Source organism: Priestia sp. JSM ZJ58 (genome assembly GCF_044383985.1).
In the GTDB taxonomy this organism is placed as follows: domain Bacteria; phylum Bacillota; class Bacilli; order Bacillales; family Bacillaceae_H; genus Priestia; species Priestia zanthoxyli.
Window position 1 is genome coordinate 1 of the sequence record NZ_JBISEM010000005.1, and the last position, 57,671, is coordinate 57,671.

The window sequence follows — 57,671 nt, forward strand, 5'->3', positions numbered from 1 at the left end:
AAACCATCTTTCAATCATCTCCCATGAAGGAGAAGATCCTATCCGGTATTAGCTTCGGTTTCCCGAAGTTATCCCAGTCTTACAGGCAGGTTGCCCACGTGTTACTCACCCGTCCGCCGCTAACGTCATAGAAGCAAGCTTCTAATCAGTTCGCTCGACTTGCATGTATTAGGCACGCCGCCAGCGTTCATCCTGAGCCAGGATCAAACTCTCCGAAGAAATGTTTGACTTGCTCATTTAAAAAATAAAAATTAACGTTGACGTTTGTCGCTTTGTTCAGTTTTCAAAGTTCAACCGCCGCTCTTAAGCGACTTTATTATCTTATCAAGTTACCGACGTAATGTCAACAACTTTTTGAAATTCTTTTTTCAGCTTCGTTGTTACTGTTATGTCTCAACGACGCTTTATAATAATAAAATATATCTTTATTAAAGTCAACAGTTTTTAACAAAAAAATTCGAAATCATTACTTTTTGATTCAGATAGCTGTTTTATCTAGATCATATCATCATATTATAGGCAAAAGCTAGGTTTAAACTTTTCCTTCTCTATTCTTGAACCCTTTACTTTTTTTAATTTCTTCATTATACGAAGAAATTAAAAAAGAGCTGTCCATTAGACAGCCCCTTCTTATTTCCCTTTAAAACTAGGTCTTCTCTTCTCAGCAAATGCTTGAAGCGCCTCTAGACGATCTTCTGTCGGAATCGTTAACTCATATGCTTTTCGTTCAATTTGCAAGCCAGTCTGCAAATCGGCCTTCATTCCTTCTTTGATAGCAAATTTTGCTTGCTGAAGTGCAATTGGCCCATTTTTTAATAAAAGCGAGATAAAAATATCTATTGTTTCTTCTATTTGATATCCAGGAGCTACCTTCGTTACTAGACCACATTCTTTTGCTTCTGATGCCGTGAGGCGCTGAGCTGTTAAAATTAGTTCCATTGCTTTTGCTTCACCAACTAGGCGAGGGAGACGCTGTGTTCCTCCTGCGCCTGGTATAATCGCTAAGCTTGTTTCCGTTAAACCCATAAGCGCTTCTGTTGAAGCAATCCGGAAATCACATGCTAAAGCCAGCTCCATTCCTCCTCCAAATGCATATCCGTTGATGATTGCTATCGTTGGCTGAGGAAGCTGCTCTATCTTAGAAAACACTTCTCCTATTTTGTAAATATTGCGCTTTACCTCTTGATCAGAGAGGGTTTTACGTTCTTTTAAATCCGCACCTACACTAAAAGATTTTTCACCTGTCCCTTTAAACGTCACAACTCGAATATCTTTTTGAATACGAATTCCTTCAATTGCTTCTTCCAATTCTTTAAGCATATCGTAATTAAAAGCATTCATCGCTTCCGGACGGTTCAGTATCACATGGGCGACGTGTCCCTTTATTTCATAAGAAATAGATGACATTTTTTACCACCTCCAAATTGGAATCGCTTTCATTTTATCGCTCCTGAGATACCTGCTGCTTCAGTGCACGCCTTAAAATTTTTCCCGTTGTATTTTTAGGAAGTTCTTTTAAAAATTCAATTTCACTTGGCACTTTATATTTAGCAAGGTGCTCTTTGCAGTAGGCAATAAGCTTCTCTTCCGTTATCTCTTGATTATTGCAAACCACGTAACACTTCACACATTCACCTAAAGAAGGATCAGGAACTCCGATAACAGCCACTTCTACAATATCCCGATGCGCATATAGCACTTCTTCTACTTCGCGAGGATAAACATTATATCCTCCTACAATAATTAAATCTTTTTTACGGTCAACGATATAAAAATAACCTTCCTTATCCATTCTTGCTAAGTCACCTGTATACAGCCAACCATCTCGGAGAGCATATTCCGTATCTTCAGGAAGCTTATAATACCCTTTCATCACATTAGGGCCTTTGACGATAAGTTCGCCAACTTGTCCTACTTCTACTTCTTTTCCTAGTTCGTTTACCACTTTATTTTCAACATTCATAATAGATGTGCCTATAGAACCTGCTTTTCTCTCTCTATCAATCGGATTGAAACACGTCACAGGAGAAGCCTCAGATAATCCATAGCCTTCTGCTACCATGACCCCAAACTTACGTTCAAAATGGGTTAGAAGTGCCACCGGCATTGATGCCCCGCCTGATATACAAAGCCTTACCGTGTGAAAGTGCTCTTTTTTCCCTTTGTCATGCTGAAGTAAAAAATTATACATTGTCGGAACGCCAGCAAAAATAGTCGCTTGTCGATTTTGAATTAATTCAAATATAGAAGATGGACTGAATTTTGGTTCAATTAATATCGTTCCTCCATTCATTAAAGGCGCATTCAATGAAACAGTTAAACAAAATACGTGAAACATCGGCAAAGCAGCTACGACTCGGTCATTCCCATTTATACTTAAATAATCTGCTACGTCTTGAGCGTTTGAATAAATATTCTTATGCGTAAGCATAGCTCCTTTTGGTTTTCCAGTCGTTCCTGACGTATACAGAATGATGGCCACATCTTCTTCTTTTAACTCGAGAAAATCATATGTAGCTTCCCCTCTGTTTACAACTTGCGAAAACGTGTGAAAATAAGAAGGTATACTTTCCACTGTATCTGTCGTTTCACATAAGATAACGTGTTCCAAAAATGGAGTGTGTCCAATGATTTTTTTTAAAACAGGGAGAAGTAAATCAACCGCAATAACTGCTTTTACATCTCCATCCTGAAGCATGTAGCTAATTTCATCCGCTGTGTAAATAGGATTAATGGGTATAACAGTAGCTCCTACTCGAAGAGCACCGTACAATCCAATAACAAAATGAGGCGAGTTGCCGACAATTAAAGCGATATGATCTCCTTTTTTTACACCTAATTGCTTCAGACCATTAGCAAACTTAGATACCGATGCATCAAGATCTGCATAAGATGTTTCCTGATCCATAAAAACATATGCCGATTTTTGCGGAAATTGCTCAGCTGTTTTATGAAGCTGTGCTGACAAATTCATCTCATAACTTCCTCCTTTTAATAACGAATGAATGAACAACCATTCATTATTAAGTCATAATAATGGAAAAATTCTTACTTCTTCTATTCTATTATAATGTTACTGCTGTTCTATTGACAAGACTCATCTGTTTAAAAAGAAAAAAAGCCTGATGTGGCAGACTTTTTTCTTAATAGATTAATTCAACAAACTCTTCTTTTGTAATATTACCAAAATAATGTGGAATATTGATGTCCTCCAAGGCTTGTTCAATAGAAGCTTTTTCATAACGAACACCTGTTAATTTTTCCTGTACTTCCTGGACATCTCCCACTCCAAAGAAATCTCCATAGATGGTGCAAGCATCGATTTTCCCTTTATTCACTTCCAAACGAACGTCAATTTGTCCCACAGGAAAGCGGTGAGAGTGCTGTAAGTTAAATTTAGGTGATTTTCCATAGTTCCAATCCCATGACTGATAGCGCTCTTTAGAAATTTGATGAATCGTTTCCCAATCTTTTTCCGTTAGTTTATATTCTGTTATATTTTCTTCTCCCTCAAAGATATACCGAAGCAGCATTTCTCTAAATTCTTCCACCGTTACTTTCTGTTCTAAAAATTCACTGATATTCGCTACTCTATTTCGAATAGACTTAATGCCTTTGGATTCAATTTTATCTTTTTTTACTTTTAACGCTGATACCACGTTTTCAATCTCTGAATCAAAAAGAAGAGTTCCATGGCTGAACATCCTTCCTTTCGTCGAAAACTGAGCATTTCCAGAAATTTTACGTCCTTCCGCCATTAAATCATTTCGTCCGCTTAACTCAGCATTGACTCCTAATTTCTTTAACGCTTCCACGACTGGCTCGGTAAACTTTTTAAAATTATGAAAGCTATTTCCATCGTCTTTCGTAATAAAGCTGAAGTTTAAATTTCCTTTATCATGATAAACGGCACCGCCTCCAGATAGACGTCTCACTACATGAATATGCTGATCTTCAACATATTTTGTATTAATCTCCTCAATGGTGTTCTGGTTTTTTCCAATAATAATAGAAGGTTCATTAATATAAAACAGCAGATATGTCTCATTAATATCTAGATGCTTGAGCGCATATTCTTCAATTGCTAAGTTAATTCGGGGATCATAATTTTTTTGATTATCAATAAATAACATTCATTTTCCTCCTTGTTATTCCCATACGTATCCTGATTCAGCTAACGTAAGCGTACCTCCATAACGAGCAGCAGCTTCCTCTACTAGCTGTTGGTGTTCTCCGTAGTGTGGAAGGTGAGTAAGCATGAGTTGTTTGACACTTGCTTTAGAAGCAAGTGTACCGGCTTCTGTACTCGTCATGTGTCCAGCACCGCTTCCATCTTGGCTAGCATAAAAATTACATTCACAAATAAGAAGATCTGCATTTTCGGAGAAAGAAACAAATTCTTCTAAATAGCTCGAGTCCGCTGTGTACACGACGGTTTGATTGCCAGCACTTATTCTCATGGCATAACAAACGACTGGATGTTTCGTTTTCATAAATTCGATTGTAAAAGGCCCAACGTCAAGTTTTTGACTCGGATCGTACTCTACTCCTTTGGTAATTCCTTTATGAGTAAGTTTGTTGAAGCTTTCCTGATCATATGTATGTCCGTAAATAGAAAGTTCCTTAACAGCGTTCCCTAGATGAGTCTGAATGAGGCGAGCATATTGAAATACTCCGACATCAGCCACGTGGTCATGATGATAATGAGATAAAATCATCGCATCTATTTCTTCTGGTTTTGCATATTTTTGCAGCTGAGCCAATGCACCGCTTCCACAATCAACAAGCAGCTGAAATCCATCGTGCTCAACTAAATAGCTAGAAGTAGCTTCTGAAACAGCAGGATATCCTCCCCAAAAACCAATAACAGTTACTTTCATTTCAATCACCCTTTCGTACTATTTTTATTACGTTCAGTATACCCTACTTTTTTTTGAAAACTAACTGAAAGATACTCGTTTTGCCTATTTTATCGAAATAACTCATTGTTATATAACAAATAACCACTTAGAATAGCAAAATAGGCTAGATTGTTATAAAACATAATTGACATTTCACCATCTGTTATAATACAATGTTAGTAACAAAAACAACGGAGGGGATTTAAATGTTAGAAAAAATGACTGAATTTTTCAAAAGATTACCCAATAAAAAGTGCGTAGAATGCGGAAACGACATCGAGGAACAGCATGAGTGCTACGGAAACAAATGCGATCACTGCCTAGATATCATGAAATAAAAAAAGTTGAAACTGTTTTATAACAGTTTCAACTTTTTTTTATACGGTCAAACTGCGATACTCGTTTGGCGTAATGCCTTCTACTTTTTTAAACACTTTTCGAAAGTATTTATCATCATGATATCCTATCATATTCGCAATTTCATAGATTTTTAGTTCTTCATTTAGTAAAAGTGATTTGGCTTTATTCATTCTGACTTTCACCATATAATCTGAAATATTTTCTTGAAATTCTTGCTTAAACTTTCTCGAAATGTATTCACGGCTTAAATAGAAACGTTCCGATATTTCTTGAAGCTTCACATCTCGATGAAAATTTTGCTGCAAATATTGTTCGATCTCATAAATAACGTCGCGATTGTTTTGCTTGCTATACCTTTTTACTACTTTTAAAAAGCGCTTTACTTCACGCTTCTTTCTCTCTACATACTTTGCTAGCTGAAACTGCCCATCTTGGTTATAGAAAAAAGAAAGAACATATTCAGGACCGTTATTTATCGTATAAGGAATGTGATATCTTTTTAACCAATGCTGGCTTAACAGCTGATATTCCTGCTCAAAATGCAGAATTTGCTTTAATGATAGATAATTTTGTGCTTCAAAAGCTGTGATAATTTCGTTGAATACCGGCAAAAAGGCTTCAAACCTCCCTACTTGCAGCGCTTCTTCAATTTTACTGTTATAATCCATCATATTTATTAATAAAGCACTTGCTAAAACGTCTTGCTCGCCGTAGACCTTCACTTTATTTTGATCAAGAACATTGCTTAATAAAAGCGAATTTTTCGCATGTTCATAGGATTTCATTAGCTGATCAATAGAAGAGACTTTGCATCCTCTTGCAATCCGACAGCTCACCTCTAACGTACGGCGAATTGCTGTATGTAAAGTCGTCAGCAAAGAGGTGATGCGTTCAAAATCATTCCAAAATATAATGATAATTTCCCACTTATTTGATAAGTAACGGAAGGCTACCCCATTTTCTCCTGCCATCAGCATTTCATTGATTACATTTAAAATTGAAAAATAGGCTAAATCCCGATCACCTCCAAAAGAACGAATAATGGATTCATCTACACGTACAATCCCCACTTCATATTCTCTAGTCAGATGGAAACCAAACTCTTCATAGATTGATTGATTTAGCAAATAATTGTTCATTAACTGCGTCAGTTTTCGATCTCGATAAATCGGCTTCATTTCATTGATTAAACGATAGCTGCTATTATGGACTTTTCTGGACTCTTCTTCTTTCTTCCATTGAGTTACAGCTCGTACAAGCGTATCGTTTAAAATCGAAGGATCCACTGGCTTTAGAATATAATCCGTACTTCCAAAATGAATAGCTTTACGCATATAGTGGTAGTCATCATACCCTGTTACCACAATCGTTTTGCTAGAAGGTGAATTCTCTTTAATCCACTCCAACAAAGCAATTCCATCGATATTAGGCATCTTCATATCAGTAAAAATGATTTCAGGTCCGTGATCCTCAATAAGCGCAATCGCTTGCTCACCGCTATCAGCTTCTATCACATCTGTAATTTCATGCTCTTCCCACTGTCCAAGCAGCTTTATTCCTTCTCTTACATGCTCTTCATCATCCACGATTAATACTTTCATCACTATCCCTCTTTTCTTCAATTGTTGTTAGCTTTATGACAACGGTAAAATCGTGATTTTCTTGACTGCTAATTTGCATTGAAGCATGATCTCCATAGTAGATGCGAAGTCGTTCATAAATATTTTGCAACCCAATATGCTCATCTGTTTGATTATACGATTGCTGAAGTCTCGCTTTTAATTGATTCAACTCTTTCTCTCCTATCCCTTTTCCGTTATCAGAAACAGTTAGAATCAGTTCTTCTCCGTTTAACTTCGCTGAAATCAACAGCTTTCCGCTTCCTGTGCGGGTTTCGAATCCATGCTTAAAAGAATTCTCAACAAGAGGCTGCAAGATCATTTTCGGTATTCGCATAAGCTCTGCCTCTTTTTCGATATTTAACTCATACTCAAACTTTGAACCAAACCGCTGCTTCTGCAGACTCAAGAAAGCTTTTACGTGATCGACTTCTTGCTTTAAGCTAACGATATCCTCTTTCATATTCATGCTGTAACGCATAATGTGAGAAAGTGAGGTTAATAAAGAATATACTTCAACTGCTTTATGCTTAAGGGCAAGAGTTCCAATCGATTGAAATGCGTTGTATAAAAAATGCGGATTAATTTGTGACTGCAGCACTTTTAGCTGCGTTGATTTATTTTCTAACTCCAATCGGAATTTACGTTCAATTAAGTCATTAATTGTTTCCACCATAGAGGTAAAGTGCCTTCCTAAAACACCAAATTCATCGTTTCCAAGCGATTTAAACCGGACTTCAAATGATCCTTTTTCCACTTCTTTCATATTGCGAATTAATACGTTAATCGGCTGTGTAAAACGGACCGATATAAAAAGCGTCGCGATAACGAGCATACACAAAAATGGCAGGCCAATTAATACATTCATAAGTGCTGTCTTTCTCGCATCTTCATATAAAACACTGTAAGGAATTCGCTTCACAATGTATAAGTCCTCAAAAGGCTGTTTAAGCTTTTCATACATTAATACGCCTGAGAAGCTTTTATCTTCCCATTCCATGCTGTGATCCTCTTGAGACGTAAGCGCCTTTAGCCACGGGTAGTTTTCGTTTTTTCCAATAACCTTTGAATCCGAAGAATACAAAACCTTCCCTTTATTGTTCATTAAATAAAAATCTTCTGACTCTTCATTATATAAGCGCTGCGATATAGATTGAATTTGTGTCATGTTAATGTCTAAAGATAGATAAGCTAACAACTTGTCTGATGGAATTTCATCAATCCGCTGATGAAAGCTAATAACTTGATTCGGCAGTGAGTCAATTAATGTTGATAAATTATTGTAGCTATAAATTTCATGGGTAGGCTCAATGGCAAGAAATTTATGATGTTTATTTAAATAAGAATAGTAAGGCTGGGTGTAAATATCATCGTACTTCCCTCTGCTGCTCACTTTCGAATTATAAGCTGTATACGAGTCATGCCCGTTCTCAATATAAAGATGGAGCTGTTCAATCTCTGGACGAGTATTATATAAATAAAGAAGAGTGCGTGATATTTCTAGTTGATTGGCTCCTAAGTCACTTGATACGCCTTCATCTAACACTTTAATAAATGGGTGGTAGCCGTACAGCCTTTTTGTAATATTAGCAATTTCATTTAAGTAATCACTCAAATCATTGCTTCCATTTTTAATAACTTGATAGTTGGTAGAAATAAATCGATTCTTAACCGTTTCTTTTGTGTATTGATACGTAAAAATCGTTGAAATTAAAAAGGGAATAACGGTTGCGAATAAGAAAAACAAAATTAATTTCTTGCGTATGCTCCAGCCTTTCACAACTAACCTCCTTTGACTAATGTCATACATTATGACTATTATTATACATTAAAAGCGCTTTCAATTAACTATTATTTTTTCATAACTATGAATCTAACCAGCTATTTTTTCACACCAAAAAGTCCGCGTTTTCCACGCGGACTTTTTGGTTATTTTTTCATTTTTGCCCAAATTGTATCTAATTTCTTCATAAACTCTTCTTCCGTCATTTGTTTGCCTGCGTAAGACTGCATTGCTGCGCCTACTTCTTGAACCGTTCCTTCTGGATACTTAAACCAGTTCCAAGATAATGTTTTGCCTTCTTCAGAGTATTTTAAGATATCATCAGATAAAGAATCGATTCCTTTTCCATCGATGTTTTTGAACGCTGGAATGAACTTGAACTTTTCAACTAAGAATTTTTGACCTTCTTTAGAAGAAACCATCCAATTTAAGAATTCCTTCGCTGCTTTTTTATCTGCATCTGGTGCATTTTTGTTCACTACCCAGTTATTTGGAACTCCGATTGCTAATTTATCATTTTTCTTCGCATCGTTGCTGATCGGCATTGGTATAAAGCCCATTTTCATGTCCGGATTGATTTTCGTGATCATATTTACCGTCCAGTTACCTTGTTGCATCATCGCTGTTTCACCAGAAGCAAATTGAGTAACTTGTGTATTGTAATCTGTCGTTAATGGATTTTTATTTCCATACTTTAACGTTAAATCGAACAGATTCATAAATTGCTTAAACGTTTCATTGCCTTCAAATTTTGCTTTTCCTTCGTTTAGACCTTTAATAAACGCATCTGGATCATCTTGCTGCGCCATTGGAATATTAAATAAGTGGTTACCTAGCACCCACCACTCGCCGTATCCGTTAGAAAATGGCGTAATGCCTTTTGCTTTAAGCTTTTTAGAAGCTGCTTCTAATTCCGACAGCGTCTTAGGCAATTCTTTAATGCCTGCTTTTTCAAATAAATCTTTATTATAAATAAAACCATAACCTTCTAAGTTTAGCGGCTGACCATAGATTTTCCCGTCCATTGTCATCGGTTCTTTAGCGATATCATACAGATTATCTACCCACGGCTGATCAGACAAATCTTCTAATTTATCCTTCCACGTTTGCGCTTCTTGGAACCCTCCATTATTAAAGATATCAGGTTCATTTCCAGAGGCAAACTGTGCTTTTAATGCTGCACCATAGTCCGCTCCTCCGCCGACTGTTTGGATGTTAAACTTTACGTTTGGATGTTCTTTTGTATATTCATCCGTTAATTCTTTCAGCTGATCTGCAATTTCCACTTTGAACTGGAACATATCAATAACAACTTGATCACCTGAGCCTGTTGATTTACTTGCTTTTGAATCCGTACCTGAGTTTGAACATGCTGTCGCAAATAAAAGTGATGTTGCTAACACGCCAGACATTATTGAAAGCCTTTTCATTTTCATTCGTTTTGCCCCCCTTGATATCTATCTCTCTTTATTTTACCGATTCTAGGACATTTGAACAGGTAACAATATTGAACAACCGAGTGGAAAATATTGAACACCCCCCTTCAGCACCCTTCGACAGGTCTCTCTTCTTTCGCAAAAATTTCTATAAAATTTTTATCTGTTTTATTCCACCTAATAACATTTATAGACAAAATTATGTTAATATGTAGAGTGATAGATTCATAAGAAAATTTATGAATTTTTTTAACTTGTATAAACAAAGTGAAGGGGTTTACATGAAAACTAAAAAGCGCAAAAAAACACATGTCTCATTTCGAATTAACTGGCTGTTTATTGTGGTTTTCCTGCTTTTTTCTGCACTCATTTTACGATTAGGCTTCGTACAGATTGTGTACGGAGAGAACTATAAACGAGAAGTTGAAAAAACAGAAGATGAAACGGTAGATTCACCGGTTCCTCGCGGAAAGATGCTAGACCGCTATGACCGCGTTATCGTGGATAATAAACCGTTGAACGCTGTCACGTACACGCGTTTGAAGGGCGTCACTCAAGAAGACAAGCTAAAAGTAGCTAAAAAGCTTGCCACTCTTATTGATGTTCCTGTTACAACAGACGTGTTTGGCAAATCGGATAAAAAGAAAGATAAAAATACGATTAAGCTAACAGAACGCGACTTAAAAGATTATTGGATTGCAACTCATCCAAAAGCAGCAGCGAAAAAAATTACCGCAGCAGATAAGCAAAAAGTAAAAGAAGAAAAAATTTCTGAAGATGATTTGTATCCTCTTCAGCTGAAGCGCATCACTAAAAATGAACTTTTATCGGTGAAAGACGACCTTGAAGTGATTGCCATTAAAAGCAAGATGGAAGGCGGGTATGCGTTAACTGCTCAAATTATTAAAAGCGGCTTAACTGATAAAGAGCTTGCCGTTATTAGTGAGCAGCTGAGTGACTTGCCTGGCGTCGATACGACAACTTACTGGGACCGTATGTATACATACGATGACTTACTTAGCACGCTGCTTGGTAAAATCACATCGGCAGACGAAGGGTTACCAAGCGAAAACTTACAGTACTACTTGTCCCACGGCTACAGCCGAAATGACCGAGTAGGAAAAAGTTATTTAGAAAAGCAGTACGAAGACGTTCTTCGTGGTCAAAAAGCGCGCATACAAAACGTAACCGATCGCTCCGGCAACTTAGTGAGTCAAGAGACCGTTACTGAAGGTCAGCGCGGCAGTGACTTAATTTTAACGATTGATATGGAACTGCAAAAACAAGTCGAAGATGTTTTAACGAAAGCTGTACTTGAAGGCTCTGCGAGGAACCGCTTAATGGACCGAGCGTTTGCTATTATGATGGACCCACATACGGGAGACATTTTAGCAATGGGAGGAAAACAGCTTGTTACTGACAAACAAACAGGAGCACGCAAAGTTCAAGACTTCGCGCTTGGAAATCTTACAACTTCTTATGAAGTAGGTTCCGCGGTTAAAGGAGCGACCGTTCTAGCCGGACTTGACTCAGGTGCAATTCAGCCTGGTACTGTTTTTTATGACGCACCAATGAAGTTTGCTGGTACTAAACCGAAGAAATCTTCTCACAATATGGGAGCTACAGGTATCGAAAAAGCTCTCGAGCAATCTTCTAACGTTTTTATGTATAGAACAATTCTAAACATGGCTGGTGAAACTTATCGACCTGGCGGATCATTGCATATCTCGCCTTCTATTTTTAATAAAATGCGTTCATACTACAGTCAGTTTGGCCTTGGAATTCCAACGGGAATTGATTTAGAAAACGAATCAACCGGTATTCGTAACACCGTGACAAACGAACCTGGTAAAGCTCTCGACTTTGCAATTGGTCAATACGATACGTATACACCGCTTCAGCTTGTTCAATACATTTCAACAATTGCCAATGGTGGATACAGAATGAAACCTCACCTTGTGAAAGAAATTCGTGAGCCTGAACTTGACAGTGAGCTAAAAGGAAGTATACAAAGTTCCGTGGAACCACAAGTATTAAACCGTATTACAATGAATCAGTCGCAAATTGACATTGTAAAACGTGGTTTTCGTCGTGTTGTTACTGCTCAAGGTGGTACTGGACACGCCTTGTATACAAATCCAAAATACAGAAAATATAATATAGCAGGCAAGTCAGGAACAGCTGAAACCTATAATCAAGGCGTAAGCGTACGTAACTCCACTTTTGTCTCTTATGCACCTTATGACAATCCTGAAGTAGCTGTAGCAGTTGTTATTCCTTCTGCGTATGTTGCTGGAGCGAATTCTGGCGGACAAAGTAAAACTATTACAGGTGATGTTATTGATGCCTACTTCAAACTTAAAAAGCAAGGAAATACAGAAGTAGAGCAAAAAGAAGAAGATGCAAAAACAGGAAATACAGAATTAAACGGCGTAAAAAAAGATGATAATGAACAATAAAAAAAGGTCTCGTCATGAGACCTTTTTTGTTTTTTCTATGAAAAAAGCCCATCTCACTGAGACAGACCGCGTAAAAAGTATAGTTCAATTAATTCAGCAATTTTTTCTTCTGAAAGCGGCTCATGCCGTTTTTCCCAATCATAGACGAGTGCAATGTACATTTTAAATAGTAAAAAAGCTGTGAGCTCCGGGTTGCACGGTTTGATTTCTTTTTTAGAAATCGCAATTTCGATTTTGTTTTTTATATAAGTCAAAATCTCTTCTTCTACTCGCACCAGCACTTCTTGCACTGCTGTAGTGCCTAACTGCTGTTCCTGTACCAGCTTCAGCATGAGCTGATGCTCCGTGCGGAACTCTAAGATTCGAAAAATAGCTGCTTGGGCATTTTCAAAAAAAGGACGGCTGCTGTCAATGACAGTTTCAGCTGCATCTGTCATTTCTCGAATCATTCGTGTAACAATTTCATCGAATAACTCTTCTTTGTTTTTAAAAAAAGTATAAATCGTTCCTTTTCCGACATTTGCAAGCTTCGCCACTTGCTCCATAGTCGTTGCTTTATATCCAAACAGCGCAAATGATTTTGACGCTGCGTCAACAACTGATTGCTTTCGGTCTATAGCCACGTTATCCCCTTCTTTCTGACCAAATGAATATTTCAGTCAACAAGTACGGTTTTACTATAGCATAAGTTTCTTTTGCTTTTCAACCACAATCTCTTCTCTTAGCATAACCTTTCTCTTCAGGTAGTAGACAAAAAAGCGGAGCATTGATTCATCGCTCCACTTCTACAGCTGCTGCAGGTATTTAACCGCTTTTTTAGCCACATCTTCTCCTTGCTCTACACATTCTGGTATACCTAGACCCTCGTACGAGCTTCCTGCTACATAAAGGCCTGCCAGCTCTTTTTCGAGCTGCTCGTTCATTGTATCTAGCATATCATGATGCCCGACCGTGTACTGAGGCATTGACTGCTTCCATCTCGTTACGGCGTAAAATTCAGGCTCAGCAGAAATTGTGATGAGCTTCTTCAAATCGTCTAGGACAATTTTGAAAATTTCATCGTCAGGCTGATCCACAATAGCTTCGTCCCCGGTTCGTCCAACTAAACATCTCAGCAGCACTTTTCCTTCCGGAACTGCGTGGGGCCATTTTTTATTTAACCATGTGCACGCCGTAATCGTGTAATCGCTATTTCTTGAAACGGCAATGTTCATTGCATCTAGATTGTCTTGCAGCGCTTCTTTTGCAAAGGCTATCACAACAGTAGCTACTGAAGTGGAAGGCATATGCTTCAACGGCTCGAATATTTTATATTCCGAAAGCATAGACTGAGCAGCTGCATGAGGAGAAGTTACAATAACGCTGTCTGCTTTTATGACTTTCCCGCTATTTAACGATAATTCATATGTGGTATCTTCTTTATAAATTTTCTCTACTTTTATTCCTTTTGTAATAATATCAGGATCTATTGCTTTTTCTACCCCATCTACTAGCGATTGCAGACCTTCTTTTAATGTTAAAAAGACGCTATTTTTTTTAAACTCCGAATCATCACCGTGCTGTGGGTGAATTTCTTTTAGCTTTTTCATTCCAACAATTAAGCTTCTGTACTTATGTTCAGCATGCAAAAACTGTGGAAATGTTGATCTTAAACTCAAACGATCGACGTCTCCTGCGTAAATTCCTGATAATAGAGGTTCAATTAAATTTTCAACAACTTCATCACCAAACCGTCTTCTAAAAAATACACCTAGCGAACGGTCATCCTGATTTTTTGTCTTTGGTATAAAAAAATCAGCTGCTGCGCGCAGCTTTCCAACAGGTGAAAATAGCCCCGTTGTGATAAAAGGGGATAACTTGGTTGGTATCCCCATTACAGCACCATCAGGCAGTGCATGCGGTGTATCTTTTACTAGAATATAGGATTTCCCCTTTTCATTTCCGACTAGCTCCCTGCCTAACCCTACTTCTTTTGCCAGTTTTGTAGCAGCTAGCTTACGCGCTAAAAATGAATCAGGACCTTTTTCAAATAAATAACCGTCTCGTTTGACCGTTTGAATTTTCCCGCCAAGCCGATGCGTCGCTTCTATTAGTTGAAGATCAATAGGCAGCTGATGATCCTTTATTTTTTTTTGCAAATAATAGGCAGCTGAAAGACCTGTTATTCCTCCACCGATGATGACAACCTTTTTTCGTCTATCCGTCATGTTATCATCGCCTTTTCTGTAAAATTCAATATAAAGAGAAGCGATTATGGAAACCCATAGCTCGCTTCTTACTTTTCTTTATATTGATTATAAGTTACTTTTCGTCCCTGTTCAACGTACAAAGAATCTATATTGACTTAACGGGCAATTCGTTTTAACACAACTGTAGCTAACCCATCGATAAATTCAGGCTGTGCATTCGGCATTTCAGGACGGTAATAATCAGCCCCAATTTCATCTGTTACCACTTTGCATTCGTAGTCGTTATCATAAAGTACTTCTAAGTGATCCGCGATAAATCCAACCGGGATATAGACGAACGACGTATAGCCTTTTTCTTCATGCAGTTCTCTTGTTAAATCTTGGACATCAGGACCTATCCATGGCTCAGGCGTATTTCCAGCACTTTGCCAGCCAATTTCGTAATGTTCAATACCAGCTGCTTGTGCAATTAAATCCGCTGTTTCTTGAAGCTGATTTGGATATGGATCTCCTGCTGCAATAATTTTTTCTGGCAAGCTATGCGCAGAAACAATCAATACGGCTTTTTGGCGTTTCTCTTCGTCTATTAAATCAAACGTTTGTTTAACACGTGTAGCCCAGTACTGAATGAACTTTGGCTCACTGTACCAGCTTTCTACGGAATGAATGATTGGTCCTCCTAATTTTTCAGCTGTTTCTTTGGCGCGTCCATTATAGGATTTTACGCTAAACGTTGAAAAGTGAGGTGCAAGCACAATGCTGACCGCTTCTTTAATTCCGTCTTTATGCATGGCTTCTACTGCATCTTCAACAAACGGTTCAATATGCTTTAAGCCAAGATACGCTTTAAATTCAATTTCATCCTGTACTTCATTCAAGCGCTTTTCTAGACTTTCCATTTGCTGCTGCGTAATTTTTGCAAGAGGTGAAATGCCCCCAATTGCTTCGTAGCGGTTTTGTAAATCTTCCAAGGCTTCCGGTGAAGGTTTACGTCCGCGGCGGATATGTGTATAGTAACGTTCAATATCTTCTTCTTTATATGGTGTTCCATATGCCATTACAAGTAATCCCATTACTTTTTTACTCATGTGTTCGACACCTCTTTGTTAGATTCAATACTTGTCTTCATTTTGCCATGAATAAAAAGAAAAATTCAAAGTTTAGCGCTCCAAATTATTTGACAATTTATTGTCTATTTGCAGAATATTCATGAATAAAAGTTGTTAAACGCTTCAACGTTTCCGGCTGAACCTGTGGAAAGACGCCGTGCCCCAAGTTGAAGATGTAACCAGGACTGGCCATCCCTTTATCTAATATTTCTGTTACACGTTCTTCAATAACTTCCCATGGAGCTAACAAAATAGCAGGATCTAAGTTTCCTTGCAGTGTTTTTGTTAAGCCTAGTGCACGTGCTTCATCCAGCTGTGTTCGCCAATCTAATCCCACTACATCCAGCGGCAGATCATGCCATTCTTTTGCCAAATGACTTGCTCCTACTCCAAACATAATGAGAGGTACATTTTTTTCGCGCAAAGAGGTAAAAATCCGCTCCATAACAGGCTTTATAAAATAACGATAATCCGCTACATTTAAGGCCCCCACCCATGAATCAAAGATTTGAATGGCTTTTGCTCCAGCGTCAATTTGCGCTTTTACATATGTAATCGTCATATCTGCTAACTTATCCATTAGCGCAAACCATGCTTTAGGTTCCGTGTACATAAATGCTTTTGTTTTATTATAGTTTTTTGAAGGTCCTCCTTCAATCATATAGCTTGCTACTGTGAAAGGAGCACCGGCAAAACCAATTAGAGGTACGTTTAACTGTTCTGTTGTTAACAGCTTAATCGTATCTAATACATACGGAACATCTTCTTCCGGGGTAATTTCTCCTAGCTTTTCTACATCGCTTAAAGATTGAATTGGATTAGAAATGACAGGACCAATTCCTGACTTGATTTCAACATCCACTCCAATTGAAGGAAGCGGTGACATTATATCTTTATATAAAATAGCTGCATCCACTCCGTACTGTTCAACGGGCAGGCGTGTTACGTATGCCCCAAGCTCCGGCTGATGAGTGATTTCAAATAGAGAGTACTTCTCTTTTAGCTTTCGGTATTCCGGCTGTGAACGCCCTGCTTGGCGCATATACCAAACCGGAACATGATCCGTTTTTTCCCCTCTACAGGCTTTTAAAAAAGTATCGTTAAACGTTCCTTGACTCATAATTTCCACCTTTCTCGATTGTCTTCCATCCGTATTTTCTTCGATTAGACAGACAATAATCAGCAAAGGAACATACCGGTTCCTCTACTGATTAAAGTTTCACGTTATATTCTCTACTTGTCACTATACCCATTTCTTTACGACTTGTATAGCCACCTGCTAAAAATGTCAAAAAATCGCCCTACTCTTCCTTTTTTTATTGAAAAAGAGCAGGTGTTACTTCGTTGGATTTTTTTCCTTTTTGTTGTGTTTGGGAATTGTAAGGAACTACATAATAAGTAGGACTGTCGAGCAGATTCACACGCTCTTTTTCAAATGCTCCTTTTCCCTTCACTTTGCCAATCAATTCGGCTTTATCCCCTTTTTTCTCATAAACATAATAAACAGCTCTTTTATCAGGTGAAGGTGTCCACGATAAACTTACCGTTAGCAAACCAAATGGATGGAATGTTAATTCTTGTTTTAAGTCTTTAACTTGCTCTAAACGTATTGGTTTTGGCAGATCTTTAACGCCTGCTGGCTTTTGAAATGCAGCTTCGTCGTAACCAGCTCTTGTTAGAATGTCTTTAAATAATAGAGTTGGATAAGAACTTCCTTTTGTTAAATAGTGCTGGTCATTTGTAGAATCATATCCCATCCACACGCTTCCTACAACATCTGGGGTATATCCAACAAACCAAGCATCTCTTGTGGCTCCTTTAACATTCGTATACGAAGTAGACCCTGTTTTTCCTGCTAACTCTCCTTTAAACTCTCCATTTTTTGCCGTTCCTTCTTTAACAACTCCTTGAAGCATTTTTGTCATATACCAAGCCGTCTGTTTTGAAAATGCTTTGTGAGTGTCGGGAACAGCTTTTGCAATCACTTTTCCATCTTGATCTTTTATCTCTTGAATAAAGTACGGTTGGATGTTTTCTCCATTTTCAGCAAATGCCCGGTACGCTCCTGCTAATTGAAGCGGTGTAATTCCTTCCTTTAATCCTCCAAGAGCAATCGCAAGCCCTTTATCTTCTAACGGAATTCCTAGCTTTGTGAGATACTGCTTGCTTGTTTCAACTCCTAGCTGATTCAATGTCCAGACGGCAGCTGCGTTTTTAGAATCTTTTAAGGCATCGTACATCGTTACCTTTTTAGCATATTGGCCGTCTACGTTTTTAGGTGTGTATCCCCCGTAGCTTCTAAGCTTGTCTTGCAGCAACGAATAAGGCTTGAATTGACCTTCTTCTAATGCAGGGCCATATACCGCAATAGGTTTCATCGTAGAACCTGGCTGTCTTTTGACATTTACGCGGTTGAGCGATTTTTGTACATAATCTCGTCCTCCCATAACAGATAAAACTCCTCCGCTTTTGTTATCGACTAATACAAAAGCACCTTGGGCACTGTTATCTGTACCTGGAAAATAACGATTTTCTTTCATCAGCTCGTAGGCGGCTTCTTGTACTTTTATATTCATCGGTACTTTGACCGTATAACCTCCGCGCAGAAGCTCATTGCCCGAAATGCTGTATTTCTTCTCTGCTTCTTGGATAACCATATCGATATAGGTTAAATACGCTGGATTTTTAGCCTGCTCCTTTATGTTCAACCCCAGCGTTCTTCCTTGCAAACGGACATTTTTTTCAGCTGATAAATAACCTGCTTTTTGCATGGCATTTAACACAACATTTCTACGTTCTATACTTTTTTCTGGATGTAAAATAGGAGAATAGGAATTCGGTGCTTTTGGCAGTGCAGCGAGAAGTGCACCTTCTTCTACCGTTAATTCGGAGACATCTTTATTGAAGTAAAGCTTGGATGCAGCTTGGATTCCATAGGCTCCGTGTCCAAAGTATATTTGATTCAAATACATTTCAAGCAGTTTTTGCTTACTGTAACGCTGCTCCAGGTTAATAGCCACCACTACTTCTTTTGTTTTTCTAAGCAGCGTTTTATCATTCGATAAAAACACATTTTTAGCCAGCTGCTGTGTTAAAGTACTTCCTCCTTCAACACTTCCTCCAGCCAATATATCTCGGTATAATGCTCGGCCAATAGATTTAAAATCGATTCCGTGGTGTTCATAAAAACGAACATCTTCAATTGAAATAAATGCTTGTTGCACATGCTTTGGAATCTTGTCAATTGAAACCAAGTCCCGATTTTTCACATAGAGCTTTGTTAATTCGTCTCCATTTTCATCGACTAATCTCGTAGCCGAGTCCATGACGATTTTTTTCTCATCAATTACATAGTTTCCAAGAAACAAGATGATAATATATCCAATCAATCCTAATAGAAAAATTCCAACTAAGGCAGCAATTGCGTATAAGCCTTTTTTGTACATCGTGCCACCCCTTTTCTTCCGCTAAACTTTTGATAATATGGAAAACAACTTCATCAATGTTTTACTTTACCATCTTCATTAGAAGTTCACAATTTTTGAATTTTTGTGTGTAAAATTTTATAATTTTAGTATGATTTACAATTGTAAATTGTATGCAATTCCCAATTAGAAAGGAAGTATAATCCATGAAGATCTTTATTACTTACGGAACAGGCCCTTACCTTCAAAAGTTGATCGACGAACATCCGAGTGAACGTTTATTACTGCTTCACAAAGATGACGATCAATTTGCACTAGTCCACGAAACAGATGGAGATACAATTTTTAAAGAAGGACATGCTTATGAAGTATTAGATGCTTCTGGAGATCTTGCAGATAGCGGATTTGCTGTACTAAATAATATTTCAGTTACAGATGAAGGCCGTCCTTTGTTTGAACAGCGATTTAGCCAACGCGCTCGTTTAATTGAAAATGAAGCAGGCTTTTCAGCTATTCGTGTGCTTCGTCCACTGCAAAATGACACATACATTATCTTTACAGGATGGAAAGATGAAAGTTCATTTAGCGATTGGCAGTCTTCAAAAGCCTATAATGAAGCACACAAAAAACGCGGTACGTCAGAAGGCGTGGATCAGCAGCCATCGATTTTCTCTCGCCCTTCTTATGTCACCTCATACCACGTAGTTAAATAAGTAAACATCCTCCTAGTAGGCGAGTATCACAATAGGCACAAACGTCATATTGTATACTACATCACCTATTGGGAGGAATTTTTATGGGCATAGAGCTTGGAGCTCTTCATTGGATGTATGTCCTTTTTATCGCCTTCATTATCGGCTTTATGATTATGCGGCGAGATACGAGTATCCTTTGTATACTCGGGATTTTTTTGCTTTCCTTAACGGCTACCTCTTCGTTAAGCCACTCCGTCAGCGCTGTTTTTTCCAGCTTCATTTATGCCATTACAGAACTGCTTCCTACCATTTTAATTATTTCAATTATTGTATCCATGAGTAAAGTCTTAATGGCTACAGGAATAAATGAATCGATGATTTCACCTTTTGCTCGCCTCATTAAAACACCTACTCTTGCCTATTGGGTTATTGGATTAGTTATGATGACCATCTCCTATTTTTTCTGGCCTTCTCCAGCCGTTGCTTTACTTGGAGCCGTGCTTTTACCAGTTGCCATCCGCGTAGGGCTTCCAGCTATAGGCGTAGCTGTAGCGATGAATTTATTCGGCCACGGCGTTGCGCTTTCAGGAGACTTTGTTATTCAAGCTGCCCCTAAGATAACCGCTGACGCAGCAGGGCTTCCGGTTCACGAGGTTGTTCAAGCAAGTGTCCCTCTTGTCATTGTGATGGGAGTCGTTACCACACTCTCTGCTTTTTACTTTCTAAAACAAGATATGAAGCACAATAAAATTCAGGCGCAACCGACAATTTTAACAAGCAGCTCTTCTAACCAATCCACACCTCTTTCTCCTTCATTACGCCGGGCTTTAGCCATTATAGTTCCTCTTTTCTTTGCTATAGACGTATGGGCAATGTTCGCCCTTCATTTACAGGGAGGAGATGCCACTGCTCTCGTTGGAGGTACAGCTCTATTTATTTTAGTAGTGGTGTCGCTTATTGCTCACAAAGGAAAAGGTCTCGAACAAACCACTTCCTACTTGATTGAAGGCTTGCAGTTTGGGTTTAAAGTATTCGGTCCCGTTATTCCGATTGCCGCTTTTTTCTATTTAGGAGATGCTGGATTTAAAACAATCATTGGTGACTTTCTTCCGAAAGGATCACATGGACTTGTCAATGACCTAGGCGTTGCGCTTGCTTCGACTGTACCGTTAACTGCACAGGTCGCTACTGTGACGATAACTGCGCTAGGAGCTATTACAGGGTTAGACGGTTCAGGCTTTTCAGGTATTTCACTCGTAGGCTCTGTCTCTCATTTATTTGCATCTGCTTTAGGATCGGGCGCTGCCACGCTAACTGCTTTGGGGCAAATTGCTGCGATTTGGGTTGGAGGGGGAACGTTGATTCCATGGGCGCTCATTCCAGCTGCTGCGATTTGTGGAGTCAGTCCGTTTGAACTCGCTAGACGCAATTTAAAACCTGTAGCGATTGGATTAGTTGTTACAACGATTGTCGCAATGTTCCTAGTTTAAACAAAAGCCCCCTTCTTTTGATGAAGGGGGTCATATGTATATATTTGTTACATACCTTTTGGAAACTCTTTTTCCGCTGACGGCCTTACATACGCATAAACAAGCGTATAGAAGAAAATGCCTACAATTAGCCACATAAGCCCTAAGCTGTAGCCAGCTAATACATCTGTTAAAAAGTGTTCTCTTAACAGAATACGGCTCACGCCGATTAACAAAACAATTAAAGTAATTGCCCGCTGATACCACTTGGCCACCTTTTGATTGTTTATATGCTTGATCAGAAAAAAGAAAATCAGACCGTAGATAAGAATTCCCATCATTGCATGGCCGCTTGGAAAACTGTAGCCTTCGATGCCTTCAAGAGGACGGGCTCGTTCTACCGCATCTTTAACTGCTTTATTAATAATATCGCCGCTTAAAATAAGTAAAAATGAGGATATCATGCCAATATAGTCTTTTTTTAAAAATAAAAAAACAATAAGTACAGCTAAAAGAACCATAATCATCACTTTTGAAGCTAAAAAAGACAGGCCGTGAAAAACAGATGACGCTGACTGAAGAATAGTGCTGTCATCTATAGCTGAAACAAGCCAGCGGTCTCCTTGAAAAGAATCTGTCGACACAGCAAACAACACTCCTAAAAAAACGAGACCCGCAATCCCAAACGCCCACATCAATTTTTTGTACAGAGATACAGTTTGTGAATCTACCATATCGTTACCTCCTATTATCTCACGAGAAAATTGGTAAAAAACTCATTCTTTGTCCCTATTTCTCATCTTATGTATCTATTATGTATATAAAATATTTCATGATTCAATTACTTTTTTCAATAACAACGCTTACATTCTTTTCTTTTTTATAGATAATGATATAATGATTAAAATGTCAAAAAATTCAAAACTTTATTCAACTTACACAGAAAGGATATGGTTATGTGAACTCCAAGCTACATACTTTACTTGAAGAAAAATTTGATGAAATGGTTCAAATTCGCCGATATCTGCATCAGTATCCAGAACCGTCTTTTAAAGAATTTCAAACTGCTGCCTACATTCGGTCTTTTTATGACAAGATCGGTATTTCTTACCGAGCAAATGTAGGAGGAAACGGCATTGTAGCAAGCATTCAAGGAGGAAAACCTGGTCCTACTGTAGCTTTGAGAGCCGACTTTGATGCCCTTCCTATTCAAGATGAAAAAGATGTACCCTATCAATCAACTGTTCCGGGCGTGATGCATGCATGTGGCCACGATGGTCATACGGCTACTCTTTTAGTCCTTGCTAAAGCGCTTTTTGAAATAAGAGATTCTCTCCCTGGTAAAATCGTCTTCATTCATCAGCACGCCGAAGAGTATGCTCCCGGAGGCGCCAAGTCCATGATTGAAGACGGATGCTTAGACGGTGTAGACGCAATATTCGGAACGCATTTATGGTCATTAACTCCCACTGGTGTGGTTCAATATCGAACGGGCCCTATTATGGCTGCTGCTGATCGCTTTGAAATTACGATCAAAGGAGCAGGCGGACACGGTGCACAGCCCCACAAAACAAAAGACTCAATCGTCATCGCCTCTCAGCTTGTTGTTAATTTACAGCAAATTGTAAGCAGACGTGTAAATCCAATTGATTCAGCGGTTGTAAGCATAGGTTCTTTTGTAGCAGAAAATGCATTTAATATTATCGCTGATTCTGCTCGACTAATTGGAACGGTAAGAACATTTAATGAAGATGTACGAAATGATGTCGAAAAAGAAATCGAACGAATTGTCCAAGGTACATGCTTAACGGCTGATGCTTCTTATGAGCTGAGTTATACGCGCGGCTATCCTTCCGTCGTAAACCACCCGGAAGAAACGGCCTTTCTTGCTTCTGCTGCTTCTCAAATCGATGAAGTTCATACAGTCGAAGAAACGGAGCCTCACATGACTGGAGAAGATTTCTCTTATTATTTGCAGCATATTAAAGGAACATTCTTCTTTACAGGAGCTCAGCCAGAAGGTGTAGATGCTCCTTATCCTCATCATCATCCTAAATTTGATTTTAACGAAAAAGCAATGCTTATCGCAGCGAAAACGCTTGGTACGGCTGCTGTTGAGTATTTAAGAGAACAAGCTCATTCTAAAAACGCAATAAAAGCGAATTAATCATTCAGCAAGCATTCGTACAGATAAACAGACGATTGCTTGCTGTTTTATTTTAGGAAACTTTTTCTCACTTAAAACGTAGTATTTATATCGACTGAAAAGAGGTGACTTTTTTGAATACGTATGAAGAAAAAGTGTTACGAGAAGCTGAACATTGGAAATTTAGCATGTTGAAACGACCTTCTAAATTTCAGCGTACCGCAAAATCCTTACAGCTTAAACTAAATGAAAAAATCCCTGCTAAAGTCCATAGAATTATAACTGAAAGTATAAAAAAAATGGTTGAAACCACGCTTGTTGGGTCCGATTTCACGACTAAAAAAAGAGATGTCAGCGGTCTTTCGTTTGAAGAAAAAGAGAAAAGAATTTTGGAGCTCATACCTAAGTACAAAAAAACAGCTGCTGTAGAAGGAGCTGGTACTGGTGCAGGTGGTCTCCTTTTAGGCGCAGCAGATTTCCCACTTCTTCTTTCCATAAAAATGAAGTGCTTATTTGACATTGCCGCGACGTATGGTTTTGATGTAAAAGAAAAAGAAGAACGCATTTATATGCTGTATATTTTTCATCTTGCCTTTTGCAGCGACGACCATAGAACGAAGCTGCTCGAAGTAGTAGAAAGCTGGGAGGAAAAGAAAGAGGAACTTCTTGAGCTTGATTGGAAAGCTTTTCAACAAGAATATCGCGATTACATTGATGTTGTGAAAATGTTTCAGCTGATGCCGGGAATTGGAGCTGTTGTAGGTGCGTATGCGAATTATCAGCTTCTTGATCATCTCACAAAAGTAGCGATGAACGTCTATCGCTTTCGGATATTATCTTCGTCTCAAAAGTAGTCTAAAAACGTAAAAAAAGCTCCATTCGGAGCTTTTTTACGTTAATTTTTTATTTACATATGCATTTACAAATAAGTGAATAAATATAGCACCTGCTGCCAAGGAAAGCAGTGCAGCAACTATATTAGAAAAAGCCACCACTATGGCGAGCACAAGAATTTGTACATACAGCGCTTTTTTCCATACGTCCAAAAATGCCCTTTTTCGTTCTTTAGCTTCGACTGGATAAAGAGAAAGCCATAAAATTTGCTTGTGCTGCTTCCAAAGCGGGAGTAATTGAAAACCCGTCATGTATACAACAAATAAAACAACCACTATATTGCCGTATTGAAACGGCGCAGCTACAATTAAAAATCCGCCAATGACAGTTAAGCGAACGAGCAAACTTAAATAATCTCCTGATCGCAAAAATGTTCTGGTGTACAAGTAATGGTAAGTGGCATTTTGACGAAATGGAATACGTGTTACTAGCCAATCTAAATATCTACGGCGTTTGATTCGTTCTTTGACTTGTGGAACATCCGTAAATAAATTAGCTAATCGATAAAAATAGCCCATGCGCTTTTCTTCTAAGTCAATTAGCTTTTCCCATTTGATCGGCTTCCTTTTTGTAAGAGAGCGATAATAAACGGCTAGCGCAATCATAATTACCGCTACAATTCCTGTGAAAAATACGTATGCATGCGAAAATAAGAAATAAGTAAAAACTGCGTTTAAGAAAAATCTGACGATATAATCTGTCCACTTCGCCCACTTTTCTTCAAACCATACGGCCCACCAAGACATGCCTAAGTTTACAACTTTCAGAATGAGTAATAGCAGAAAAAACACAAAAATATTTGAGTAAGAATCATGCATTACTTTTACGTGAAGAGGCGCTGCTGCACCCGTTGCAAATAATAAAATATAAAGCTGAATCGTAAAGGTAAACCAAAAAGATTTTTTGAAATAAGGCTGCAGCTTCGTCTCCAAAGGAAGCAAAAAGACTAAATCAGGTCGTTTTAAAAACGTTTGAATTTGGCCCATTGTTAAAATCAATCCCATAAGGATCGCAATCACTACAGCCGAAGGAAACGCAGGTGTTAATGTACTCAACCACTGTTGATAATAGTAGGCTAAACCGCCAATCGCAAAAATTAACACTAATTTAATGTGGTCATTTAAGATATATTTTGTATATCTTCTTACATCCACTAAATACTGCTGAAATCGTTGCTTCCATAATGCGTCAATCTTACTCATAGCCTTCTTCCTTTGTTAATTCAATATAAATTTCATCAAGAGTAGCATTGCGCATCTGAAATTCTTCTTGAAGATCTTTAAGCGTTCCTTGCGCTCTTACTTCTCCGTTATGTAAAATAACAAATTTATCACAGTAGCGCTCCGCGGTCGCCAAAATGTGTGTGGACATTAAAATGCCTGCACCTTGCTTTTTCATATCCGTCATCAAATCAAGTAAAGATTGAATACCAAGCGGGTCTAAACCTAAAAAAGGTTCATCAATAATATAAAGAGACGGCTGAACCAAAAAAGCGCACATAATCATAACCTTCTGCTTCATCCCTTTTGAAAAATGCGCGGGAAACCATTTTAACTTCCGGTCTAAACGAAATTCTTTTAAAAGCGGCTGCAGACGTGCTTCATATGCTTGAGGCTCAATTCCATAAGCCATAGCTGTCATATCCAAATGTTCTTTTAATGTTAATTCATCGTAGAGCACAGGAGTTTCTGGAATAAACGTAAACTGACTTCGATAGCCTGTTGGGTCTTGTTGAAAGGTTTTATTATTAATGGATACACTTCCTTTTTTTGCTTCCATTAATCCAATGATATGTTTAATCGTTGTACTTTTTCCGGCTCCGTTTAAGCCGATTAACCCAACTAATTCACCTGCATTTACATCAAACGATACATCTTTTAAGACGGGAGTTTTCGTATATCCCCCTGTAATATTGTTAATTTGCAATAAAGAACCCATCACGATCTCCTTTTATTTGTTCTTTTTTGTCTACAAGCGCAAGCGCTATTTGCTCTATTGTACCAAATCTTTTTCGTCCTCACATCGTTTTCAATTCTTTTCGGTTAATTTTTCCAGAATATAATCGAAATATCGGGACATTCTATATAGGGAAGAAGGAAAACAAGTTATTGATTACAACTAATCATTACAAAGCTTCTTACATTTGGGATGAGGTGTCTACAGCAGGCATATTTCAGAAAACCTTATTGTAAATCAATGTATGTTTGATTCATAAGGGGATGGTAGTCATGAACGTAGTAAGAATATATATAATGGGTAGACAATAATGTTCATTTATTACTGTGTAAATGAGGTGTTTGTCAAAGACCAAGAACGATTTCGTTCACATTGTATATTTTTTTAGCTTAATGCTTAAATGAGGTGTTTGTTAAAGAGAATATACTTTTTCAAGTGACTGTTTCATTAGGCAATGCAATTACGTAAATGAGGTGTTCCTTAAAGATCATATGCTGCATTAAAAGCTATTTTTTCCTTCTTCACATGACGGGATGCATAATCGTTTGCATCCCGTTTTTGTGTATAAAATATGAGTGGCTATTTCTTGCCTGCTGATTGCATTTCTACTTTGTGGTAAAATAAACGTACATGTATACCCATACATTTATATTAGTAACGGAAGGTGAACATAATGAGCACACATGATGAAAACTGTATTTTTTGCAAAATTATTCGCGGTGAAATTCCAGGTGCAAAAGTATTTGAAAATGAACATGTATTAGCTTTTTTAGACATTAGTCAAGTAACAAAAGGTCATACGTTGGTGATTCCAAAAGTACATAAAAAAGACATTCACGAACTAACACCGGAAATTGCGCGCAATTTATTTGAAGTGGTTCCTCAAATCGCAAATGCAATTAAAGAAACATACAGCCCAATCGGCTTAAACATCTTAAATAATAATGGTGAAAAAGCTGGTCAATCCGTGTTTCATTATCATATGCACATTATTCCACGCTACGGGGAAGGCGATGGATTCGGTGCTGTATGGAAAGAGCATACAAGCGAATACACGCCTGAAAAACTTCAAGAAATCGCTGGCAATATTTCTTCTCGCCTTTCTTGAAACAAAAAAAGCTTACACATGTAAGCTTTTTTTGTTTTATCTATTAATCAGTTTATGATGTAAAACTCAATACGTCTCTCGCTCATTATGAACCATTTTCTGCCTTAACTTCTAAATTCATACGCTCTTCAATCAATTTTGTTAATGCTCTTGATCCTTCAGGTACCAAGTGGACACCATCTGATGTAAAGTATTCAGGGTGCTTAGAAGCCTCAGAGTACCAATCTACAAGCGTGACGTGATCAAACTTTTCAGAAGCAGCTTTCAAGTTCTGGTTCACGGTGCTTTCCCAGGAACGAGGAACGCGCGTATTCACTAAGTAAACGTCCGCTTGTGAAAAAGCTTTTAACAGTTGTTCAAGTTCTTCATTGGTAAAATAACCGTTCGTTCCTAACTCAATAATCACTGCGCTGTTCGGATTATTAAATGCTTGATAACTTGGAGTTAGCTGCAGTGCTTCATTGAGCTGCCTTCCTACTTTTCCGTCAATCGTAATACTAAGCGGCATCTCTTTAAGATTAGGAGCAATATCCAGCATGACCGAATCTCCAATCGCAAGAACATCTCTGTAAGAATTCGGCTGCTGTTCTTCTTTTGCATCAGATTTTTCTTCTGCGGAGTTCTTTTCCGCGTTCTTTGTTTTTTCATCCTCCGCTTTGTTCTTGTCTTTGACAGAAGTTGAAGCATTTTCTTTATGATTCGTTTGAATTTTAACCTCTGTTTGTTTTGCTTCGGTCTCATCCTTTTGCTGCGTACTAATAGCAAAGCTTGTCATATCCGCTGTAAACAACGCCAAAAAGAAAATGAGACTGCCCAAAACCGCTTGTCTCGAACGAGAGAGATTACGCCATTTAAAAAGCTCTCTCGGATGGTAATGCCGGAAATAATAGCGAAAACCGCGTGTGCGAATAGGCACCTCGATGTAACGGTACGAAAGTTCAGCAATGATAAATGTAATTCCTACTTGTAACAGCGCATGCCAATAGACCGGGCGGCCAATCTCGGCTACAGGTGTTGTAAGAACAATAACCGGATAATGCCACAAATAGATACCGTATGATCTAGTACCAAGCCAGCGAAGCGGTTTAAACGACAAAGCTTTTCCTAAAAAGCTACTAGGGTGACTAATCGTTGCAACCAGCACAGCAGCGTTTAAACAAATCAGCAGCATGCCACCTTGATAAAGAAAAGATGCATGCGTATACTCATCAACGCTCCATACGCAGAGAATAAATACAAAGAAGCTTACCATACTTACTGCGTTTAATACTTGCTTGCCCACAGCTGGAAGATTTTTTGATGATAAACGATACATGGGCCAGACAAATGCAAGTAAACAACCGATTAAAAGGGCAAACAGCCGAGTATCGGTTCCATAATAAATGCGGCTAGGATCTCCTCCTGGCTCATATAAAAAAGACATCAGAATGGCTGAGGCCATTACTCCAGCTAAAATAAATAGAGAAAGAATTCCTCTCTTTTTAATAAATTTCAAACCCAACAATAAAACAAGTGGCCATACAATATAAAACTGCTCTTCAATAGCAAGTGACCATAAGTTCTTTAATGGTGACGGTGATCCAAAACTATCAAAATATGAAACTTTATGAAAAATAAACCACCAGTTACTCATATAAAAAATAGACGATAATGCATCGCCTCGTAGCGTTGTTAACAATGGTCGGTTAAATAAAATAACCCACGCTGCAGTTAATATGACCATCACATACACAGCTGGAAGAAGTCTTCTCGTACGGCTAATCCAAAAATGCTTCAAATTCTTTAAAGGATTTTCCCAAGATTGCACCAGTAAAATTGAGGTAATTAAATACCCAGATAATACAAAGAAAACGTCAACTCCTAAAAATCCTCCAGACGCCCATCCAAAGCCTAAGTGATAAGCAATCACAGCCATGACAGCAAAGGCCCGAAGTCCGTCCAAACTATATATATACCTATTTTTCTTTTCTTTTGCACTCATAAAAATGCCTCCAAGCAATATGTACAACAAATTTCTTTCTCAATAAATATTAAGAATATTACGTAATTGTTACATTTTTGTTACAAAAATCATTATATACAATATTATTACTTTCTTCAATATATCACTTACTGAAAATCAAAGAATAAGTAAAAAGAAACAAATTCACTATCTATCTTATTCATAAATTACTAATTTAGTAGTAGTCATATCGATTCTATCTGCATGCCACTAAACCCTACACGTTTCTTTCACCTTACCCGTTTTAAAAATAGAAAAACTTCACACAAATGGTGAAGTTTCTAAGGTGTCTTTAGCATATCGACGTGTGGGAGTCCTTCATCTGAATAAATATCGGAAATAGGTCTAAAACCAAACGATTCATAAAATGTTTGAAGTCTGCTTTGAGCTTGAATTTTAATTGTCTTCTCGTGCCATTCATTCTCTAGAAAAGCAATTCCTCTTGCTACTAGTTCTCTTCCGAGACCTGTACCGCGCTGTGCTTGTTTTACAATAATACGTCCAAGAGAAGCTTCCTTATAGCTAATTCCTTTTGGTAAAACTCTAAGGTATGCGATAATTTTCTCATCTTCTTTTTTGAACAAATGATAAGCAAATTTGTCTTTTCCATCTACTTCTAAGTAAGCACACTTCTGTTCCACAACAAAAATAGAGGTGCGAAGCTGTAGAATTTCATAAAGCTCATCGTTTGTCAGCTCTTGAAATGATTTTATGCACCAACTCATGATCTGCTCACCTTTTCTTATTGTTCTTTTTCAATTAAATTCAGCGTACGTTCAAGCCAATTGATATAGCTTGTCTCCCGGTCTTGAGCACGAGATAGCACCAAGTAATGACCAAATTGAGGAGAAGAAACGGTAATGTGGTGATTAACTTCTTCTAAAAGATCATCCATTCGTTTTTTTAAAAAAGTCAGCTTCATTTTCCTGCTTGATAATTGGTTATCTATTTGTTGCTTTAACTCTTCTATTGACATGGATGAAGCAAAATAAGCTTTTAACATAAATTCATCTTTAGTTGTTTCAGGAATAGGATCAATCGTAGTGAGCCACTTGCTTAGCTCGACTCTTCCTTCTTCCGTTATCGAATACATCTTTTTTTCTAATTTTTTGCCTTGAATCACCGTTTCATAGCGAATAAATCCCTCTTCTGTTAATCGCTTTAGCTCGGGATAAATCTGGCTGTGTTTAGCACTCCAAAAATTACCAACCTCTTCTTTAAAAAGTCTGGTAATGTCATACCCGCTGAGCTCCTCCTGATTTAAGAGCCCTAATATTGCATATTTTAATACTCTCATTCTGTTCCTCCACATTATTTCTTCCATCAGTATAGCATATAAACATTTCTTTTACATGTTTACCAAAACATGTTTACGTATACTTTTTATTTATCTTTTTTCTATTATTTTCTCTTTACAGATTAATTTAAATTTTTGAAAAGTTACCTCCACAACTAAGAGTTTTCATGATAGTATAATGATATTCTTTCTGACATCAGTCATTAGCCATTTTGTATGATGAGTGTTCGAACTAATTTGAGGAGGAATTAATGTGATTACGTTAAACAGAGCTTATAATTTTAATGCAGGTCCATCTGCGCTTCCCCTACCTGTCTTACAACTTGCTCAAGAGGAGCTAGTTAACTTCAAAAATACAGGTATGTCTGTGATGGAATTATCACATCGCAGCAAAGAGTTTGAAGATGTATTAACACATGCTAAAGAAACACTAACGGAATTGCTTAATATTCCAGATACACATGAAATTTTATTCCTGCAGGGCGGAGCAAGCCTGCAATTCTCTATGATTCCAATGAACTTTTTAGCTCCTGATCAAGTGGGGGCATATGTGCTAACGGGATCATGGTCAGAAAAAGCGTTAAAAGAAGCAAAGAAACTTGGAAAAACAGCAGTGGTTGCTTCTACTAAAGAAGAGAACTACAGCTCTATTCCAGCTTTAGATGATATAAAGCTTCCAAAAGAAGAGATTGGGTACTTGCATATCACGTCCAATAATACCATTTTTGGTACACAATGGGCTGACTACCCTTCTATTGAAGGAGTAGACTTAATTGCTGACATGTCAAGCGACATTCTTTGCCGTCAAATTGATGTATCTAAGTTCTCACTCATTTATGCTGGTGCTCAGAAAAACCTCGGACCATCTGGTGTAACAGTTGTCATTTTGAAGAAAGAATTGCTTAAACGTATCCCTGAAGGTTTACCAACAATGCTGAACTATGAGACTCACGTAAAGAGCAATTCTCTTTACAACACTCCTCCAACGTTTGGTATTTATATGCTTTCACTTGTTTTAGATTGGATTAAAGAACAAGGGGGCGTTAAAGCCATTGAAGCTCAAAATCATAAAAAAGCTAAGTTACTCTACGCAAGCATGGAACGTTCAAACGGTTTCTATACTCCTCACGCTACAGAGGAAAGCCGTTCAATTATGAATGTCACGTTTACTTTACCAAACGATGAGCTAACGGCTGAGTTTTTACAGCAAGCAAAAGAAAAAGGCTTTGTAGGATTAGCTGGACACCGTTCAATCGGCGGATGCCGCGCTTCTATTTACAATGCTGTGCCGCTTGAAGCGTGTGAAGCTCTTGCCGTCTTTATGGATGAATTTGCGCAGGCAAACGCGTAATTGGCAGAATTAGCTGATTCTTTTTTCACATAAATATGTTATAATCAGTATGTAAATATATGCAATGGGCATAGACGCACTATTGGTATATTTCGAGCTTAGCTTAGAAGAGGAGAGATGAGAAATGAATACAAAAGTTTTAGTTTCTTTAGCGTTATTAGTCGGAATTGGAGCGGTTCTCCACACGGTGGTACCTCCTATTTTATTTGGAATGAAGCCAGATATGATGTTAACAATGATGTTTTTAGCAATCCTGTTGTTTCCTAGCGTAAAAAATGTTGCATTGGTTAGCTTAACCACAGCAGTTATTTCTGCTTTAACAACAAGCTTTCCTGGCGGACAAATTGCAAACTTGATTGATAAACCAATTACAGCATTTGTTTTCTTTGCATTATTTATGCTTGTGAAAAAAGCAATAGGCATGAAAACACCAGTTGCTGCTGCTTTAACAGCTGTTGGCACGCTCGTATCAGGAACCGTATTCTTGTCAGCTGCCGCGCTAATCGTCGGCTTACCGGGTGGAAATAGCGTCATGGCACTTGTTGCTGCGGTTGTATTACCTGCAACAGTAGTAAATACAATCGTTATGGTCGTTATTTATCCAATTGTTCAATCCGTTCTAAAACGCACAAGTATCAAAGCAAAATTATCGTAACGTCAAGAGCCTGATTTAATTAAGAATCAGGCTCTTTTTTTACACCAAAAGCTAAGGCCCGCCAAAGCGTGGCGGACCTTTAGATAAAACGGTTCATTTATAGTATGTTGCTGATCTTTTAGAGACAGCCTACGGTTCTTTTGTTTAAAAAGAAATGGTACAGGATGCTTTTCACTTAAATTTCATTTGCAGCTCATACAATAGGTATGAAGACTTACTATGTAATAAAGGTTTAAGTTCCCCATCCTAGGTTACATAATAAAGTATAAGCGCCAATAAAAAACTCGCAAAAGCCACTGTCGCACATGTAAGAGACTTTTGTTTAAGTACGTGTTTAGGTGGATATGATGCCGTTCTAGTCGTAAGGCTAAACCATTTAAAAGCAGCGAGAAAAAAACTCAGGCTAATCATCAAAAGAATGAATAAAGCTATCCCATGTTGATAACCTCCTTCTTTTGTATAAATCTATGCTATTTTTTTATGATTATGTCAGAAGGAAGTGTTAGCAATTACTTTACTACATAGGAGGAAATAAATAATGAGTAGAATGAAAAAACTAGCAGCTGGAGCAGCAATCGGAAGCACCGTAGCCGCTATTACAACGCTTCTTATTACTCCATATTCAGGACGAGAACTTAAACAGCGTGTCAGTTCTCGAAAAGACCGAGTTAACGCTTCACAACAAGAGCTCTCAACAAAAATAAAAGCTGTTTCTCAACAAGTACAAATGACCGCCAGAGAAGGAAATACTATAGTGAAAAATATCGCAAGTGACCTTTCTACTACCCTTGGTCAGTTTAAAGAAGAAATTGTCCCTCATAAGGAATCCATTCAGCATCATTTGAAAGAAATCCAAAATTCTTTGTCAAACCTAGAGGAACATGTACAGACAACTAAAAATCCCAATGAAAAAATTGACAAAAAAGAAGGTTAAAGCGCCTTCTTTTTTAATTTTTTAAAATTTTGTAAATTTACATCTTTATAATTTTTTATTTTATTGGCATAATAGAAGATAAATAAAAAAAGAGACTAAGTAGGTGGGAGAAGATGAAAAAGACTAGTGATCAGGATTACAGTTTGAAAGAAGCACTTCTATTTAGCCAACGTATTGCCCAATTAAGTAAAGCCCTTTGGAAAACCGTAGAGAAGGATTGGCAGCAATGGATTAAGCCTTATGACCTTAATATTAACGAGCATCATATTTTGTGGATTTCATATCATTTAAACGGGGCTTCCATTTCCGAAATTGCCAAGTTTGGAGTTATGCATGTTTCTACTGCATTTAACTTCTCCAAAAAACTAGAAGAACGAGGTTTACTTGAGTTTTCTAAAAAAGAAAGCGACAAGCGAAATACGTACATTCAGCTGACAGATAAAGGCGAGGCCATTTTACTGGATTTAATGGAACATTACGAACCTTCTAATAATTCAGTATTCAGCGGCGCACTTCCGTTGCGCGACTTGTACGGCAAATTCCCTGAGTTTATGGAACTAATGACCGTCATCCGCAAAATTTACGGTGAAGATTTTATGGATATCTTCGAGCGATCTTTCCATCATATCGAAGAAGAATTCACTGAAGAAGATGGCAAGCTTGTCAAGAAAGATAAAGAGAACCACCAGGAGACTATTTCAAACTCTTAATGGTTAGTCCCTTATCCATTGAATAATTTCAAAAAATTCATTCATCACATCTTGATAAGAAGGTTGATAACGAAGCGATTCGACCGTCTCTCTAGGAGTTAATTTATAATTCAGCATACCAACAAATTGTGTAAGAAGCGGAACAAAGTCTGTTAGGCCTTCCGCTTTTTGCTCAATATATTCGTTTTTTGTATCTTCACACAGAATTAAAATTTCCTCTACTTCCTTCTTTGTAAGCTGATTTCTTACCACTAAATCAATAAATGGTTTAGCTTCTTGTTCAGATGTCCCAGATAACAGTTTTATGTAATATTCTAAACGTGATACTCGAGATTCTAAAGTTTCCATCCGCTTCCCCTACTCCTTCAACGTTCATATATCTCTACTCCATATTGTACATGATTCATTCATGTTCTTCCAAATAATTCTTTCTTCGTCAATCACATTTCCTGTTTGAGTAGCACCGTATAAAGATTTTCATATACTGATTATGTACTCACTGCATATATTAATATAAATCCCTCTGTCCTTTTTAACAATCCTTTTGCACAATGGCTGATTGTTACTCATTTCTTATCCATTCACTTTGCTATTTCGTTTAAAACCTATTTCTCAACTTCTTAACTACCCTTTATAAAATAAAAACCGCATTTCTGTGTAAATACCTTTTGAAATTCTTTGTTCAACTGTATATATAACTATCTATTTTACCGCTTTTTTGGTAATGTTAATATAGATATTTGTAAATTCATACAAAGCTGTACTATATAAATGACTATAAGACTTTTTGTCTTCGTCACACTGATTTTGTTAGGGGGATTTTTATGTACATATTCTTTATTGTATTTGCACTATTCATTTTATTCTACATCAATGCACTAACAAATACATTGTGTATTCAAAAAGAAATTCCAGCTGAAAAACAGCCTAAAGTTTTTCGTACGATTAATGTATTAATTACCATTTTATTAGTTTCATCTTATATTGAAGTATCATTTACATAAAAAACGGTGAGATGTCTCACCGCTTTTTTATAGGCTTAGCAAAAACAGCTAGCGCCGATGATAACTAATAAGATGAATAATACGACTAATAGAGCAAATCCACTGCCGTATCCGCATCCGTAAGAACCCATATCTATCGCCCCTTTCCTTTTATATTCATCTGTTTCCTAGTGGTAACATGCACAACCAACAATGACTAATAAGATAAACAGTACAACTAATAGTGCAAAACCGCCTCCATATCCGCATCCGCTCATTTGAGCACCCCCTTTGTTTACTAATACTGCATCTTATGCATCAGCTCAAAAAACGTCTAGGCTTTTAGCCCAAACTCCATAATTTATTTCTCTTGCTTCTCGTTTGGAGATTACTCTGTGAGTTTGTCCACCATTTTGAAAACGCTTTATAAAAAAGCCATCATAAGCGTATAATCACTCCATGCTTAGTGGAAAATAAATGTAAATTTACGTGGTTTTAACTTCATTTGCTAACATCAGGAAATGTGATATAGTAAATCTTGAGTCAAGCTACATAAGTAAAAATGATGAGTAGGAGTGTTTACGTATGAAAAAAAGCTTAGTTGCACTAACAACGGCAGCCAGCCTCGTTGCTTTATCAGCATGCAGTGGGGGAAATGATGCTTCAAATGCAAACGATTCTTCAAAAGTAATTGTAGAAACAAAAGCAGGCAATATCACTCAAGGTGATTTGTATAAGCAAATGAAAGATACAATCGGACAAGACCAATTTAATACACTCGTACGAAGCGTTACCGAAGAAAAAGTATTGAGTAAAAAATATAAAGTAACGGATAAAGAGCTTGATCAGCAGCTGAACATTCTAAGAGAACAATACGGTGATCAGGTGGATTCAGTTATTAAGCAAAAAGGCGAAAAAGAAGTCAAAGATATGCTAAAAGTTGATATTCTCCGTGAAAAAGCTGCTACGGCAGGCATTAAGGTATCGGACAAAGAACTGAAAAAAGCTTATGATGAATATAAAGCTCAAAAACCTCAAATTCGCGCAAGTCATATTTTAGTAAAAGACGAAAAGACAGCAAACGAAGTAGAAGCGAAAATCAAAAAAGGCGAGGACTTTGCTAGTCTAGCAAAAGAATATTCAACGGATCAGCAGTCTGCAGCTAACGGCGGCGATTTAGGCTACTTCGGTGAAGGCCAAATGGTTAAAGAATTTGAAGAAGCGGCTTACAAGCTGAAAAAAGGTGAAGTAAGTAAACCAATCAAAACAGAGTACGGCTACCATATCATTAAACTAGTCGATAAAAAGAAAGTAGAATCGTTTGAGAAAAAGAAACCCGAACTTGAGCAGCAAATCAAACGTTCAAAAGTAGATCAAGCAGAAGCGAACAAGAAGATTCAAAAAGAGCTTGATAAAGCAAAAGTGGAAGTCAAAGATAAAAATGTAAAACCAATTTTCGAAGAAGGTGCGACAGATAGTCAATCTGGCGTAGAAACTCCTCAGCAGTAATGCTAAGAGCCTGTCACTCATGTGACAGGCTCTTTTATATAATCAGATAGAATCGCTGTTGCGTCTTTCTTTTTCCACTTGCATTCTTTCGATGAAGACTTGTCCCTCTTTTTCAATAAACGAATCATCCACTTGCTTATCATGTTGTGCAGCACGAATTGCCATAAATCCACTAAAGAAAATGCCTGCTACAACTAAATAAATCCAAATTGGTAGTGTCACCATATATTGATCCCCCATCACAGTTATTTACAACCACTATATGCGAAGGAAGAAAGACTTATACCTTTTTAATCAATCGTTGGTTTATAAAATGAACGATTATCAAGTGCAAAAATACGCTCTGTAAATTCACCAGGCTTCACTTTTGTTAATGCTCGGTCCAGCATATTCATTTTAGCGTCTACATTGTCAATCAAATGAAGCATCTCAGCCTCTTTAATTAACGGCTTTTTCGGACTTCCCCACTCTTCCTTACCGTGATGCGATAATACAAGGTGCTGAAGAAGCATGACCTCTTCTCCTTCAATCGCTAATTCTTCCGCCGCTTTTCCAATTTCATTCACCATAATCGAGATATGGCCAAGCAAGTTCCCTTCGACTGTGTATATCGTCGAAACAGGACCTGAAAGTTCAAATACTTTGCCAAGGTCATGAAGAATAACTCCAGCATACAGCAAGTCGCGGTTTAAGCTTGGATAAAGGGTTGAAAATGACTCAGCCAGCTTCAGCATAGACACCACATGGTAGGCAAGCCCCGATACAAACTCATGGTGATTTTTAGTTGCTGCCGGATATTCTAAAAATTCCGTTTGATATTTTTTAAACAAATGGCGAGTAATGCGCTGGACATTTGAATTTTTCATTTCAAATATACTCTTTGTAATATGTTCCACCATTTCTTCTTGAGATAAAGGCGCCACTTCTAAAAAGTCAGATGTGCGCACTCCGTCTTGGGGCTGCGCAGGACGAATGTTGCGTATTTTCAGCTGGTTGCGCCCGCGGTAATTCATTACTTCTCCAGCAGCTCGCACAATCTTTTGAGCAGCATAATTTTCCTCGTCATCTGGGGATGCATCCCACAGCTTGGCTTCAATATCACCTGTTTTATCCTGTAGGATTACCGTTAAAAATGGTTTTCCATTGCTTGCAATTCCTCTCGTTGAGGATTTAATTAAAAAATAAAGATCAACTTGCTCTCCTACTTCGTATTGAGCAATTCCTTTTGTCATGCCCTTTTCCTCCTTACCACTTCATTCTATGTATTTGATAGCAAAGCTCTTATCGCTTCGTCCGCTTATTTACAGCTCTTTACATTTCATTTTACCATCGCTTGGCACCGAATGCACGGGTAGACGCTTTTTCATAAGAGATGAGATTATGACACAACAAAATCAATACATTCTAAAGACAAACAGATTGGATAAAGGAGCTAGTATGAATCGCTTGAGGCACCGCTGTTGATTTCCGTGCAAGACTTCTCTTTCCGGCAGCCGCTGAGCCTCCTCGTCGCTTCCGCTTTCTCCGCAGGAGTCTTCGTCTTGCTCTCCAATACACAGCTAGAAACAACTACATACATGCAAACTATGGTCACCATACCAATAAAAAAATCCGGACGAGTTGGATTCTCCATCAAGAATCTAGATTGTTCGTCCGGACCTCCCTTCAACTAATCTACTTTTGTCTCAGCCTCTCACTTCTTTATGTTTCTTTTTTCGTTAACTGCAGCGCCTTTTTAATATCTTTAAAAGAGGTAGATTGACCATACATAAGGACTCCTCCTTTATACACACGGGCACCAAATATAGCTAAAGCAGTAATCGTCACAACCAAAATCCCTATCGATACACTCACTTCCCACATAGGAACATTTAACATACCTACACGCAAAAACATAATCATCGGAGCAAAAAACGGGATAAAAGATGTGACCGTAATGATTGTGGTTTCAGGATCACCAAGTCCAAACATAGCAATTAAAAAAGCGGCCACAATCACAAGGGTCATGGGCGTAATCATTTGCTGTACATCTTCAATACGGCTTACAAGAGAACCTAAAAAAGCCGCGAGCGTAGCAAAAAGAAAGTACCCTAATATGAAAAAGACAAATGCATACACGAATGTAGTCAGCGGAACATCATTAAATCCGAGATAAGAAAAGATGCCGTTATGATTTGTTTCCACACTGGCTTTTAACGATGTGTAGCCCACGCTCAGTATCACTGCAAGCTGTGTTAAGCTGAGCAGTGCAATTCCAATAATTTTAGCAAACATTTGTGTAATAGGTGATACGCTCGATACAAGGATCTCCATAACGCGGGATGATTTTTCAGTAGCTACTTCCATCGCAATCATGCTCCCATACATGATAACGGCAAAATAAATAACAAACAGCAGAACATACACAAGACCTCTTGCTTGATTTAGCTCTTGTTCTGTTTTGGCATTTTCAACTAACGCTTCTTTTTCAAATGAAACAGGGCTGTAAAGCTGATCAATTTGCTTTTCTTCTAAACCAATTTTCACTGTAGCCATAGCCACTTTTGTTTGCTGTACCGCCTGTTCTAAGGTAGACGAAAGATTTGATTCGGCCAAAGAGTTAGCTTTGTACACAGCTTGAGGCAGCTGCTTATCGTTTAAAGATAAAAGTAAATAGCTATCGAGCTGCCCGCTTTTTACCGCTTGCTTTGCCTTAGCCTCAGACGTAAATTCTTTTAAATGAATGTCTGAATCCATAGCATTTACATTTTGTTTGAACAACGTATATACGCTTTCCACTTCATAGATGACACCCACATTTGTGCCATTATCGTCTGAATTAAAAACGTCGATAATTTTCTCCATATTTGTAAGAGCAACTAGAATAAGAGCAGTAATAATCGTCGTAATAATAAAAGATTTTGTTTTTAATTTATTAAGATATGTATGAAAAACGATGACCCAAAATTTATTCATAGGAAGCACCTACCTTTTCAATAAAAATATCATTTAATGAAGGCTCTTCCACTGCAAATTTAGATACAAATGAAAAATGTTTAAGTTCTTGAAAAATGAGTTGCGATACGGATTCATGCTGAATTTGAACAATCATGCCTTCAACCGTTTTTTTCACCTTTACAACACCTTCAAGCTCCGTAATTCTCTCAAACGGACCTTTCCCATGTATAATGACGTTTTTCTTGCCAAATGAACGCTTGATCTCCGGCAGTCTTCCATATACAACAGGCGTACCATGATGCATAATACATAAATATTCACAAAGTTCTTCCACATGTTCCATTCGATGACTTGAAAAAACAATCGTCGTCCCGCGTTTTTTCAAATCAAGTACCGCTTCTTTTAGTACCTCTACGTTTACAGGATCCAAGCCGCTAAAAGGTTCATCTAAAATAAGCAGCTCGGGACGATGAATAACGGAAGCGATAAATTGAATTTTTTGCTGATTTCCTTTGGATAGCTCTTCTACTTTTTTTGAAGCATATTGAGGAATATTAAATCGAGATAACCAGCGCTCCATTTCTTGCAGCACGTTAGCTTTTTTCATCCCGCGCAGCCGTCCTAGATAAACAAGCTGATCTTTGACTTTTAATTTCGGATATAATCCCCTTTCTTCTGGAAGGTAACCAACTAGATGGCTTCTACTGTAAGTTAAAGATTTATCATTCCATTGGATGTGACCTGAGGTTGGTTCAATGAGCCCTAAAATCATTCGAAACGTCGTTGTTTTGCCAGCACCGTTTGCACCTAAAAAACCAAACACTTCACCCTTTGGAATTTGCAAGGATAGTTCATTTACAGCTGTAAATTCACCGTACCTTTTTGAAACTTCACGGATAGAAAGAGACATTTAATTCCTCCTTTGTAAATAAACCTATGTTTATTGTATGGAAAAAAATGATATCTGTAAACCTTAGCAGGATTTAGAGGAATAAGACGAGAAATATGTTGAATACGCTTACAATTATACTATAAGAGGAGAGTAGATTTTATGAGTACTTATACATTAACCGCTTTTGAAAAGACTGGAGAAAAATTAATAGATGAAAGCTTCGAAGCAGCTTCTGAAACAGAAGCAAAGACAATCGGCACCAAAAAGTTAGAAGAGCTTGCCTACTTAGAAAAAACACATCGATGCGTTAGCTCTAGCGGAAAACTTGTATTATTTCATCGTTAATACAAAACGCCGGAAAGGTTTAGCTTTCCGGCGTTTTATATTACTTTACAGCTTCTTTTAGTTCTTTACCAGCTTTAAATGCCGGTACTTTTGATGCTGGAATTTGCATTTCTTCACCCGTTTGAGGGTTACGGCCTGTACGAGCAGCACGCTCGCGTACTTCAAATGTACCGAAGCCGATTAACTGAATTTTTTCACCTTCACCTAGCGTTGATGAAATTGTTTCTAGTAATGCGTCAACTGCTTTAGATGCATCTGCTTTTGTTAACTCTGATTTTGTTGCCACTGCGTTTACTAAATCTGTTTTGTTCATTTCCAATCACCTCATTAGTTTCTACATTATCTTGTGTTACCACTGTTTTGCAACTTTTAAACATGCTCTATCAATATGATAGACAAAAATATTGGCTTTTAAACTAGTTCACTTAATTTTCGGAAATATCTTTTTCACTTTGATTAAAAACAGGCGCTCGCTTTTCCAGAAACGCACGTACACCTTCCTTATGATCCGAACTTTGGCTCATAGCAAACTGACTTCTTTTCTCAAGCGCAAGCACTTGCTTTAATTGTGAAATAGATGTCTCCACATAAATTCGCTTTGTTTCCTTCAAAGCACGTGAAGGTTTTTTTAGCCAATATGAGAGATAATCTTCTACACGCTTCGCCAAATCTCCTTCTTTTATTTCATCAATTATGCCAAATTGATGAGCTTCCTCTGCTTTTAATGTCTTTCCTTCCCAAATCAGCTGTTTCGCACGATGAGAACCGATGCGCTTTTCTAGTAAAAAGTGACCGCCTCCGTCTGGAATTAGAGCAATGCCGATAAAGTTCATCGCAATTTTCGTGTGTCTTTCTGCAATAATATAATCAGAAGCAAGCGCAATGCTGAGCCCTAGCCCTGCTGCCGCACCGTGCAGTACACTTATCGTCATTTGAGGCAGGCTGTATAAAGTCAGCACGGCTTCATTAATTAAATCCATCACCTGCTCAAAACGTTCTGATTGTGAAGGTGACATCATCATATTAATATCTCCCCCTGCTGAAAACACTTTTCCGTTTCCTTTTACTACTAAGAAGTCCACTTCACTTTCTTCGACAACTTTTAAACATTGAATAAACTGCTCTAGCACTTCTTCGTTTAATGCATTTAACGCATCCGGCCTGTTAAACGATATTGTGGCGACACGTTCTTGCAAAACTAGTTCTACTACTTTTAATTCGACGGTCATATTTACTCACCCTTTCTGATAATGATTGAGGACTTGTTCACGAAGCGTACGTTTTAAAAACTTTCCGACCGTTGTCTTTGGGATTTCATCCATAAATAAAATGTCATCTGGAAGCCACCATTTTGTGAACTGCGGCGCTAAAAATTTGAGCAGCTCTTCTGACGAAACGACACCTTTATATGCATCTTTTAACACGACACAAGCAACTGGACGCTCTTGCCACACCTTATGAGGGACTGCTATGACACAGGCTTCGAAAACAGATTCATGGGCAATCAGCGCGTTTTCTAGATCAACCGATGAAATCCATTCTCCTCCGCTTTTAATTAAATCTTTTGTTCGGTCTACAATTTTGATCGTTCCCTCTTCGTCAACCGTCACAATATCTCCCGTATACAGCCAGCCGTCTTTAAACGTATCTTCTGTTCTTTTATCCTTGTAATATTCAGAAGCTACCCATGGCCCCTTTAGTAATAGCTCACCCATTTCCACTCCATCCCAAGCAACTTCTCCATTTTGACCTATTACTTTCATTTCAACGCCAGGAACTAAGAAACCTTGCTTCGCTTTTACGCTGAGCTGATACTCAGGGTCTTCGCTGTACTGATAGCTTTTTAAGCGGGAGACGGTTACAACAGGGCTTGTTTCCGTCATTCCGTATGCATGCATAAATTCAATTTGATATTTTTCCTGAAATTCTCGAATGACGCTTTTTGGGGCCGCTGATCCGCCGCATAAAATAGCCCGCAAACTATCAACTGCGTAAGGCTTTTTTTCTAACTCTTGTAAAAAATTTAACCAAACGGTAGGTACTGCTGCAGCAAGAGTTACTCTCTCTTGTTCAATGAGAGAGGCAATCGTCTCTGAGGTACAAAAAGCGCCCGGCAGCACGAGCTTTGTCCCAAACCAGACCGCAGCAAAAGGAATTCCCCATGCATTTACATGAAACATTGGAACGATAGGCATAGCGGTATCACCTTCTGATAATCCAGCACTATCAGCAAGTCCTAGCGCCATACAGTGTAAATAAATAGCGCGATGAGAATATACAACGCCCTTTGGCTCTCCTGTAGTAGCAGAGGTATAACAAAGGCCTGCTGGTTCTTCTTCGCTTAAATCTTGAACAAAGGAATGCGATGCATCCCCTTGCTGAATCCAATTTTCGTAATGATACACTGGCAACTCTGTTTCTGGCAGCTCACCTTCATCTGACATAAGGATATAGGCTTCAACATGTGGAAGCCTTTGATGAATGCTTTCAAATAAAGGTAAAAAGCATTCATCAAGTAAAATGACTTTATCGCGTGCATGGTTAATGATGTATACAATTTGCTCAGAATCTAACCGGATATTAATTGTGTGAAGCACAGCGCCTATTCCCGGTACAGCAAAATAAGCCTCTAGATGTCTATGATGATTCCATGCAAACGTTCCGACTCTTTCTCCTCGCTTCACTCCAATTCGTTCTAGCATACTAGAGAGCTGCCGAGTCCGTTTTATTAACTGATTATAAGTTAAACGTTGAATCCCTTTTGAAGATTTAGAAACCACTTCTTTTTTACCAAACAGCTTTTCAGCTCTTTCCATCATAGATGGTACGGTTAACTGTACATTCATCATTAAGCGGCACCTCGCATCGTCATAATAAGAAAACGCTTACAACTTTCTTATATATTCAACAGATTCCGACATTTCCCTGCTGAAAATAAAAAAGATCACTAAAAAGTGACCTTTTTATTTCCTAAACAATTCATCTAAAATCTTGAGTTTCTCTTGCGTATAGTGCTCGAATCCATCGTTGTACGATTTTGGGTCTTTTGGATTCGCAAACCTTGTAATAATGCCTGTTTCTGGATGCACGAACTTACTGGATGCCCCGCACCCAAGGCCAATAATCGTCTGCTTTTCTTCCATGATCATAATATTGTACAGGCTCTCTTGACCAGGGAATGAATATCCAACGTTCTCTAAATTACCTAAAATATTTTTTTGGCGATATAAATAATAAGGTTCATATCCTTGTTCTTGAGTCCACTCAGTCGCTAAATCCATCATTTTACCAATTTCATAGCGATCTGCTACTTTGTATTTCCTTTTATTTTGAGTCATTTCAGACGCGCGTTTAAACGATAGCGTATGAACAGTTAAAGATTCAGGAAGCAATTTTTTAGATTCGTCTAGCGTATGCTGAAATTCTTCTACACCTTCATTTGGAAGCCCAATAATTAAGTCCATGTTAATGTTATTCATCCCCATTTTTCGAGAAAGATGAAATTTATCAATCGTTTCTTCAACTGTATGATGACGTCCAATAGCTTTTAAGGTTTCTTGAATATAAGACTGCGGATTTACACTAATCCGGTCAATATTCCATTTGTTCAAAACAGCTAGCTTTTCTTCCGTAATCGTATCGGGTCTTCCTGCTTCTACCGTAATTTCACGGATATTTTGTACATCAGGGAACGATTCATACATCTCTTCATACAGCATGTCCATTTCTTCAGCGGTAATGCTCGTTGGTGTGCCTCCGCCATAATAGACGGTTGTAATCTTGACGTCATTGTCTTTTAACCATTTCCCTACTTCACGCATCTCATAATGCAAGCCGCCTAAAAATGACGTAACGGATCCTTGACGTCCGTTAATCGCATAGGCTGGGAATGTACAGTATGCACACTTCGTCGGACAAAACGGAATGCCTATATAAATGCTTACCTCGTTCTTTAACTCATGTAAATCGGGAATAGCTGCTAGTTGACGATCCACAATATGCTGCATTAAATTAATTTTGTCATTAGTGATTAAATATTCTTCCTTTAGCTCACGATGTGCTTGTTCTTTACTTTTGCCTGACTGCAGTTTCATATGAAGCAACTTCGTTGGACGTATACCGGTTAAAATACCCCATTTTTGAACAATGTTTGTATACTCCTGTAACACAGATAAGTAGACGCGAAGCACCACATTTTTTATTTGCTTAAATTTTTCTTTTTCTGTTTCATACGGCGTAAACGATTTAGAAAGCTCTTCTGTAAACACCTTGTCCGTTGCAGCATCATGCAGCACTGCTTTCGCATAAATTTCTTCATGAACTTTTAGCTCTACTTCGACCTTCAGCTGAGCTTCGTTATCATCCTCAAAGGAGACGTTGCTTTCTTCAAAAAACAAATCTGAAATTCGGTGAAGCGGACGTAAAAAACGCTCATCTTCTATACCTTTTATATAAATGTTCAATATAATCACCTTTCAAATCAATTCTATCTAAGTAATCAGTTTACAAAACCTACGTATGTCCGGTCAAGGTGCTCAGCTCAAGGGAATATGCGGACAGGAAACAAACGGAAAAAGAAATTGAACCATAATTACATTAATTCAACCTACAGACGAACAAATGGGACAAATAAGCTCATATGAATTGCTTGTTACACTTCTGTTGATTTACGCAGGAGTCTTCGCCTTGCCCTTCAATCAACAGTTAGAAACAGCTACATACGTGAAGCTGACGTTTATCCTACCAATGAAAAAAATCCGAACGAGTTGGATTCTTCGTTCGGATTTCCCTTCAACTAACATACTTTTATTTATTTTAAACGAAAGCTGTCAATTTGATGAAGATAACCAAGACGCTGCTGCTTTCTAAATAATTCTTTCACCATATATGCTACACCATTTTCATTATTAGAACGAGTAACCCAATCCGCAAGCATTTTTAATTCCGTTGGTGAATTACCCATGGCCACACCCATTCCCGCGTGTTCAATCGTTTCTACATCATCATAGCAATTTCCAATGGCTACTACGTCTTCCATCGGTATCCCTAGACGATTTGCTACATAACGAACGCCGGCAGCTTTTGTGGCTCCTTTTGGCGTAATATAGCATCTATTTTCATTTGGATACGAAAACCATTCAATATCCGGAACTGCACTGGCAATTGTTTGCTCAGCGTATTCTTTTTCTCTACGATCTGCAAAATACACTTCTATTTTTGGAGTAGAAACAGGTTCATCACGAAGCGTATCTCCTAATGAATCTACGAACTGCACGGGATAAAAGAGCGGTTCTCCCGTTTTTAACACGCTTTTAGCTACAATATTATTAGGAAGCTTTACACGATTTCCAATTGAAAACCTTTCATGCAAAATGCGGACATGACAATTAAAATTTTCAAAAAGCTGAATGAGATTAAATGTTTTTTCCTCGCTAATTCTCTTATCTAGTATCGGTTTGTCTATCGATGTTCCGATAAAGGCACCGCTATGAGTAATGAGCATTGCTGGATGAACTTTAAGCGATCGAGCAATTTTTTTAGCAGACGGAAAATGCCTGTTTGTTACTAATGTAACGTAAACCCCTTTATTTTTCACAAATTGAATTGCGTCTTTCGTTTCTTTTGTAACGCGCCCTTGGCTATTTAAAATGGTTCCATCAATATTCAACGCTAGCAATCGATAAGCCATATGAGAACCCCTTCTTTCATAGATGTCTAATCCGTTAGGATACGGTTATAAATGACCTTTTCATGATAGTCGGCATGTGTAGCCTTGTTACTAAGCTTATGAGCAGAACTGCACAATTAGAAGGAATTTCCGCATAAAAAAAGAGGAAAAGATTTCTCTTTTCCTCTTTTCTCTATCTCTTATTCAGCCGCACCGTAAAGTTCTTCAAGTGGCTTCATGATAATTTTGTTTAATTCACCAATTACCATGCTCATACGTTGCTCAGCTTCCATTAACTTCGCGATATTTTGATCTTGTTGAACGATTGCAACTGTTTGTTGAGCTTGCTGAACTTCTTCTTCAGTGATCTCTTGGCCCATCATTTGCTTTTGTTGCAGCTCCATTTGCATTGTACGGAAACGCTCAAATAATTGTTTTGAACCTTGATCAGCGTTTACTGCTGCATATAAGTTTTTTAAGTTTGTGTAATCGTCGCTTTGACGAATTGCTTTTTCTAAATCATTTGCTACATCATGTAAGTTTACAGACACGTTAAGTTCCTCCTAATTCAGTTCTATAATTTCTTGACTTCCCTAACTATAACAAATTATTATATAAAATTCAGCTTAAGACCTTTATTTTCTCAGAAAACGATAAATTCTCTTCACAGATTGGGCTAATTCCTCATAGTATATATCAGCATTCGCCTACTAAAGGAAAGAAAAAGAGGATTCGTTTATGAATACTTTTACCATTTCTCTAAAACCACTAGAGAACCATATGAGCGACGACATTTACATTAGTTCTGCTCTGTTCTCACGTGTGAAATGCAAGCACGAGTTTACGTTAACAGTAGGCTCCATCACGAAAGAAGTCAAAGCCACTGTTTTTCAGCATCGAGAATGCTGCTTCATGATGTCGGAAGCTCTATTTGCAGACTTTTGCTTTCCGTATGAAACGCATCAGCTGAGAGGCATTTACGAAGAGAACACGTTTAGGATGGGACCCGTGATTAGCATCGTAACAGAAGTTCGAGAAGATGAAGAACCCTTTGGCTCCATTTCTGTATTTTGTAAGGAATTTGTTCAAGCTTGCAAGGAGTTAGGGTGTTTTTGCTATGTGAGCAAATTGAGCGACGTGAAGTCATTGTCCCCTAAAGGATATGTTTATCGCGGTGATCGATGGGTTTATTCAGACGTTCCCTTTCCGGGAATCGTACACAACCGGATTCATGCCAGGAAAACCGAGCAAAGCGCTGATTTTCAAACCTTTAAAACATTTTTGAAAGAGCATGACGTTCCTTTCTTTAACGCACGCTACTTAAATAAATGGACGGTTTTTCAACAGCTTAAAGATGTTGTACACTTGCTTCCATATTTGCCAAAAACGTATCAGCTTCGTTCACGTCAAGATCTTCTTGACGCTTTGGAACTTCATGACGATGTTTTTCTGAAGCCTGTTCATGGTAGCCAAGGAAAAAATATTTTTAAAATTTCAAAGAAAGAGAAGTATATTTTAGACTATACAACGTTTACACAGACGTATGAAAAAGAATATGAATCTCTCTATGACTTATTTGAAACGCTTTATAGTCAATTAAAAAGGCAAGGATTTCTCATCCAAGAAGGAATTTCACTGCAGACATACAAACAGTGCCCTTTTGATTTCCGCATTCTCTGTCATAAAAAAGACGACTTGACGTGGAAAATCACGTCCATTGTCACGCGTGTATCAAAACCCGGCAATTTCGTCTCAAATCTTGCTCGTGGAGGGGATATTCATCCTCCTCAGCAAGTTTTAACTCAGCTCTATGATTCAAAAACGACGCGCCATATCCTTTCACTTTTAAAAGAGATTGCGATTGAAATTTGCACACAGCTTTCTCACCCGTCTGAACTTTATGCAGAATTTGGTATTGATTTAGCGATTGATCAAGAAGGAAAGCCTTGGATTATTGAAGTAAATGTCAAACCTTCCAAACAATTAGATTCAAGCGCTTCCTCTGTTCGTCCCTCAACAAAAGCACTGCTTGATTATTGTCTGCATGCAACGAATTTTCAATTTGCCAAGGAGGATTTACGATGATTTCATTAGGCTTTTTAACGATTCACCCACAGCAAGAAGTGGAGTATGTGACCGAAATTGCTAAACATGCTTCTGAGTTTTCAATTGAAATATACCGTTTTACTCCTTTTAACATTCATCCTAACACCGAAAATATTGAAGGCTTCCGCTACGATTTACAACAAAAGAAATGGATAGAAGATTCCTTTTTACTTCCTTCGTTTATTTACGATCGCTGCTTTTATCGAAAAGACTCGCTGTCTAATAAGGCTCGCCCTATTGTAAACTGGCTTAAACAGCGGGAAGATGTTACATTTTTAGGCCATGGATTGCCCAATAAGCTAGATGTCTATGAAGCCATTAAAAAAGATAGCTATTTATCTTCATATATTCCTCCTACCACTCCAATCGAAAGTGTAGAGCAGCTTGTTCAGCTGCTTCGAACAAATGATAGCCTAATGATTAAGCCTGCCAACGGTTCACAAGGTAAAGGAATTGTGAAATTAAGACAGCGTGGACGTGAAATTGAAGCTTCTTATCAACAAAATGACATTGTAAACACCATTCTATTTTCCTCTTTTCAGGAGTTTAAGAACTGGTTTACGAAAACGACCCGTGATGTATTGTATATTGCTCAGCCCCATATTTCATTTTTCCCTTATGAGCGCACTCCTTTTGATATAAGACTGCTATTACAAAAAGGAAACGATGGTGCTTGGAAAGAAATTGGAAGAGGAATTAGACAAGGTGAACGAGACTCCATCGTAACAAATGTAAGTTCAGGAGCCTCTATTGTACCTTTTGAGAACTTGCTGCCTCGCATCCCTCGCGTTCACCGTCAATATGTAATGGATGAAATCAACACCATTTGTAAAACGATTCCGTCCGTGCTGGAAAATCATTTTCCTTCTCTTTTTGAATTAGGTATTGATTTATGTATCTCGAGAGACTTCAGCATCTGGATTCTAGATTTAAATTCGAAACCAGGAAGAAAAATCGTAATGGAGACAGCTCCTGAACAAAAAGAAGTCATGTATAAAAATGTCCTGTCTTACTGCATCTATTTAGCTAACACACTATCGTATCGTAAGGAGTAATGCTATGAAAAAAACTCTTACTCGCCTTGTTGTAGTAGAGCAGCTAGGATGCGATCTTTCTGTTCCTGCATCTCTTTACAAAGACTCCTTGAAACAAGCAGCTTTTGGAACAATGACAGCTCCATGCCTTATACAATCTTCAGAATGTGAAGAAATTCAGATTTCAGCTGAGCTAATGACAAAACTGCAAATTCCTTTCGCTCATATGATGCACCCTATTATTGTGAATGAGACCATTCACTTAGGACCTTTAATTGGTGTGTTATCAGCTGGTTTTACTGGTTCTCTGCTGCGGCCAATTGGAAAGCGTTCCCTTCACTTAGCTAAACTTCTTTCTACTGCAAGTATAACAGGGGGACTTCCTTTTATTTTTGGAACTCATCATATCAACTGGGAAACCGGGACCATAAACGGCTATTTTTACGAAGAAAGCGGCTGGACACAGCATGAAGTCCCGCTTCCTAACGTTGTATATAACCGTTTGCCAAATCGAAAAACAGAGGGGTTAGCTCCTTTTAAGTTCATTAAAGAAAAGATGATGACTGATTACGGCATTCCATTTTTTAATCCTGATTTTTTCAACAAGTGGGAAATTCATGAGCTTTTAAAACTGAACGAGCAGACAGCCTATTTGTTACCTTACACGGTTGAAAGTCCTTCGTGTGAGCAAATAAAAAAACTTCTGCTTCTTCATCAAACCGTTTATTTAAAGCCGAAAAACGGAAGCTTAGGCCGCGGCATTTATACCCTATCTTTTAAGGATTCCATGTACACGCTGACTTACAAAGGAGAAAAAGGTCTTCATGTTCAAGAAAAAGAAACCTTGGAGGAACTATTATCAGAATTTGAATATTTACTTACTAATCCTTCATACATTGCTCAGCAAGGTATTTCATTAATCAAAAAAGAAAAGCGCTGTGTAGACTTTCGCGTGCATACGAATAAAGACGGGAATAACCAATGGGTGCTTACTGCTCTAGCTGCTAAAGTAGCCGGTCCCAACAGCATCACTACGCATCTTGATTACGGCGGAGAAATTGAAGCTACAGCCAAAATATTCACTAACCCTTCTTACAAAAAAGAAATTGAAAATAAGCTAAAAGATGCCGCTATCTCAATTAGTCATATACTTGAACAGGAGTTGAACGGATTAATTGGAGAGCTTGGATTCGATTTTGGAGTGGATTATCAAGGAAACGTGTGGCTGTTTGAAGCTAACTCTAAGCCCGGTCGCTCTATTTTTTCACACCCTGCCTTACGAAAAGCAGATCAACAAACTAGAAAACTTTCTCTAGAATATGCGATTTACTTATCTGGATACTATCTAAATACACCTGAAGGCATCAGCATATGATTACAATTTACTATCACAAAGAAAAGCAGCAGTGGTTTCATAATAATCCTTCAGCATCTTACACATGGGGAGTTCAAGAAATTGAACTTCCCTTTACTCAAAGCATTTCTCCTACTCAAGCTTTTCTTCGTTTAAAAGGAGAAAAAGCAGGTCCTATTGTGGGAGTTTTAACGAACAAAGCTGTTTTGGAAAAACTGAATGTAAAACAGCGTCCTTTATTAGAACTCTTACATCATACCCTGCAAGAGAAAGGCGGGCTTCTTGCTTTATTCGCTGAAGAAACAATGTCTCATCACTTCTTTGAAGGGTATTGCTTTGACGGGGCAAAAAAGCAGTGGATCAAAACAACTTTGCCGCTGCCAAACGTTATATATAATCGTTATCCAGGAAGAAAATCAGAAACCAAAAAGCTGAAATCTTTACACAAAAAAATAAAAAGCAGGCACATCCCCCTTTTTAATTCCGCTTTTTTTTCAAAATGGAAAGTGTATCAGTTATTTTCAAAACATCCACTATTATCTTCTCACCTTCCTAAAACCTATCGTTTAACACCAGAAATTGATATTGCTAAGCTTCTGCAAAAACACTCTTCTCTTTATTTTAAGCCTATTAACAGCAGTAAAGGCGCTGGAATTTTCCGATTATCTTCCGATAAGCATACGATTATTTATCAAGATCATACACGCAAAGAAGAATTTTCTTCTTTACAAGCAATTGACCTTCCCAGGTCTGCTTATCTCATTCAAGAAGCAATTGAGACGCAGCCATTCAAAGACCGGCGCTATGACTTACGTATTTTAGCGCATCACAAAGATAGCCGGTATGTTATTAGCGGCGTCGGTATTCGACATAGTCCCTATCACTCCATTACAACACATACGTTAAACGGCGGAAGCATTTCACCTTCTCAAGATCTTGAAGATGAAGTAGATACTTCCTTTCTTTCGTCTTTTGTAAATACGTGCGGGCAAGTCCTTCAAAAGTCCTTCCCTCTCATTGAAGAATTTTCTCTTGATATGGCAAAGTCAGTCCAAGGTCATTATTATCTGTTTGAAGTGAATGCAAAACCGATGATTTTTGATGAAACAGACATTCAAACGCAAGGTGCTAAACACATATGCAACATATTTTACAAATTAACAAAATTTTTAGATTAAATGATTTTTCATCTCCTTTTCTCATGGTAAGCTTATAATAACTACTTGAGAAAGGAGATTTTCTTTATGGTTGCACATTTTCAGGTTAAACCACTGTATCAAAATAATCGAATGCCGGGCTGGCACATCTCGTTTTATATGAATCGGGTTTATTACGAGGCTGATTATTTAAAAGATGGACAAATTGTATGGAAAACTGCGCTTTCTAATCAAATAGATGAAACACAATTAATTGATTATATTCATGAGCTTATGCTTTTTCACGTTTATGAATAGTAAGCTTTCACCGAAGGGAACGAGCACAGATGAAACAGCTGCACACACTATTTGGGGATAAAATGATTAAGGCTAAAATCCCTTCTCAATTTGAACGATACAAATGGTTTTCATGTGATGAAGGCTTCATTGGAATTGAACACACGGCTTTGTCTCAAAAAGAGCAGGCATTACTTTCTGCTTTTTTAACGCCTTATGATGAGGAAGTTTCTTTCCTGACGCCAGAACAATTGTATTGGTCAAACCTGTTATTTAAAGCACCTGAAAAAGTCATTCACTCTCATCATACGCACCATTCTTTTCGCTTTACCCAGTTTTTAATTAAACGTTTGTTTGAACAAAAAATAGAGTTTGAAAATGCGCTTCACGCCTTGTATTCTACCTCGATTACTGTGTTGTGGATTGATAAACAATCAGGTATCGTTATCGAAACCTTTGATGATCCTAATGACTTAACTGAAAATTTATCAGATTCTATCGAGGTGCTATGTCATGATTTTGAAACTTCAATTCAGTTCTTTGAAGGACAAATTCACTTTTTTCCGTCTTCACCGCGATTAATTTTTGAGCGTGAAAAGAAATGGTTTTATCAAATTAAGCATACAGTCGAACAAAACCATGTTATCCATTTTACCGACGTTTTACCCCATTTGGTTCTGCAAGAGTCTTCAGAGGCAATCCAAAATCATATGATACATTTACTTGACTTAGTAAAAGATGATGGAGATCTTTTAGAAACGATTAAAGTTTATTTAGAATGTAATTTAAACGTATCTCTTGCTGCTAAGAAATTGTACATGCATCGCAACAGCTTGCAGTATAGAATTGAGAAATTTATTGATCGCACACACCTTGATATCAAACACTTCACGGGAGCTGTGTCTGCTTACTTAGCTATTCTTGCGTTAAAAAATTCGCAGGATAAAAAATAAAATGAAAGGGTTTTCGTAAATAGTGCACGAAAACTCTTTCTTTTTTTTGTGCATGTTTGCCATTTACCGTTTCATTAAAAAAAATTACACTAGAGTTAAGAAAACGGTTTCACAGAGTACATACAAGGGGGAAATGGAAATGGCTGAATTACGTTTAGAACATATTTATAAAATGTATGATAAAGATGTGACGGCGGTAAAAGATTTTAACCTTCACATTCAAGATAAAGAATTTATTGTATTTGTTGGGCCTTCAGGCTGCGGGAAATCGACAACGCTTCGTATGGTTGCAGGGCTAGAGGAAATTTCCAAAGGTGATTTTTATATTGACAGCAAGCGTGTAAATGACGTTGCTCCAAAAGATCGCGATATTGCAATGGTATTCCAAAACTACGCATTGTATCCGCATATGAGCGTATATGACAACATGGCTTTCGGCTTAAAACTTCGTAAATTACCAAAAGATGAAATCGAACGCCGCGTAAAAGATGCCGCTCGTATTTTAGGACTTGAGCAATACTTAGAGCGCAAGCCAAAAGCATTATCCGGCGGACAGCGTCAGCGTGTAGCTCTAGGTCGTGCAATCGTTCGTGATGCTAAGGTCTTCTTAATGGACGAACCTTTATCAAACTTAGACGCGAAATTACGTGTGCAAATGCGTTCTGAAATTGCGAAGCTTCACCAGCGTTTGGGTACAACGACAATTTACGTAACACATGACCAAACCGAAGCAATGACAATGGCTTCTCGTCTGGTTGTTATGAAAGATGGGATTATCCAGCAGGTTGGTACACCAAAAGAAGTATATGAAAAACCTGAAAATGTATTTGTAGGCGGGTTTATTGGTTCTCCTGCTATGAACTTCTTAACCGGAACGTTAAAAGACGGAAAGGTTCAAGTAGGCGATTCTCTTCTTGCAGTTCCGGAAGGTAAAATGAAAATACTTCGCGAGCAAGGATATTTAAATAAACAAATTATTTTAGGCATCCGTCCTGAAGATTTCCATGATGAGCCTGTATTTATTGAATCTTCACCCGGCACAAAAGTTACCATTAAAGTCGATGTATCCGAGTTAATGGGAGCTGAAACCATGCTTTATTCTAAACTTGGCGGACAAGATTTTGTAGCACGCGTAGATTCAAGAACAGATATTAAACCGCTTCAGTCTCTAGACTTAGCATTAGATATGAACAAAGCACATTTCTTTGATGCAGAATCTGAACAGCGCATCCGTGCTGAACACGAATAAAAAAGACCCTTAGGGGTCTTTTTTTATTCCTGTATTTGCTTCAATTCCTCACTGTGACAAGTAGAGCAATAAAAGAGATGAATACATTGGTGATTTGCTAAATCACTAGGATACCCATTTTCTACTTTTAACTGATCGATTTCCATGTAAGCACTGTAATCATCAAAATAATCGCTGACTTTTCCCATATCCCCTAGCACTTCTCCACATGCTTTACACGTCATTTGTACATCACTAAACCCATTACATAAGGAACAAATCGACATCCGCACACCTCGCTTTACCTGATCAATATGTACCTATAATATGCACGGAATAAAACTCTCTTACTCTTTATCAAACTCCACACAAAAATTTCTATAAATTACCAATAATTTTCTATGTATATGTTTTTTTACCTTTCGCCATAATACTAGTAACAACCGAGCACAACAGCTCGCAAACATTGAGTTACGCCGCGGTAGGCAAGCAGGTCTAATCGATGTATCTGCTCGGCTGGTTCAACTCCAGCTAACTCAACCATTACAATCTATTTTATCTAACGAGGAGATGAATACACATGGCAAATTATCAAAACGCATCAAACAGAAATTCATCAAACAAGTTAGTAGCTCCTGGTGCTCAAGCTGCTATCGATCAAATGAAGTTCGAAATCGCTAGTGAGTTTGGTGTAAACTTAGGACCAGATGCAACAGCTCGTGCGAACGGATCTGTTGGTGGCGAAATCACAAAACGTTTAGTACAATTAGCTGAGCAAAACTTAGGCGGCAAGTACTAATATTAACTAATTTCATATTATGGCTTTAGCGCTCCAAGATCTCTTGGAGCGCTTTCTAATTTCTTTTAATCAGCTTCCTCATTCTTATTCGCAAATGATTTTACGGAAACTTTGCGAATGCGTCGATTTTCTACTTCCTTAATGGTAAACAATATCTCTTCATATGAGAAAAAGTCTCCTTTAGCAGGAATATGATCAAACTGCTCATATATCCATCCCCCTAAGGTATGGCACGTACTGTCAGGAGAACTAACTGCTACATAGGTTAAAAATTCATCAATAGGGATGTCTGCGTTAAATTCGTACTCCTTTTCCCCTATCTGATGTACATACTTAACAGCTTCATCATGTTCATCCCAAATCTCTCCCACAATTTCTTCTAATATATCCTCTAAGGTCACAAGACCGGCCGTTCCACCAAACTCATCAACTACAATTGCCATGTGCACCTTACTTTTTTGAAGCTCTGGCAATAGTACAGATATTTTCATGGATTCTACTACAAAAATAGGTTGTCTCAACAAATCACGAATAAAAATCTCTTTTCTTTGGACTAAACAGGTTAAAAATTCTCTTTCTGATAAAATGCCAATAATGTTATCAATATGATCTTCGTATACAGGGACTCTCGAATATCTCTCTTCAAGAAACATTTGACAAACCGAATCAATATCGGCATTTACGTCAACCGCTGTGACATCTATTCTAGGTTTTAAAATTTGCCCCACCACAATGTCATTAAAATTGAGTGAACGATGAACTAGCTCTTTTTCAATATTATTAATCGTTCCTTCTTCTTCGCTTAAATCTACCATCACTTTAATTTCATCTTCTGTAATCGTTGGTGTAGGAGCAGACGCTAACAAGTGAGAAGCTCCTTTTCTCACCTGTAAAAATAAGAAGGAAATCGGGGTTAATAATTTAATAATAAGAAATAACAAGGAAGAAATCCTCAGCGCAAAAGATTCGGCATGCTCTTTCGCTAACGATTTCGGCAAGACTTCACCAAAAATCAAAATGATGATGGTCATAACGATGATACTAATCACAAGTGCTAGGTTTCCTTTAAACACATCGAGGGCAATTTTAGCTGCCAAAGAGGACGCAGCAATGTTTACGACAACATTTCCTACTAAAATTGTCGATAGCGTCTGCTCAAAGTGTTCAGCAATATGCAGCGCTTTTTTACTTCCTCGATATTTTTTCTCAGCGTAATGTTTTAAACGAATTTTATTTACGCTTGAAAAGGCTGTCTCAGCAGATGAAAAGAAAGCTGATAACATAAGCAAAACGACTAATATCATCATTTGATTCAGAGGCAAGTCTCCCAAAAGACATTCACTCTCCTATTTTTTTGATTTTTCTGTCTTTTTATCATATCAAATTTTTTTGATGTTGAATATTTTCTTCATCAACTTTGTATTACTTTATGCTACACATGCTTTTTATTATGAATAAGTATACAAATTGTATATTCTAAAGAATAGATACTATCTTTTATAGAGGGGTGCAACCAATGAAAATTTTACTATTAGGCTCAACAGGACGAGTTGGACAGTCTTTATTAAAAATGATGCTAAAAGATGAAAACGACGTTACGGTACTTGTTAGAGACCGCAATAAGCTAAAGATTAGTCATCCAAACCTACATATCTTACAAGGCGATGTCCTTGATCAAGAAAATATCAGCTTTGCCCTCAAGCACCAAGATATCGTAGTCAGCGCGTTAAATACAGATGGTGCAGAGACCATTTCAAAAAGTATTCCGCTTATTATAAACAGCATGAAGCATTACGGCGTTCATCGTATTCTTACTATCGGAACTGCAGGTATTTTACAGTCACGAACAGAACCGGAAAAGTATCGTTTTCAATCAAATGAATCGAAGCGTAAAACGACCAGAGCAGCAGAAGATCATTTAAAAGGATACTT

General features: G+C 37.9%; 57 protein-coding genes, 1 tRNA gene and 1 rRNA gene (1 of these 59 running past the window's edge). 24 read left to right on the forward strand and 35 right to left on the reverse strand.

The window, feature by feature from the left end:
- From ACH6EI_RS24855 to ACH6EI_RS24875, 5 genes are all read right to left on the reverse strand, one after another.
- Nucleotides 1–219, reverse strand: a 16S ribosomal RNA gene (locus ACH6EI_RS24855); the annotation flags it as partial.
- A 411-nt stretch (nt 220–630) separates the two neighbouring features.
- Nucleotides 631–1,407: an enoyl-CoA hydratase-related protein gene (locus tag ACH6EI_RS24860; RefSeq protein ID WP_098112861.1), complete on the reverse strand. Its 777-nt coding sequence runs from the start codon at nt 1,405–1,407 to the stop codon at nt 631–633.
- Nucleotides 1,408–1,441: 34 nt separating this feature from the next.
- Complete coding sequence (locus ACH6EI_RS24865) at nt 1,442–2,974, reverse strand: fatty acid--CoA ligase family protein (protein ID WP_028412536.1); 1,533 nt, start codon at nt 2,972–2,974, stop codon at nt 1,442–1,444.
- 169 nt (nt 2,975–3,143) lie between these two features.
- Entirely contained in the window at nt 3,144–4,133 is a 990-nt protein-coding gene (gene lplA, locus ACH6EI_RS24870) for a lipoate--protein ligase (RefSeq protein ID WP_098112859.1), read from the reverse strand.
- A gap of 15 nt (nt 4,134–4,148) precedes the next feature.
- Nucleotides 4,149–4,880 carry an MBL fold metallo-hydrolase gene (locus ACH6EI_RS24875; RefSeq protein WP_028412538.1) on the reverse strand — a complete coding sequence of 244 codons (732 nt, stop codon included), beginning with the start codon at nt 4,878–4,880 and terminating at the stop codon, nt 4,149–4,151.
- Between the two features lie 227 nt (nt 4,881–5,107).
- Between ACH6EI_RS24875 and yhfH the strand changes: the two genes are divergently transcribed.
- Nucleotides 5,108–5,239 (forward strand): protein YhfH, encoded by a 132-nt coding sequence (gene yhfH / locus ACH6EI_RS24880; RefSeq protein ID WP_013055337.1) that lies wholly within the window; start codon nt 5,108–5,110, stop codon nt 5,237–5,239.
- Nucleotides 5,240–5,278: 39 nt separating this feature from the next.
- On the opposite strand, the gene ACH6EI_RS24885 is transcribed toward yhfH, so the two are convergent.
- The 3 genes from ACH6EI_RS24885 to ACH6EI_RS24895 form a co-directional block, all read right to left on the reverse strand.
- Complete coding sequence (locus ACH6EI_RS24885; protein ID WP_098112858.1) at nt 5,279–6,862, reverse strand: response regulator; 1,584 nt, start codon at nt 6,860–6,862, stop codon at nt 5,279–5,281.
- Nucleotides 6,840–8,660, reverse strand: a complete 1,821-nt coding sequence (locus tag ACH6EI_RS24890) for a cache domain-containing sensor histidine kinase (protein WP_098112857.1) — start codon at nt 8,658–8,660, stop codon at nt 6,840–6,842. The genes ACH6EI_RS24885 and ACH6EI_RS24890 overlap by 23 nt, the downstream gene beginning before the upstream one ends.
- A gap of 149 nt (nt 8,661–8,809) precedes the next feature.
- Nucleotides 8,810–10,099: an ABC transporter substrate-binding protein gene (locus ACH6EI_RS24895; RefSeq protein WP_013081692.1), complete on the reverse strand. Its 1,290-nt coding sequence runs from the start codon at nt 10,097–10,099 to the stop codon at nt 8,810–8,812.
- A 281-nt stretch (nt 10,100–10,380) separates the two neighbouring features.
- Here ACH6EI_RS24895 and ACH6EI_RS24900 point away from each other — a divergent pair, with 281 nt between their 5' ends.
- Nucleotides 10,381–12,558, forward strand: coding sequence for a peptidoglycan D,D-transpeptidase FtsI family protein (locus ACH6EI_RS24900; RefSeq protein WP_033580639.1), 2,178 nt, complete (start codon nt 10,381–10,383; stop codon nt 12,556–12,558).
- Nucleotides 12,559–12,611: 53 nt separating this feature from the next.
- On the opposite strand, the gene ACH6EI_RS24905 is transcribed toward ACH6EI_RS24900, so the two are convergent.
- From ACH6EI_RS24905 to ACH6EI_RS24925, 5 genes are all read right to left on the reverse strand, one after another.
- Nucleotides 12,612–13,181 (reverse strand): TetR/AcrR family transcriptional regulator, encoded by a 570-nt coding sequence (locus ACH6EI_RS24905; protein WP_028412542.1) that lies wholly within the window; start codon nt 13,179–13,181, stop codon nt 12,612–12,614.
- Nucleotides 13,182–13,343: 162 nt separating this feature from the next.
- Nucleotides 13,344–14,765, reverse strand: coding sequence for a protoporphyrinogen oxidase (gene hemY, locus ACH6EI_RS24910; RefSeq protein ID WP_098999420.1), 1,422 nt, complete (start codon nt 14,763–14,765; stop codon nt 13,344–13,346).
- Nucleotides 14,766–14,902: 137 nt separating this feature from the next.
- Nucleotides 14,903–15,835: a ferrochelatase gene (hemH, locus tag ACH6EI_RS24915; protein ID WP_098999421.1), complete on the reverse strand. Its 933-nt coding sequence runs from the start codon at nt 15,833–15,835 to the stop codon at nt 14,903–14,905.
- A gap of 97 nt (nt 15,836–15,932) precedes the next feature.
- The gene (gene hemE / locus ACH6EI_RS24920; protein ID WP_013055329.1) at nt 15,933–16,976 is read right to left on the reverse strand and encodes a uroporphyrinogen decarboxylase; all 1,044 of its coding nucleotides are present in this window, start codon (nt 16,974–16,976) and stop codon (nt 15,933–15,935) included.
- 196 nt (nt 16,977–17,172) lie between these two features.
- Nucleotides 17,173–19,302: a transglycosylase domain-containing protein gene (locus tag ACH6EI_RS24925; protein ID WP_033580640.1), complete on the reverse strand. Its 2,130-nt coding sequence runs from the start codon at nt 19,300–19,302 to the stop codon at nt 17,173–17,175.
- Between the two features lie 185 nt (nt 19,303–19,487).
- Here ACH6EI_RS24925 and ACH6EI_RS24930 point away from each other — a divergent pair, with 185 nt between their 5' ends.
- A complete protein-coding gene (locus ACH6EI_RS24930) occupies nt 19,488–19,994 on the forward strand; it encodes an antibiotic biosynthesis monooxygenase family protein (RefSeq protein WP_013055327.1) in 507 nt (168 codons plus the stop codon).
- A gap of 83 nt (nt 19,995–20,077) precedes the next feature.
- On the forward strand, nt 20,078–21,466 hold the full coding sequence (locus tag ACH6EI_RS24935; protein ID WP_047751678.1) for a hypothetical protein: 1,389 nt from the start codon (nt 20,078–20,080) through the stop codon (nt 21,464–21,466).
- Nucleotides 21,467–21,513: 47 nt separating this feature from the next.
- Here ACH6EI_RS24935 and ACH6EI_RS24940 read toward each other — a convergent pair whose 3' ends face one another.
- Nucleotides 21,514–22,179: a phosphatase PAP2 family protein gene (locus ACH6EI_RS24940; RefSeq protein ID WP_028412547.1), complete on the reverse strand. Its 666-nt coding sequence runs from the start codon at nt 22,177–22,179 to the stop codon at nt 21,514–21,516.
- Between the two features lie 224 nt (nt 22,180–22,403).
- On the opposite strand from ACH6EI_RS24940, the gene ACH6EI_RS24945 reads away from it, so the two are divergent.
- Together ACH6EI_RS24945 and ACH6EI_RS24950 are read left to right on the forward strand one after the other, a co-directional pair.
- On the forward strand, nt 22,404–23,612 hold the full coding sequence (locus tag ACH6EI_RS24945; protein ID WP_028412548.1) for a M20 family metallopeptidase: 1,209 nt from the start codon (nt 22,404–22,406) through the stop codon (nt 23,610–23,612).
- Nucleotides 23,613–23,725: 113 nt separating this feature from the next.
- The gene (locus ACH6EI_RS24950; RefSeq protein ID WP_028412549.1) at nt 23,726–24,445 is read left to right on the forward strand and encodes an EcsC family protein; all 720 of its coding nucleotides are present in this window, start codon (nt 23,726–23,728) and stop codon (nt 24,443–24,445) included.
- A gap of 36 nt (nt 24,446–24,481) precedes the next feature.
- Here the strand turns inward: ACH6EI_RS24950 and ACH6EI_RS24955 are convergent, their stop codons facing one another.
- Nucleotides 24,482–25,687: an ABC transporter permease gene (locus ACH6EI_RS24955; protein WP_047751679.1), complete on the reverse strand. Its 1,206-nt coding sequence runs from the start codon at nt 25,685–25,687 to the stop codon at nt 24,482–24,484.
- Entirely contained in the window at nt 25,680–26,423 is a 744-nt protein-coding gene (locus ACH6EI_RS24960; protein ID WP_098999422.1) for an ABC transporter ATP-binding protein, read from the reverse strand. Before ACH6EI_RS24960 ends, ACH6EI_RS24955 begins: the two co-directional genes overlap by 8 nt.
- 691 nt (nt 26,424–27,114) lie before the next feature.
- On the opposite strand from ACH6EI_RS24960, the gene ACH6EI_RS24965 reads away from it, so the two are divergent.
- Nucleotides 27,115–27,549 carry an HIT family protein gene (locus ACH6EI_RS24965; RefSeq protein ID WP_014461670.1) on the forward strand — a complete coding sequence of 145 codons (435 nt, stop codon included), beginning with the start codon at nt 27,115–27,117 and terminating at the stop codon, nt 27,547–27,549.
- 85 nt (nt 27,550–27,634) lie between these two features.
- On the opposite strand, the gene ACH6EI_RS24970 is transcribed toward ACH6EI_RS24965, so the two are convergent.
- From ACH6EI_RS24970 to ACH6EI_RS24980, 3 genes are all read right to left on the reverse strand, one after another.
- Nucleotides 27,635–29,530, reverse strand: a complete 1,896-nt coding sequence (locus tag ACH6EI_RS24970; protein ID WP_098999423.1) for an acyltransferase family protein — start codon at nt 29,528–29,530, stop codon at nt 27,635–27,637.
- A 302-nt stretch (nt 29,531–29,832) separates the two neighbouring features.
- Complete coding sequence (locus ACH6EI_RS24975; protein WP_098999424.1) at nt 29,833–30,276, reverse strand: GNAT family N-acetyltransferase; 444 nt, start codon at nt 30,274–30,276, stop codon at nt 29,833–29,835.
- A 17-nt stretch (nt 30,277–30,293) separates the two neighbouring features.
- Nucleotides 30,294–30,848 (reverse strand): PadR family transcriptional regulator, encoded by a 555-nt coding sequence (locus ACH6EI_RS24980; RefSeq protein WP_028412553.1) that lies wholly within the window; start codon nt 30,846–30,848, stop codon nt 30,294–30,296.
- Nucleotides 30,849–31,101: 253 nt separating this feature from the next.
- Here ACH6EI_RS24980 and serC point away from each other — a divergent pair, with 253 nt between their 5' ends.
- A complete protein-coding gene (serC, locus tag ACH6EI_RS24985) occupies nt 31,102–32,199 on the forward strand; it encodes a 3-phosphoserine/phosphohydroxythreonine transaminase (RefSeq protein WP_034327445.1) in 1,098 nt (365 codons plus the stop codon).
- A 124-nt stretch (nt 32,200–32,323) separates the two neighbouring features.
- On the forward strand, nt 32,324–32,854 hold the full coding sequence (locus ACH6EI_RS24990) for a tryptophan transporter (protein ID WP_028412555.1): 531 nt from the start codon (nt 32,324–32,326) through the stop codon (nt 32,852–32,854).
- Nucleotides 32,855–33,100: 246 nt separating this feature from the next.
- On the opposite strand, the gene yhzF is transcribed toward ACH6EI_RS24990, so the two are convergent.
- A complete protein-coding gene (gene yhzF / locus ACH6EI_RS27855; RefSeq protein WP_465245805.1) occupies nt 33,101–33,319 on the reverse strand; it encodes a membrane protein YhzF in 219 nt (72 codons plus the stop codon).
- A 73-nt stretch (nt 33,320–33,392) separates the two neighbouring features.
- On the opposite strand from yhzF, the gene ACH6EI_RS24995 reads away from it, so the two are divergent.
- Nucleotides 33,393–33,788: a YtxH domain-containing protein gene (locus tag ACH6EI_RS24995; protein WP_028412556.1), complete on the forward strand. Its 396-nt coding sequence runs from the start codon at nt 33,393–33,395 to the stop codon at nt 33,786–33,788.
- A gap of 113 nt (nt 33,789–33,901) precedes the next feature.
- Nucleotides 33,902–34,498 (forward strand): HTH-type transcriptional regulator Hpr, encoded by a 597-nt coding sequence (locus ACH6EI_RS25000; RefSeq protein WP_014461677.1) that lies wholly within the window; start codon nt 33,902–33,904, stop codon nt 34,496–34,498.
- A gap of 3 nt (nt 34,499–34,501) precedes the next feature.
- Here ACH6EI_RS25000 and ACH6EI_RS25005 read toward each other — a convergent pair whose 3' ends face one another.
- The gene (locus tag ACH6EI_RS25005; protein WP_013081673.1) at nt 34,502–34,846 is read right to left on the reverse strand and encodes a DUF1878 family protein; all 345 of its coding nucleotides are present in this window, start codon (nt 34,844–34,846) and stop codon (nt 34,502–34,504) included.
- Nucleotides 34,847–35,322: 476 nt separating this feature from the next.
- On the opposite strand from ACH6EI_RS25005, the gene ACH6EI_RS25010 reads away from it, so the two are divergent.
- Nucleotides 35,323–35,502 (forward strand): hypothetical protein, encoded by a 180-nt coding sequence (locus ACH6EI_RS25010; protein ID WP_013055312.1) that lies wholly within the window; start codon nt 35,323–35,325, stop codon nt 35,500–35,502.
- 35 nt (nt 35,503–35,537) lie between these two features.
- Here ACH6EI_RS25010 and ACH6EI_RS25015 read toward each other — a convergent pair whose 3' ends face one another.
- Together ACH6EI_RS25015 and ACH6EI_RS25020 are read right to left on the reverse strand one after the other, a co-directional pair.
- Nucleotides 35,538–35,633, reverse strand: coding sequence for a YjcZ family sporulation protein (locus tag ACH6EI_RS25015; protein ID WP_016762974.1), 96 nt, complete (start codon nt 35,631–35,633; stop codon nt 35,538–35,540).
- Nucleotides 35,634–35,669: 36 nt separating this feature from the next.
- Complete coding sequence (locus ACH6EI_RS25020; RefSeq protein WP_074682953.1) at nt 35,670–35,759, reverse strand: YjcZ family sporulation protein; 90 nt, start codon at nt 35,757–35,759, stop codon at nt 35,670–35,672.
- 307 nt (nt 35,760–36,066) lie between these two features.
- On the opposite strand from ACH6EI_RS25020, the gene ACH6EI_RS25025 reads away from it, so the two are divergent.
- Nucleotides 36,067–36,990, forward strand: coding sequence for a peptidylprolyl isomerase (locus tag ACH6EI_RS25025; RefSeq protein ID WP_013055311.1), 924 nt, complete (start codon nt 36,067–36,069; stop codon nt 36,988–36,990).
- Nucleotides 36,991–37,032: 42 nt separating this feature from the next.
- Here ACH6EI_RS25025 and ACH6EI_RS25030 read toward each other — a convergent pair whose 3' ends face one another.
- From ACH6EI_RS25030 to ACH6EI_RS25045, 4 genes are all read right to left on the reverse strand, one after another.
- The gene (locus tag ACH6EI_RS25030) at nt 37,033–37,215 is read right to left on the reverse strand and encodes a sporulation YhaL family protein (RefSeq protein ID WP_013055310.1); all 183 of its coding nucleotides are present in this window, start codon (nt 37,213–37,215) and stop codon (nt 37,033–37,035) included.
- A 65-nt stretch (nt 37,216–37,280) separates the two neighbouring features.
- On the reverse strand, nt 37,281–38,222 hold the full coding sequence (yhaM, locus tag ACH6EI_RS25035; protein ID WP_013055309.1) for a 3'-5' exoribonuclease YhaM: 942 nt from the start codon (nt 38,220–38,222) through the stop codon (nt 37,281–37,283).
- Nucleotides 38,223–38,691: 469 nt separating this feature from the next.
- Nucleotides 38,692–39,945, reverse strand: coding sequence for an ABC transporter permease (locus tag ACH6EI_RS25040; RefSeq protein WP_098999425.1), 1,254 nt, complete (start codon nt 39,943–39,945; stop codon nt 38,692–38,694).
- Complete coding sequence (locus ACH6EI_RS25045; protein WP_028412559.1) at nt 39,938–40,837, reverse strand: ABC transporter ATP-binding protein; 900 nt, start codon at nt 40,835–40,837, stop codon at nt 39,938–39,940. Before ACH6EI_RS25045 ends, ACH6EI_RS25040 begins: the two co-directional genes overlap by 8 nt.
- Before the next feature lie 141 nt (nt 40,838–40,978).
- Between ACH6EI_RS25045 and ACH6EI_RS25050 the strand changes: the two genes are divergently transcribed.
- Nucleotides 40,979–41,164, forward strand: a complete 186-nt coding sequence (locus tag ACH6EI_RS25050) for a YhzD family protein (RefSeq protein ID WP_028412560.1) — start codon at nt 40,979–40,981, stop codon at nt 41,162–41,164.
- 40 nt (nt 41,165–41,204) lie between these two features.
- Here ACH6EI_RS25050 and ACH6EI_RS25055 read toward each other — a convergent pair whose 3' ends face one another.
- The 6 genes from ACH6EI_RS25055 to ACH6EI_RS25080 all read right to left on the reverse strand — a co-directional run bounded on the left by ACH6EI_RS25055 (nt 41,205) and on the right by ACH6EI_RS25080 (nt 47,383).
- Nucleotides 41,205–41,477 (reverse strand): HU family DNA-binding protein, encoded by a 273-nt coding sequence (locus tag ACH6EI_RS25055; RefSeq protein ID WP_013055305.1) that lies wholly within the window; start codon nt 41,475–41,477, stop codon nt 41,205–41,207.
- Between the two features lie 112 nt (nt 41,478–41,589).
- On the reverse strand, nt 41,590–42,393 hold the full coding sequence (locus ACH6EI_RS25060; RefSeq protein WP_028412561.1) for an enoyl-CoA hydratase: 804 nt from the start codon (nt 42,391–42,393) through the stop codon (nt 41,590–41,592).
- Nucleotides 42,394–42,399: 6 nt separating this feature from the next.
- Nucleotides 42,400–44,013 (reverse strand): long-chain fatty acid--CoA ligase, encoded by a 1,614-nt coding sequence (locus ACH6EI_RS25065; RefSeq protein WP_098112847.1) that lies wholly within the window; start codon nt 44,011–44,013, stop codon nt 42,400–42,402.
- 114 nt (nt 44,014–44,127) lie between these two features.
- Nucleotides 44,128–45,630 carry a coproporphyrinogen III oxidase gene (locus tag ACH6EI_RS25070; protein WP_176521409.1) on the reverse strand — a complete coding sequence of 501 codons (1,503 nt, stop codon included), beginning with the start codon at nt 45,628–45,630 and terminating at the stop codon, nt 44,128–44,130.
- Nucleotides 45,631–45,974: 344 nt separating this feature from the next.
- Nucleotides 45,975–46,853 carry a Cof-type HAD-IIB family hydrolase gene (locus ACH6EI_RS25075; RefSeq protein ID WP_028412564.1) on the reverse strand — a complete coding sequence of 293 codons (879 nt, stop codon included), beginning with the start codon at nt 46,851–46,853 and terminating at the stop codon, nt 45,975–45,977.
- A 179-nt stretch (nt 46,854–47,032) separates the two neighbouring features.
- Entirely contained in the window at nt 47,033–47,383 is a 351-nt protein-coding gene (locus tag ACH6EI_RS25080; RefSeq protein WP_013055299.1) for a YlbF/YmcA family competence regulator, read from the reverse strand.
- A gap of 187 nt (nt 47,384–47,570) precedes the next feature.
- On the opposite strand from ACH6EI_RS25080, the gene ACH6EI_RS25085 reads away from it, so the two are divergent.
- From ACH6EI_RS25085 to ACH6EI_RS25115, 7 genes are all read left to right on the forward strand, one after another.
- Complete coding sequence (locus ACH6EI_RS25085; protein WP_047751684.1) at nt 47,571–48,917, forward strand: YheC/YheD family endospore coat-associated protein; 1,347 nt, start codon at nt 47,571–47,573, stop codon at nt 48,915–48,917.
- Entirely contained in the window at nt 48,914–49,993 is a 1,080-nt protein-coding gene (locus tag ACH6EI_RS25090) for a YheC/YheD family endospore coat-associated protein (RefSeq protein ID WP_028412566.1), read from the forward strand. The genes ACH6EI_RS25085 and ACH6EI_RS25090 overlap by 4 nt, the downstream gene beginning before the upstream one ends.
- 4 nt (nt 49,994–49,997) lie before the next feature.
- Nucleotides 49,998–51,347, forward strand: a complete 1,350-nt coding sequence (locus ACH6EI_RS25095; protein WP_047751686.1) for a YheC/YheD family endospore coat-associated protein — start codon at nt 49,998–50,000, stop codon at nt 51,345–51,347.
- Nucleotides 51,344–52,504 (forward strand): YheC/YheD family endospore coat-associated protein, encoded by a 1,161-nt coding sequence (locus ACH6EI_RS25100; RefSeq protein ID WP_098112845.1) that lies wholly within the window; start codon nt 51,344–51,346, stop codon nt 52,502–52,504. Before ACH6EI_RS25095 ends, ACH6EI_RS25100 begins: the two co-directional genes overlap by 4 nt.
- Before the next feature lie 66 nt (nt 52,505–52,570).
- Nucleotides 52,571–52,780, forward strand: coding sequence for a YheE family protein (locus tag ACH6EI_RS25105; RefSeq protein WP_028412569.1), 210 nt, complete (start codon nt 52,571–52,573; stop codon nt 52,778–52,780).
- A 29-nt stretch (nt 52,781–52,809) separates the two neighbouring features.
- A complete protein-coding gene (locus ACH6EI_RS25110; protein WP_028412570.1) occupies nt 52,810–53,712 on the forward strand; it encodes a PucR family transcriptional regulator in 903 nt (300 codons plus the stop codon).
- A gap of 139 nt (nt 53,713–53,851) precedes the next feature.
- Nucleotides 53,852–54,961 (forward strand): ABC transporter ATP-binding protein, encoded by a 1,110-nt coding sequence (locus ACH6EI_RS25115; RefSeq protein WP_025752961.1) that lies wholly within the window; start codon nt 53,852–53,854, stop codon nt 54,959–54,961.
- Nucleotides 54,962–54,984: 23 nt separating this feature from the next.
- On the opposite strand, the gene ACH6EI_RS25120 is transcribed toward ACH6EI_RS25115, so the two are convergent.
- The gene (locus tag ACH6EI_RS25120; protein ID WP_034268022.1) at nt 54,985–55,227 is read right to left on the reverse strand and encodes a hypothetical protein; all 243 of its coding nucleotides are present in this window, start codon (nt 55,225–55,227) and stop codon (nt 54,985–54,987) included.
- A gap of 180 nt (nt 55,228–55,407) precedes the next feature.
- On the opposite strand from ACH6EI_RS25120, the gene ACH6EI_RS25125 reads away from it, so the two are divergent.
- Both ACH6EI_RS25125 and ACH6EI_RS25130 read left to right on the forward strand, forming a co-directional pair.
- A tRNA-OTHER gene (locus tag ACH6EI_RS25125) sits at nt 55,408–55,483 on the forward strand.
- 37 nt (nt 55,484–55,520) lie between these two features.
- The gene (locus ACH6EI_RS25130; RefSeq protein WP_013055290.1) at nt 55,521–55,739 is read left to right on the forward strand and encodes an alpha/beta-type small acid-soluble spore protein; all 219 of its coding nucleotides are present in this window, start codon (nt 55,521–55,523) and stop codon (nt 55,737–55,739) included.
- A 65-nt stretch (nt 55,740–55,804) separates the two neighbouring features.
- On the opposite strand, the gene ACH6EI_RS25135 is transcribed toward ACH6EI_RS25130, so the two are convergent.
- Complete coding sequence (locus ACH6EI_RS25135; protein WP_108674383.1) at nt 55,805–57,070, reverse strand: hemolysin family protein; 1,266 nt, start codon at nt 57,068–57,070, stop codon at nt 55,805–55,807.
- 185 nt (nt 57,071–57,255) lie between these two features.
- Here ACH6EI_RS25135 and ACH6EI_RS25140 point away from each other — a divergent pair, with 185 nt between their 5' ends.
- Nucleotides 57,256–57,671, forward strand: partial view of an NAD(P)-dependent oxidoreductase gene (locus tag ACH6EI_RS25140; RefSeq protein WP_028412573.1) — the 5' portion only. The gene runs 205 nt beyond the window's last position; the window shows 416 of its 621 coding nt (coding positions 1–416); the start codon lies at nt 57,256–57,258; the stop codon falls past the right edge of the window.

Bases quoted from the DNA above. Each gene is read 5' to 3' on its own strand.
- ACH6EI_RS24860 (WP_098112861.1), bottom strand. From the start codon at position 1,407: ATGTCATCTATTTCTTATGAAATAAAGGGACACGTCGCCCATGTGATA.
- ACH6EI_RS24865 (WP_028412536.1), bottom strand. From the start codon at position 2,974: ATGAATTTGTCAGCACAGCTTCATAAAACAGCTGAGCAATTTCCGCAA.
- lplA (WP_098112859.1), bottom strand. From the start codon at position 4,133: ATGTTATTTATTGATAATCAAAAAAATTATGATCCCCGAATTAACTTA.
- ACH6EI_RS24875 (WP_028412538.1), bottom strand. From the start codon at position 4,880: ATGAAAGTAACTGTTATTGGTTTTTGGGGAGGATATCCTGCTGTTTCA.
- yhfH (WP_013055337.1), top strand. From the start codon at position 5,108: ATGTTAGAAAAAATGACTGAATTTTTCAAAAGATTACCCAATAAAAAG.
- ACH6EI_RS24885 (WP_098112858.1), bottom strand. From the start codon at position 6,862: ATGAAAGTATTAATCGTGGATGATGAAGAGCATGTAAGAGAAGGAATA.
- ACH6EI_RS24895 (WP_013081692.1), bottom strand. From the start codon at position 10,099: ATGAAAATGAAAAGGCTTTCAATAATGTCTGGCGTGTTAGCAACATCA.
- ACH6EI_RS24900 (WP_033580639.1), top strand. From the start codon at position 10,381: ATGAAAACTAAAAAGCGCAAAAAAACACATGTCTCATTTCGAATTAAC.
- hemY (WP_098999420.1), bottom strand. From the start codon at position 14,765: ATGACGGATAGACGAAAAAAGGTTGTCATCATCGGTGGAGGAATAACA.
- hemH (WP_098999421.1), bottom strand. From the start codon at position 15,835: ATGAGTAAAAAAGTAATGGGATTACTTGTAATGGCATATGGAACACCA.
- hemE (WP_013055329.1), bottom strand. From the start codon at position 16,976: ATGAGTCAAGGAACGTTTAACGATACTTTTTTAAAAGCCTGTAGAGGG.
- ACH6EI_RS24925 (WP_033580640.1), bottom strand. From the start codon at position 19,302: ATGTACAAAAAAGGCTTATACGCAATTGCTGCCTTAGTTGGAATTTTT.
- ACH6EI_RS24930 (WP_013055327.1), top strand. From the start codon at position 19,488: ATGAAGATCTTTATTACTTACGGAACAGGCCCTTACCTTCAAAAGTTG.
- ACH6EI_RS24935 (WP_047751678.1), top strand. From the start codon at position 20,078: ATGGGCATAGAGCTTGGAGCTCTTCATTGGATGTATGTCCTTTTTATC.
- ACH6EI_RS24940 (WP_028412547.1), bottom strand. From the start codon at position 22,179: ATGGTAGATTCACAAACTGTATCTCTGTACAAAAAATTGATGTGGGCG.
- ACH6EI_RS24955 (WP_047751679.1), bottom strand. From the start codon at position 25,687: ATGAGTAAGATTGACGCATTATGGAAGCAACGATTTCAGCAGTATTTA.
- ACH6EI_RS24960 (WP_098999422.1), bottom strand. From the start codon at position 26,423: ATGGGTTCTTTATTGCAAATTAACAATATTACAGGGGGATATACGAAA.
- ACH6EI_RS24965 (WP_014461670.1), top strand. From the start codon at position 27,115: ATGAGCACACATGATGAAAACTGTATTTTTTGCAAAATTATTCGCGGT.
- ACH6EI_RS24970 (WP_098999423.1), bottom strand. From the start codon at position 29,530: ATGAGTGCAAAAGAAAAGAAAAATAGGTATATATATAGTTTGGACGGA.
- ACH6EI_RS24975 (WP_098999424.1), bottom strand. From the start codon at position 30,276: ATGAGTTGGTGCATAAAATCATTTCAAGAGCTGACAAACGATGAGCTT.
- ACH6EI_RS24980 (WP_028412553.1), bottom strand. From the start codon at position 30,848: ATGAGAGTATTAAAATATGCAATATTAGGGCTCTTAAATCAGGAGGAG.
- ACH6EI_RS24990 (WP_028412555.1), top strand. From the start codon at position 32,324: ATGAATACAAAAGTTTTAGTTTCTTTAGCGTTATTAGTCGGAATTGGA.
- ACH6EI_RS24995 (WP_028412556.1), top strand. From the start codon at position 33,393: ATGAGTAGAATGAAAAAACTAGCAGCTGGAGCAGCAATCGGAAGCACC.
- ACH6EI_RS25000 (WP_014461677.1), top strand. From the start codon at position 33,902: ATGAAAAAGACTAGTGATCAGGATTACAGTTTGAAAGAAGCACTTCTA.
- ACH6EI_RS25005 (WP_013081673.1), bottom strand. From the start codon at position 34,846: ATGGAAACTTTAGAATCTCGAGTATCACGTTTAGAATATTACATAAAA.
- ACH6EI_RS25010 (WP_013055312.1), top strand. From the start codon at position 35,323: ATGTACATATTCTTTATTGTATTTGCACTATTCATTTTATTCTACATC.
- ACH6EI_RS25015 (WP_016762974.1), bottom strand. From the start codon at position 35,633: ATGGGTTCTTACGGATGCGGATACGGCAGTGGATTTGCTCTATTAGTC.
- ACH6EI_RS25020 (WP_074682953.1), bottom strand. From the start codon at position 35,759: ATGAGCGGATGCGGATATGGAGGCGGTTTTGCACTATTAGTTGTACTG.
- ACH6EI_RS25025 (WP_013055311.1), top strand. From the start codon at position 36,067: ATGAAAAAAAGCTTAGTTGCACTAACAACGGCAGCCAGCCTCGTTGCT.
- ACH6EI_RS25030 (WP_013055310.1), bottom strand. From the start codon at position 37,215: ATGGTGACACTACCAATTTGGATTTATTTAGTTGTAGCAGGCATTTTC.
- yhaM (WP_013055309.1), bottom strand. From the start codon at position 38,222: ATGACAAAAGGAATTGCTCAATACGAAGTAGGAGAGCAAGTTGATCTT.
- ACH6EI_RS25040 (WP_098999425.1), bottom strand. From the start codon at position 39,945: ATGAATAAATTTTGGGTCATCGTTTTTCATACATATCTTAATAAATTA.
- ACH6EI_RS25045 (WP_028412559.1), bottom strand. From the start codon at position 40,837: ATGTCTCTTTCTATCCGTGAAGTTTCAAAAAGGTACGGTGAATTTACA.
- ACH6EI_RS25050 (WP_028412560.1), top strand. From the start codon at position 40,979: ATGAGTACTTATACATTAACCGCTTTTGAAAAGACTGGAGAAAAATTA.
- ACH6EI_RS25055 (WP_013055305.1), bottom strand. From the start codon at position 41,477: ATGAACAAAACAGATTTAGTAAACGCAGTGGCAACAAAATCAGAGTTA.
- ACH6EI_RS25060 (WP_028412561.1), bottom strand. From the start codon at position 42,393: ATGACCGTCGAATTAAAAGTAGTAGAACTAGTTTTGCAAGAACGTGTC.
- ACH6EI_RS25065 (WP_098112847.1), bottom strand. From the start codon at position 44,013: ATGATGAATGTACAGTTAACCGTACCATCTATGATGGAAAGAGCTGAA.
- ACH6EI_RS25075 (WP_028412564.1), bottom strand. From the start codon at position 46,853: ATGGCTTATCGATTGCTAGCGTTGAATATTGATGGAACCATTTTAAAT.
- ACH6EI_RS25085 (WP_047751684.1), top strand. From the start codon at position 47,571: ATGAATACTTTTACCATTTCTCTAAAACCACTAGAGAACCATATGAGC.
- ACH6EI_RS25090 (WP_028412566.1), top strand. From the start codon at position 48,914: ATGATTTCATTAGGCTTTTTAACGATTCACCCACAGCAAGAAGTGGAG.
- ACH6EI_RS25095 (WP_047751686.1), top strand. From the start codon at position 49,998: ATGAAAAAAACTCTTACTCGCCTTGTTGTAGTAGAGCAGCTAGGATGC.
- ACH6EI_RS25100 (WP_098112845.1), top strand. From the start codon at position 51,344: ATGATTACAATTTACTATCACAAAGAAAAGCAGCAGTGGTTTCATAAT.
- ACH6EI_RS25105 (WP_028412569.1), top strand. From the start codon at position 52,571: ATGGTTGCACATTTTCAGGTTAAACCACTGTATCAAAATAATCGAATG.
- ACH6EI_RS25110 (WP_028412570.1), top strand. From the start codon at position 52,810: ATGAAACAGCTGCACACACTATTTGGGGATAAAATGATTAAGGCTAAA.
- ACH6EI_RS25115 (WP_025752961.1), top strand. From the start codon at position 53,852: ATGGCTGAATTACGTTTAGAACATATTTATAAAATGTATGATAAAGAT.
- ACH6EI_RS25120 (WP_034268022.1), bottom strand. From the start codon at position 55,227: ATGTCGATTTGTTCCTTATGTAATGGGTTTAGTGATGTACAAATGACG.
- ACH6EI_RS25130 (WP_013055290.1), top strand. From the start codon at position 55,521: ATGGCAAATTATCAAAACGCATCAAACAGAAATTCATCAAACAAGTTA.